The sequence below is a fragment of the Pseudomonas veronii genome (genome assembly GCF_001439695.1).
GTDB lineage: Bacteria > Pseudomonadota > Gammaproteobacteria > Pseudomonadales > Pseudomonadaceae > Aquipseudomonas > Aquipseudomonas veronii.
The window spans coordinates 344832-390063 of the sequence record NZ_JYLL01000005.1; the positions used below are offsets into that span (position 1 = coordinate 344832).

36 protein-coding genes (1 of these 36 running past the window's edge) are annotated in these 45232 nt (G+C 61.8%); 18 read left to right on the top strand and 18 right to left on the bottom strand.

What is annotated here, in order from left to right; translation table 11 throughout:
* On the top strand, positions 1-194 hold the 3' end of the coding sequence (gene nosR / locus TU80_RS09430) for a response regulator c-di-GMP phosphodiesterase, NosR family (protein ID WP_057004334.1). 1153 nt of this gene lie to the left of the window's left edge; only the last 194 of its 1347 coding nucleotides appear in the window; the start codon falls outside the window, past its left edge; its stop codon occupies positions 192-194.
* Between the two features lie 48 nt (positions 195-242).
* Positions 243-656 (top strand): NUDIX hydrolase, encoded by a 414-nt coding sequence (locus TU80_RS09435; protein WP_057004335.1) that lies wholly within the window; start codon positions 243-245, stop codon positions 654-656.
* Between the two features lie 31 nt (positions 657-687).
* Here TU80_RS09435 and metR read toward each other — a convergent pair whose 3' ends face one another.
* Complete coding sequence (gene metR / locus TU80_RS09440; RefSeq protein WP_017844590.1) at positions 688-1605, bottom strand: transcriptional regulator MetR; 918 nt, start codon at positions 1603-1605, stop codon at positions 688-690.
* Between the two features lie 289 nt (positions 1606-1894).
* On the opposite strand from metR, the gene TU80_RS09445 reads away from it, so the two are divergent.
* Positions 1895-6829, top strand: coding sequence for a dermonecrotic toxin domain-containing protein (locus TU80_RS09445; protein WP_234427153.1), 4935 nt, complete (start codon positions 1895-1897; stop codon positions 6827-6829).
* 36 nt (positions 6830-6865) lie between these two features.
* Here TU80_RS09445 and TU80_RS09450 read toward each other — a convergent pair whose 3' ends face one another.
* Positions 6866-12517, bottom strand: a complete 5652-nt coding sequence (locus TU80_RS09450) for a dermonecrotic toxin domain-containing protein (protein ID WP_057004337.1) — start codon at positions 12515-12517, stop codon at positions 6866-6868.
* 207 nt (positions 12518-12724) lie between these two features.
* Here TU80_RS09450 and TU80_RS09455 point away from each other — a divergent pair, with 207 nt between their 5' ends.
* The 5 genes from TU80_RS09455 to TU80_RS09475 all read left to right on the top strand — a co-directional run bounded on the left by TU80_RS09455 (position 12725) and on the right by TU80_RS09475 (position 16275).
* Entirely contained in the window at positions 12725-13744 is a 1020-nt protein-coding gene (locus TU80_RS09455) for an alpha/beta fold hydrolase (RefSeq protein WP_057004338.1), read from the top strand.
* 55 nt (positions 13745-13799) lie between these two features.
* Entirely contained in the window at positions 13800-14453 is a 654-nt protein-coding gene (locus tag TU80_RS09460) for a DsbA family oxidoreductase (protein ID WP_057004339.1), read from the top strand.
* 123 nt (positions 14454-14576) lie between these two features.
* Positions 14577-15497: an arginase family protein gene (locus tag TU80_RS09465; protein ID WP_017844595.1), complete on the top strand. Its 921-nt coding sequence runs from the start codon at positions 14577-14579 to the stop codon at positions 15495-15497.
* Positions 15494-15874, top strand: coding sequence for a DMT family transporter (locus tag TU80_RS09470; protein WP_017844596.1), 381 nt, complete (start codon positions 15494-15496; stop codon positions 15872-15874). The genes TU80_RS09465 and TU80_RS09470 overlap by 4 nt, the downstream gene beginning before the upstream one ends.
* Complete coding sequence (locus tag TU80_RS09475) at positions 15871-16275, top strand: EamA family transporter (protein WP_017844597.1); 405 nt, start codon at positions 15871-15873, stop codon at positions 16273-16275. The genes TU80_RS09470 and TU80_RS09475 overlap by 4 nt, the downstream gene beginning before the upstream one ends.
* Positions 16276-16407: 132 nt before the next feature.
* Here TU80_RS09475 and TU80_RS09480 read toward each other — a convergent pair whose 3' ends face one another.
* Positions 16408-17178 carry a MipA/OmpV family protein gene (locus TU80_RS09480; RefSeq protein ID WP_046384552.1) on the bottom strand — a complete coding sequence of 257 codons (771 nt, stop codon included), beginning with the start codon at positions 17176-17178 and terminating at the stop codon, positions 16408-16410.
* A gap of 229 nt (positions 17179-17407) precedes the next feature.
* Between TU80_RS09480 and TU80_RS09485 the strand changes: the two genes are divergently transcribed.
* The 6 genes from TU80_RS09485 to TU80_RS09510 all read left to right on the top strand — a co-directional run bounded on the left by TU80_RS09485 (position 17408) and on the right by TU80_RS09510 (position 24775).
* Positions 17408-18121, top strand: a complete 714-nt coding sequence (locus tag TU80_RS09485; protein ID WP_057004340.1) for an MtnX-like HAD-IB family phosphatase — start codon at positions 17408-17410, stop codon at positions 18119-18121.
* The gene (locus TU80_RS09490; protein WP_017844600.1) at positions 18114-19508 is read left to right on the top strand and encodes an aspartate aminotransferase family protein; all 1395 of its coding nucleotides are present in this window, start codon (positions 18114-18116) and stop codon (positions 19506-19508) included. Before TU80_RS09485 ends, TU80_RS09490 begins: the two co-directional genes overlap by 8 nt.
* Entirely contained in the window at positions 19505-20416 is a 912-nt protein-coding gene (locus TU80_RS09495; RefSeq protein WP_057004341.1) for an alpha/beta hydrolase, read from the top strand. The genes TU80_RS09490 and TU80_RS09495 overlap by 4 nt, the downstream gene beginning before the upstream one ends.
* Before the next feature lie 78 nt (positions 20417-20494).
* A complete protein-coding gene (locus TU80_RS09500; RefSeq protein WP_057004342.1) occupies positions 20495-21619 on the top strand; it encodes a GNAT family N-acetyltransferase in 1125 nt (374 codons plus the stop codon).
* Entirely contained in the window at positions 21619-23388 is a 1770-nt protein-coding gene (locus TU80_RS09505; protein WP_057004343.1) for a HAMP domain-containing sensor histidine kinase, read from the top strand. Before TU80_RS09500 ends, TU80_RS09505 begins: the two co-directional genes overlap by 1 nt.
* A complete protein-coding gene (locus TU80_RS09510) occupies positions 23378-24775 on the top strand; it encodes a sigma-54-dependent transcriptional regulator (RefSeq protein WP_057004344.1) in 1398 nt (465 codons plus the stop codon). Before TU80_RS09505 ends, TU80_RS09510 begins: the two co-directional genes overlap by 11 nt.
* Before the next feature lie 131 nt (positions 24776-24906).
* Here the strand turns inward: TU80_RS09510 and TU80_RS09515 are convergent, their stop codons facing one another.
* From TU80_RS09515 to TU80_RS09565, 11 genes are all read right to left on the bottom strand, one after another.
* Entirely contained in the window at positions 24907-25236 is a 330-nt protein-coding gene (locus TU80_RS09515) for a GlpM family protein (protein WP_162231505.1), read from the bottom strand.
* Between the two features lie 19 nt (positions 25237-25255).
* Positions 25256-26596 (bottom strand): two-component response regulator AauR, encoded by a 1341-nt coding sequence (gene aauR, locus TU80_RS09520; protein ID WP_017844606.1) that lies wholly within the window; start codon positions 26594-26596, stop codon positions 25256-25258.
* Entirely contained in the window at positions 26593-28494 is a 1902-nt protein-coding gene (gene aauS, locus TU80_RS09525; RefSeq protein WP_057004345.1) for a two-component sensor histidine kinase AauS, read from the bottom strand. Before aauS ends, aauR begins: the two co-directional genes overlap by 4 nt.
* 159 nt (positions 28495-28653) lie before the next feature.
* On the bottom strand, positions 28654-29388 hold the full coding sequence (locus tag TU80_RS09530; protein WP_017844608.1) for an amino acid ABC transporter ATP-binding protein: 735 nt from the start codon (positions 29386-29388) through the stop codon (positions 28654-28656).
* Complete coding sequence (locus TU80_RS09535; protein WP_046384547.1) at positions 29385-30056, bottom strand: amino acid ABC transporter permease; 672 nt, start codon at positions 30054-30056, stop codon at positions 29385-29387. Before TU80_RS09535 ends, TU80_RS09530 begins: the two co-directional genes overlap by 4 nt.
* Positions 30056-30802 carry an amino acid ABC transporter permease gene (locus tag TU80_RS09540; protein WP_017844610.1) on the bottom strand — a complete coding sequence of 249 codons (747 nt, stop codon included), beginning with the start codon at positions 30800-30802 and terminating at the stop codon, positions 30056-30058. Before TU80_RS09540 ends, TU80_RS09535 begins: the two co-directional genes overlap by 1 nt.
* Positions 30803-30996: 194 nt before the next feature.
* Positions 30997-31923 (bottom strand): glutamate/aspartate ABC transporter substrate-binding protein, encoded by a 927-nt coding sequence (locus TU80_RS09545; protein ID WP_017844611.1) that lies wholly within the window; start codon positions 31921-31923, stop codon positions 30997-30999.
* Between the two features lie 315 nt (positions 31924-32238).
* A complete protein-coding gene (gene glpD / locus TU80_RS09550; RefSeq protein WP_057004346.1) occupies positions 32239-33777 on the bottom strand; it encodes a glycerol-3-phosphate dehydrogenase in 1539 nt (512 codons plus the stop codon).
* Between the two features lie 275 nt (positions 33778-34052).
* Positions 34053-34808 carry a DeoR/GlpR family transcriptional regulator gene (locus TU80_RS09555; protein ID WP_017844613.1) on the bottom strand — a complete coding sequence of 252 codons (756 nt, stop codon included), beginning with the start codon at positions 34806-34808 and terminating at the stop codon, positions 34053-34055.
* A gap of 95 nt (positions 34809-34903) precedes the next feature.
* Positions 34904-36409 (bottom strand): glycerol kinase GlpK, encoded by a 1506-nt coding sequence (gene glpK / locus TU80_RS09560; protein ID WP_017844614.1) that lies wholly within the window; start codon positions 36407-36409, stop codon positions 34904-34906.
* A 79-nt stretch (positions 36410-36488) separates the two neighbouring features.
* Positions 36489-37343, bottom strand: coding sequence for an MIP/aquaporin family protein (locus tag TU80_RS09565; protein ID WP_026139753.1), 855 nt, complete (start codon positions 37341-37343; stop codon positions 36489-36491).
* 327 nt (positions 37344-37670) lie between these two features.
* Between TU80_RS09565 and ybaK the strand changes: the two genes are divergently transcribed.
* Positions 37671-38141 carry a Cys-tRNA(Pro) deacylase gene (gene ybaK / locus TU80_RS09570; protein ID WP_017844616.1) on the top strand — a complete coding sequence of 157 codons (471 nt, stop codon included), beginning with the start codon at positions 37671-37673 and terminating at the stop codon, positions 38139-38141.
* 24 nt (positions 38142-38165) lie between these two features.
* Here ybaK and TU80_RS09575 read toward each other — a convergent pair whose 3' ends face one another.
* Both TU80_RS09575 and argF read right to left on the bottom strand, forming a co-directional pair.
* Complete coding sequence (locus tag TU80_RS09575; RefSeq protein WP_046384545.1) at positions 38166-39275, bottom strand: ABC transporter ATP-binding protein; 1110 nt, start codon at positions 39273-39275, stop codon at positions 38166-38168.
* Positions 39272-40192 (bottom strand): ornithine carbamoyltransferase, encoded by a 921-nt coding sequence (gene argF, locus TU80_RS09580; RefSeq protein ID WP_026139754.1) that lies wholly within the window; start codon positions 40190-40192, stop codon positions 39272-39274. Before argF ends, TU80_RS09575 begins: the two co-directional genes overlap by 4 nt.
* Positions 40193-40625: 433 nt before the next feature.
* Here argF and TU80_RS09585 point away from each other — a divergent pair, with 433 nt between their 5' ends.
* Positions 40626-42734 carry a molybdopterin oxidoreductase family protein gene (locus tag TU80_RS09585; RefSeq protein ID WP_057004347.1) on the top strand — a complete coding sequence of 703 codons (2109 nt, stop codon included), beginning with the start codon at positions 40626-40628 and terminating at the stop codon, positions 42732-42734.
* A gap of 86 nt (positions 42735-42820) precedes the next feature.
* Positions 42821-43159 (top strand): Grx4 family monothiol glutaredoxin, encoded by a 339-nt coding sequence (gene grxD, locus TU80_RS09590; protein WP_046384543.1) that lies wholly within the window; start codon positions 42821-42823, stop codon positions 43157-43159.
* Between the two features lie 171 nt (positions 43160-43330).
* Here the strand turns inward: grxD and bfr are convergent, their stop codons facing one another.
* Entirely contained in the window at positions 43331-43801 is a 471-nt protein-coding gene (bfr, locus tag TU80_RS09595; RefSeq protein ID WP_017844621.1) for a bacterioferritin, read from the bottom strand.
* A 201-nt stretch (positions 43802-44002) separates the two neighbouring features.
* A complete protein-coding gene (locus TU80_RS09600) occupies positions 44003-44221 on the bottom strand; it encodes a bacterioferritin-associated ferredoxin (RefSeq protein ID WP_026139755.1) in 219 nt (72 codons plus the stop codon).
* Positions 44222-44466: 245 nt separating this feature from the next.
* On the opposite strand from TU80_RS09600, the gene TU80_RS09605 reads away from it, so the two are divergent.
* The gene (locus TU80_RS09605; protein ID WP_017844622.1) at positions 44467-45069 is read left to right on the top strand and encodes a peroxiredoxin; all 603 of its coding nucleotides are present in this window, start codon (positions 44467-44469) and stop codon (positions 45067-45069) included.
* The last annotated feature ends 163 nt before the right edge of the window (positions 45070-45232 follow it).

Consider the following 45232-nt stretch of genomic DNA (forward strand, 5'->3'; position numbering starts at 1 on the left):
TGAGCACCCGCGAACTGGCCGACGGCATGATCCTGGCGCGCAACCTCAACGCCGATAACGGCATGTTGCTGCTCAATGCCGGCAAAGTGCTCAACTTGCCGCTGGTGGACAAGCTGATCGCGTTTGAAGCCATGGAGGGCGCCAAGTACAGCGTGTTTATCCGCGAACCGGAAGAGCCGCATCTTTTGAGCTGAGGCGCTTCATGGGATCATTGTGTCTTTGCATTCAAGGTGATTTTGTCCATGCCAACCACTATCCGTATCGCCGCCGCGCTCCTGATCGGCGGCGACGGCCAGACGTTGCTGGTGCGCAAGCGCGGCACCCAGGCATTCATGCAACCGGGCGGCAAGATCGATGCCGGCGAACAACCGGTCGAAGCGCTGGCCCGTGAGCTGCACGAAGAGCTGAACTTGCACATCGAGCCGAGCCAGGCGGTCTACCTCGGCCGTTTCTCGGCCCCGGCCGCCAACGAGCCAGGTTTTACGGTGCAAGCCGAACTGTTCCAGGTACGGATCGACGTGCCGGTGACCCCGGCCGCCGAGATTGAAGAAGTGCGCTGGATCGACCCGGCCGGAGACGGCGGCCTGCACCTGGCGCCCTTGACGCGTGAGCTGATCCTGCCGTTTTATCGCAAATCGCTGACCACCACCGCCTGATTGGCGGGTTCCAAGGACTGAGCCGTGCCCCTCAACGCACGGCGCTGACCCCATCCAGTGTGGAAAACGACGTGTCCTTGGCCGTCAGCAGGAAGTCGCGCATGTACGGCGCGTCCAGCATGTCTGCACGAATCCCCGCATACAGCGTTGCAAACAGGCCTTTCTCACCCAGGCGCTTGGCCTTGACGTAACCGCGCGAGCTGTATTCATGCAGCGCCCAATGCGGCATGCCGCAAACACCACGACCGCTGGCGACCAGTTGCATCATCATCACCGTCAGCTCCGAGGTGCGTACCTGGGCCGGTTCGACATCGGCGGGTTCGAGGAAGCGGGTGAAAATATCCAGGCGGTCGCGTTCCACCGGGTAGGTGATCAGGGTTTCGCTGAGCAGGTCTTGCGGCACGATGTACGACTTGTTCGCCAGGGGGTGCTGGTTGGCCACGGCCAGCATGGCTTCGTAGGTGAACAGCGGCACATACGTGATGCCCGGCAGCTCCAGCGGGTCGGAAGTGACCACCAGATCCAGGTCGCCACGGGCCAGTGCCGGCAGCGGGGCGAAGGCGAAACCGGACGCCAGGTCCAGCTCGACCTCGGGCCAGGCATCGCGGAACTGGTCGATGGTCGGCATCAGCCACTGGAAGCAGCTGTGGCATTCGATAGCCATGTGCAGGCGCCCGGCGGTGCCACCGGCCAGGCGCGCGATGTCACGCTCGGCGCCGCGCAGCAGGGGCAGGGTGGCGTCTGCCAGTTGCAGCAGGCGCAGGCCGGCGCTGGTGAAACGCACCGGTTTAGTCTTGCGCACGAACAACGGCATGCCCAACCGCTCCTCCAGTTCTTTGAACTGGTGGGACAGGGCGGATTGGGTCAAGTGCAGGCGTTCGGCGGCTTCGACCAGGCTGTCGGCCTCGCGCAAGGCGTGCAGGGTTTTCAGGTGGCGGATTTCCAGCACCGTGGTCTCCATGAGCAATATTGATGAGCAATTCGAATAGGGTGAGTTTGTCTCATGTTGCGCGGGCTGTCGACCTGCCGGCCGGCGCATGAGGTTCATATCCCGCCATACATTGCGAAACGGCGCTGGCCCGGAGCCCCGGCGGGCCCCGCGTGTGTGGACATAGTCAATTACGCATTTCTTGTTTCACCGTAGGGATGAGTGGGTATTTTTGCCGCGACATTCGTCCCGAAGAGCGCTCCATGCGTCGTTGGGACGACACCGTATTGCCCCGCCAAGGATGTGCCCCATGACCGCTAGCGCCGCTGCAATGCCCTTCATCCCTCGTCTGTACCCCGCTGTACCACCGGCCAATCCAACCCCTTCGCCCCCTGCACCCGCGTCCACCTCCCTGAGCCGTGCCGGCGCCATCGCCGAGGTGCAACCCCGGCCCCGCGCCAGCCACCTCGCCGCCCACGCCGTCAGCAGCCAGTTCGCGACGCGGCCCGACGTGCGCTCGGTTGTCAGGGACATGCTCGGCGAGGCGATCAACAGCCTGTATCCCACGCTGGAATTCGACGTGGCGCGGACCTCGGTGGCAGAACCGATCGCGGAAAACCCGGTTCAATACCGCTTGACCCCGCTGCTGGATGTCGCGCTCAACCACCTGGCCAGCGGGGCCGATATCGATTTCACCGACAAGTATTCATGGCCGCAGAAACTGGTCAAACAGGGAACCGGCACCACCCTCAGAGTCCCCGGCGCTTCAGGCAACCGGCGCGAAGACATCGACATGTCGGCCATCGAACTGGCGATCCGCAGCCTTCGGCCCAGCCTCAAAGACGCGTTTGCGCGAGCCTTGACCCGTTACTGGGGACAAAATGCTGTCGGGGCGGACAACCGCTGGTTGTGGCTCAGCGGCATGCTCAGCGACAACCTGCGCAGTGCGGCGCTGAAACAGCCCGGCCTTACCGATGCGCAACGCGCCACCCTTGACCAGGTGGTCACCTGGCCCGAGCGTGCGCAACGCGTGAGTGCCAACGGCGACGACGCCGCCCGGGTCTTCGTGCTCGACACCAGCGTCCGCTACGGTGGCGCTGCCTCCACCCAGCTCAGCCCGGATCTTTTGATCACCCGCCAGATCGGCGCCAGCACCCAGGTTCTGCATGCCGCGGCCAACGGCCAGATCACCCCTTACGACTCGCTGGAAGCCTTCGGCAAGGCCTGGGGCGAGACGCTGGAAAACGACTTCGTCTTCGACCACTTGACCTGGAAACGCCAGGAGCCGGACGCGAATATCTTCGATGCGCAAGCGGGCATCATTCTGAACAACCAGTTGCAGGCGATAGACAGCATCGAACTCCCGCCAGCCGGCAGCCTCCAGGTTCTGGAGCAGCGCTTCAGCGTGCTCAGTGATCCGAGCCCGTGGTTTGTCGGCGCCTATGCCGCAGATTCTGCGGAACTGGCACGGCTGCAGGAAAAACTGCCGCAGTGGATGCGCAACGCCGACCCGGCCGACCGCCTTGCCTACCATCGCCACGCCCTCGAACTGGCCAGCGATGTCCAACGCAACCAGGGGCGTAACTTTTTTTCGGACATCCCCGATATTCGCACCTATACCCAGCAACAGCTGCAAGCGCAGTTGCAGAACACCGGGCTGCTCGCGGACCACCTCGACGTCACCTTCAAGGTACCGGTCGGCACGTTGGGCAGCGGCTACATCGAGCGCGTCACGATGAGCCTGACCGACATGGCCTTGCGCAATCTGGCCGGGCTGCCCAAGGGCGAAATCGAAGTGCGCCACTTCGGTCAACCGATCAGCGACCCGGCAATGCCGCAGCGCTTGAAAGACATCGTCAGCCAGGTGGACATCGGCAAACACTATCCTGCGTTGCTGCAAACCCACCTGCTGGGTGACAGCGATGAGTCACGTCGGCGCAGCGCCTTGTTCGCCCAACAAGTCCCGCGCCAACTGGCGATGCAGGCGCTGGAGCTCAAGCTCAAGGGCGAAGCGGGCATCACTGCGCACGGTTACCGGTATGTGGAGGCGCTGCTGACGCCCGGCGCTGGAGCGAAACAGGTCGACGGGCAAGACATCGTCATGCGGCCCCTGGCGTTTATCCGCAAGCCCGGCGCGACACCCGATGTGGTCCAGAACATGTTCGTCATCGAGCCAGCGAATGCGGCTGTCGGCCCGCACCTTCTCTACCGGCCGATGTTGTCCCCGGTATTGCAGGAATTTGCCACGCGCCAAGCGCTGCTGGAGGCGGTGCAACAGCCCGGCCCCTTGCAGCAAAGCGTGCTGGCCTGGTTGCCCGACGACAGGACGCGCGCGGTGTACGGCAACGGCGGCTTCAAGATTCCCAACATTGCCCGCTACAGCGTCTTCAACGAGTTCGACGCGCCCGCCCAACCGGCACCGACGACACTCGCCGTGGACGGCTATGACGCCGCCAGCACATTACGCCAGGACCTGGAGCAAGGGCGCCTGATGCAGCACCTGTACCAGAGCAATACTCACAGCCTGGTGAACCTGGCCCAGGGGCAATCGGTATCGGACGCGCAGAGCCGCTGGGCTTCCTTCAAGGAACTGGGCGGGTTGTTGTTCAACACCCTGTTACCCGTGTTGCGTGGGCCTGGGGCGATGGCGGGGTGGTTGTTGCAGTTGGCCGGTAGCGAGGACGATATCCGCAGACTGTCCAACCCCGCCGCCCAGGGCGACAGCACGGCCAGCGTGGTGGACCTGTTGCTCAATATGGGCATGGTCTTGACCCATTCCGCGCCCGCCGACGCCGCGCAGCCGCCGCTGACGCTCGACGCTCTCAAAGCCATCGCGCCAAACTATGGCCCGCTGCGCCGCGCCCCGGGCCAGACGCCGGGCGTCCATCGCGCGAGCATCCGCCAAGGCAGTGTGGAGCCTTCTGCCAGCGTCGTCGGCGGTCATGCGAGCATGCTGGATTTTGCGTTCTCCAGCCCGCGCCGCCTGAGCCCCGGCCAGCTCGCGCAGATCGAGTCATTCCGGGTAGCCGCGCCGGCCGATGTCGGTGCGGCGATTGCCGAGGGGCCAAAACAGGGCCTGTACCTGAGCCAGGGCGGGCTGTACGCCAACATCGACAAGCAGTGGTTCCGGGTGGCCAACGACCTCGACGGGGTGTTCATCATCGACGCGAACAACCGCGCGCGTACCGGCCCGCCGATCAGGCGTGACGCACAGGGGCGCTGGAGTTTCGACAGTCGCCCCCGGCTGCGCGGTGGCATGCCGCGCAAGAGCGGCGTCGCCGAGCGGGTCAAACAAAACAGGCAGGCACAACAGGCGCGAGGGGAAGCGTTCAGTCAGGCCGTCGAGGCCGCACTTGTATTGGATGGACCGAGGGCAGACTCGCGTAATCAAGTGATTGCGAGCATTACCGACTACTACAACGGCCGTAAAAAACTGCGCACGCTGTGGGGGCTGTCCACCACCGGGGAGCATCAACAGCGCTTTATCGCACCTTACCTGGCGCAGTTGGAACTCACGAAGAACCTCAGGCAGACCATCGACCAGCAACTCGTGCAACTCAAGCAACGCACTGAGGTACACAGTGCGGCGGCTCAGACCGCCATTGACCATCTGGTGCCGAAAAAACTCGGCGCAGTGGATGATCTTTCCGAAGAAAAACAGGCGCGCTCCAATCTCTATGAGACGGTGCTCGACAACTACCGTGAAATCGAACAGTTCTACACCACGCTGGCCGAAGACAGCAATCAACACGTCCCCAGCGGACGCTCGATGGCGGAGGTGGTGAGCGAGGCAAGGACCGGCTCCAAAAGCACGTATATCGAGCTGATGGACAACTTCGCCAGGGTTTACCGCGACTTGGAAAGCGTGCGGGAAGCCGCCCTGGCCTCCGCCGCCGAGCTGGAGAAATGGACGGACGATTCGTCGTTCGGCAAAACCAAGGCCGCGCACTTCCTCAAGCAGCAAGAGCGACAGCCACCTGCGATTACGGCCCTGCGCATGAAGCTGACCAGCCTGACCAACCTCAAAGAACTGAGCCTCGATCGCTATGCGCGAACGAGCGACCCAGTGGAGTCGTTTTACCTGCAGCGCTTGAGTTCAACCAACCTGATCCCCGTCTACAACGCTCACCTGGACCTGCGGCAGTACACCGGTTACAGCTTGAGCGAACGCAAGGCGACGCTGGAAACCGTCATCGGCACCTACCAGCGCGTGCTCAGCGACAGCCTGGCGATACAGGACACGAATCCCGGCCTTCAGCGAGCCGAGTATCAGCAGCTGTTTGCCGAACGCCTGCGCGATGTGATCAACGATGCCCAAACCGACCTGGCTGAAGTGATGCGCGAGGAACAAGCGCTGGTGCCTGCCGCTGTCGTGCGTATCGATCAACGGCAAAAACCGGCGGGCCAGCGCACGTTCAAGACCCGCGACAAGGAAACCCTGATCGGCACCGCGCGCCCCCAGGCGGCAGGCTCCGGCGCGATCATCGATGTGCTGGACCCGCAATCCGGCCGGTCGGTCGCCAGTTACAGCGAACACGCGAGCGAGGGCGAGTGGGTGAAGATCGTTCCCGCGCAACCCGCACGGCCCGCGTCATCGCCAAAGTCGCTGTCAACGCTCAAGTCCGACGCCAGGAAACTGCTCGAAGAAAGCGCCGGCATTGAACGCACGATCGCGTTCCAGAAACGCAAACTCAACGACCCGCAACGCCGGGAGGGCATCAACCCGCTGGACTGGAACGACATGCTGCAAGCCCAGGCCGAGCGGCTTCAGGCGACCGCCTTGCTGGCCGAAACCCGTCACGGCAGCAATCCCGAAACCGAACAATGGGTCAAACAGTGGCGCACGGCGGCGGACGAACTGCTTGCCAAGGCCCGCCAACATTGCGCCGATGGCTACAAGCTCCTACCCCCCAAACCGGAAAACATCGACTACCTGTGGAAGCACGGGTTCGTCGACATCAACCTGGTCCAGCGAGACATCGCGACCAAAAGCGGCGATGTCTTCACCGAGTACGCCGTGCGTGAAAAAGGCAAGGTCGACGTCTTGTGGTATGCCCATTTCCACTACCCGGCCAAAGGTTCGCCGCGCAATCTCTACACGGCGGCGCACCTGAAGATCCCGTCGCAGCGCACCAAGACCCAGAAAGACCTGGTGGCCGAGGCGGGCAATAACCGCGTGGTGGAACAGATCGTCAGGGCGCGGATCGGCCCGCCGCTGGATGAAAAACTGTTTCTGACGCTGTGACCGAAGCGCTCCGCTGACAGCCGCAGGCCGGCGCGGTTATTGGGCAACCCATAGCGGCCGGATATGCGGCAATGCAGCGGACTGCCTGCCGATGTCCGAGAACGGCAGCGACGGGTCGTCGGCATGGGTCAAGTAACGATGCTCCGGCAGTTTCAGGTGGGCCTTTTCGAACTCGTCGAAGATCGCCGTGCGGCGGTTGTAATGAAAGTGCGCGTACCACAACGGGCGCGGCGGGGTGGCGGTCAGGTCCCAGACTTCATATTCCTGCATGAAGTCGCGATGCCCGTTGGCACGCCTCGCCAGTTCGCTCATCGACGCGGTTCGACGCACCTCGACCACGTGATGCCTGACCAGGTCATCGAGCATGCCGTCGGTGGGTTTGCGGCTGGCCAACGATTGTCGGGTGCGCAAGGCGCGGCCGGCGGCGGTCAGTTCGCTGGCGGTCGTGCGCAATGGCTGGAGGCTCGGCTCCTCGGGGTCAAGGCGCGCGATGCGGTTTGCGCGCAAGGTGAGTTCGGCGGCTTCGCTGACCAGCATGTGTTCAAGGTCCACCGGCAACATGCCCTGGCGGGCATAGGCCTCGACTTTGGCCTGGTACGCCGGTACGGCGCGCAGGCGGTTCTGGGCTTCGCTCACCATCACCGACTTCACGTTCGCCTCCGCCGGGAACTCCACGGGCGGCGCCGGTTGGCGCTGGGCCCGACCGTCCGGGCGTTGCTCCCAGGTCTCGGTGTGGCCGCTGAGGTTGTCGATGGTGTAGCGCGTGGTGTTGGTGCGAGGGTCGGTGCTTTTTATGCCGATCAGCAGCCGGTTCTCTTCGCTTTCAAACACCGTCCCTTGGGGTTCATCGAGCTGCGGGCGCCGCAGGCGAGGTGTTGTGCCGATACGGTGGCGGGCCAGTTGAATCATGCGCTCGAGGTTGTTCAGCAAGGCGTCCAGGTTATCCAGGTCAAAATGTTGCGGGTAGCCTGCGCTCAAGGTTTTAACGCTGAGGCTGAACCGCGCGTAGGCATCGATACATTCGTTGAGGATCCGCGTGCGCTGGCTGACGGTGGTGGGCGTCTTGGTCAGTGCGAAATGCGTGTTCAGGGCCAGGTGAGCGTCGAGATAGACGCGATTGACCTCACTTTGCAAATACAACCAGGAAGGATCGCTGACGTGATCGTAGCGGTTGAACGTATCGATGCTGTGGACGGTGCGCAGGTGCGTGCGAAACCCTTCATCGTAGAGCTCGTTCCAGCGCGCCGCGTCATCGCGAGCCTCGCCCACCAGCGTGCGCGTATTTTGCAGGTCCGCGTCGATCTGTTGCGCGGTCCTGCGCGTGCTTCTGCCTTGGAGGCGCAGATCGGCCTCCAGCGCTGCCAGGTTGATCTGGCTGCTCCATTCGTTCATGACCAGGAAGATGCGGTCGATCCGGTCGAGTTCCTGCACGATTTTCTGGCTGAGACCTTTGCGGGTTTGCAGAAACTGCAGAATGGCGGCGGGGCGTGCTGGCGGCACCTGGATATCAGCGAATTGCCCGGTCAATTCCTGCAGCGCGGCCGCGGCGACTTTCAGGCGCTCCACGGCTCTGCTGGTGACAATCAAGGCAGCGCGGCTTTGCAAGCCTTGGAGGGCCAGGTGCTCTCTGTTGGGGGTGAAGGCGATCACGTCCTGAATGGCGTTGGCCTGCTGAATCGCCAGCTCGATGTCCTGGGTGTAGGCCTGATCAAGGGTTGGCTGCAATGTCTTGCGGGTGGCGAAGTCGCTTTGGTTGGACAGGTGTTGCAGGTTGCTGGTCGCGGCCAGTTGAGCGTCGAGCCGACTGCTCAGCGTATTGAGCGCATTGCTGAGCGCCAGTTGGCGGCGCAGGACATGATCGGTCCACCAGATCGGCAGCCGTTGTCGAATCGCCATCGGCCAGAGCGGCTCGAGGGTGTCGGCCAGGTGCCCGAGCACACCGCCGCCGCCCGCCAGGCCCGCCGGTTGCGCGGTGCCGTAGACGCCGAAGTGGGTGTCCCATTGGCCGGCGTCATCCAGGGCAATCGGTTGTTTGTAGGTTTTCAGCGCGTTGCCGCTCAAGCGCCAATGGCCGTTCTGCAGTTCGACCTGATAGACGTTGCCCTGCCGCACGATGAAGTGGCCGTCGGCATGGCGGTAGATGTTGCGATAAATACCGTGGCTCGCCGGGGTCAGATGGGCCAGGGCGATCTCCTTGTCGTACTCATACCCGCTGAAGCGCTCGGCGATGCGGCGCGCCTTGCGGCTCATGGGCGGTTGCAGGTAGCGGCCGCCCTTGAAGGCATTGCGCAACTGGCGCCCAAGCGTGCGCGTGCGCGCTGCATTGGGCGTGATCAGCACCCCGCCGGCCACATCCACGCCGGCGTCGATCATTGATTGCAGGACCTGGGTGATGTCGTGCATGCCTTGGGCATGATCGCCGCGTCGAAATGCATCTACCGCGTCATTGGCGCTGACCCAGCCGTCGTAAAGGCCGATCACCGTACCCACCACGGGGACCACGCCGAGCGCCATCTTGATATAGCTGAAGGCCTGCACGCCTTTGATGGCATAGCGTTCCAGGTACAGGTCGCTGTTGGAACGGGAACTGGCGCGGTGGGCCTCCTTGACGCGGCCCATTTGCGCGTTGAGCAAATGGCCGGCCAGCGACGTGGTGACGGGCCAGGGGCGGCCGACGCCGATCAGCGCGTCGAAATGCCGGAGCACCGCTTGATTGATCCGGCTGACGTGGTTGGCCACGTTGCCCAGCAAGGCGCGGCCGGCCAGGTAATTGACCATTGTGCTGCTCAGGCACAGGCGGTACAGCGCCAGCCGCGCGGCTTCAAGGTTGGCGTAGCTGCGCAGGTAGTGGCCGTCCGGGCTCTCGGGCAGATAGAGCAGGGTGAGCCCGGAGTTTTTCTGACGGATGAAGGTGACGCCGGACAACGTGCTTGAACCGTCCTGGGTGTCTGGCCCGCCGACACTGAGGTGGGCGGGGAGCAACTCAATGTCATTGCCATCGGCGCGCCAGGCTTCGGCTGTGCTGGCATTCACGGCGATGTTGAAGGTGTTCAGTTCGGTGGCCGTGATGTGCTTTTGCAGGAACGCCAGGCGCCCCTGGAGCGTAAGCATCAGGCGCTGAGGTTCGAGCAAGCATTCGAGGCGATAGTCACGGCTGAAGTCCGTTTCGCGATCCGAGCCTTGGTAAGCCTCGACGATCAGGTCTTCATACGCTTGGGCCAGGTCCAGTTCCGGCACCAGCTTGCGCAGGTAGTTGGCGCTGAGCCCGGCGGTGAGTGCCTGGCCTTCCGTGGCGTCCTGGCTGCTGACCTCGACCTTCATGAACGTCAAGCGCTCGGCGATCGGCGTATCGATGTTGCTCAGCGCCAGCTCATCCAGGCTCATTTTGACCCGGGTGGCGCTGGGGACCTGCACCGTCTTGGTCGGAGTGCCCGGCGCGCCAGGGGCTCCGACGAAATGCTGTTGATGCGTGACCGATTCGGGAACGTCGAGCTGAACGCTGAACGGTTGTTTGAGCGAGAAGTCCCGGGACAGCCTTGCGTGCAGGCGTTTTGTGCAAAAACTGCTGATCAGCGGCAGCTTCAGGTTCAATACTTCATCGGCGCGTTGCAACGCCACGATGTAGCGCTCCAGCAGGGCCTTGAGTTCGGCCCTGTCGGCCGCTGAAACCTGGCCGAGCCAGACCGGCAGTTGCGCCGCCAGTGCGCCGCTCTGCTGCTGCTCCAGAAGCTGCGCATAGGCCAGTTCGCGCGCGGTGTTGGTCGATACGCCCAGTTCCTGGATCGCTTGCACGCGCATGGGTTGCAGCTCCCGGGCTTGGCGCTCGGTGTCGTCCGGGGCGCGGCGAAGCATCGCTTCGATCTGGGCGACCCAGTCGTCGAGTTGCACGGTGAGGCTGTACTCGAACGGGGTCTGATTGAGCAGGGCCAGTTCCAGCGACGACGCGTCCGAGGGCGTTACGCCGAGCCACTGTTCAAGCGCCTGGCGCGAAGCGAAGTGCTGCAGCCCGCCCTGGCTGCCCGGCCAGTACAACAACAGGTCCTGAGGCGTTGACGCATCGAGCAGCGCCGCTTCCAGGGTGATCAGCAGCACGCCGTCCAGTTCTTTGCGCTGGGTGTTGATTGCGTCGTTGCTGCGCTCGCTGATCGACAGCGTCAAGGTCGCCACCGACACTTTGAGTTCGGGGTCTGGCGCGTTGAGCGGGTCAAGCGCGGCCAGGAGCATGGCGTACCCGGCCGGGCTGATCTGGTTGAGTTGGCGCTGCAGGCTGGCTTCGGCAAGCAGCCCGTTCAGCCGTGCCTGGAGCAAGCGGTGATAGTCGGGGTTGGCCTGTTGGGACAGCTCCAATAGCTGGTTCTGGGGTTGATTCCACAGCGCGCTGGCCGCTTCGTGGGCTTGCTGTTGCGCCTCGTGCAAGCGGTTGAGTTGGCTGCGCAACGTGGCCTGTTGCTCATCGCTCGGCGGCGGCAATATGGCAGGCGCCTGCACGGTACCGAAGAGCGGCTGTTGTTGCCGCGACAGCGCGTGGCGGCGCTGGGTCAGGGGCAGGTCGGCGGTCAGTCCGGCGAAGACTATGGGCGCGCTGTCGAGGGGCGCGTCGTCCTCAGCGGGAGCGAGCGCGGATGCCGGCGGCAAGGCGAAAACCCCCTGGCTGCGCTGTTGCCGGTCCACCTGATCGGCTGCTTCCAGCGCTCTGTGTCCATGTTCGGCGAGGTCGCGGCCGTGGGGGTATTTCAAGCTGGCCTGCTTTTCTTTGAGGCGATGTTCCAACAGGTGCGTCACGCCGGCTTGCAAGGGCTCGTCGACCTCGCGGTAGTCGATCAGGTTGTCTCGCGTGATGGCCGTCACGCCGGGGAACAGCGTGGGGTGATCGAGCAACCACTGCTCCATGCCGACGCGGCTGTTGAACAGGTTCAGCGCCGGTTCTTCAGAGGGCAGGTACAACAGCTGGAGGACGACCTCGGCATCCAGGGTAATGACCAGCGCACCGGGTATCTCGGCATCGGCCAACCCGGTGCGTTTGAGCAGCAGTTGCTCGGCGTAGATCTTCTGACCGTCGAGCTGCAACGCGCCGCTTGGCGGGTCGAGGACGGTGAGCAACGGTTTCAATTGATCGGCCGTGATCGCCCCCGAGGCGCAGGCCAACTGCGCGGCGGCTTGGAGATGGCTGCTGTACTGCGCAACCGCGTGATCGCGACGCGAGACCGCAGTGCCAGGCGCGCGCGTGAACCACCAGTAGCGGACCCACGCGGTTCGCAGGGCCTGTTCCACGTTGAGCTGGGTAAAGGGTTTAACCAGCTCGAACGGCTGCGCTGCGTACTGGGTTTTGCCTTCCGGCAGGCCGATCACCCGGCAATGTTGGTAAAGCGCGGCGTAGGCGGGAAATTGATGAACGAAGGCACTGGCCTGGGTCAGTGTGATGGAGCGCGCCGGTCTTTCATCGGAGGCGGCAAAGTGCAACTGCACGCTGTCGCCGTCCAGGTCCAGTTGCTCGTTGATGAACGCGTTGAGCGAGGCGTGGACACTGGGCGCATCGGTGCTGAGCCGGAGCATCTGTTCGCGGCTGGCGTGCCAGCGGGCCGTGGCTTCCAGCAGCAGGCTTTCGTTCACGGGGCGAACCTGCGCGTGGGAAAACGGCGGAAAATCGCGCACGGCAAGGGGGGAGAGCGGGTTGGATGTATCGGTCATGTGACGGCACTCGAAAAATAGGGGCAGAACGGTGCTTTACCGGTCGGAGTCCTATTTAAAGGTGGAGAACGAGGCGCGCAGGGATAGATAGTTAGTGAGTCGACCGTTGAGCGACATTCATTAAACTGTCACGCAACTGTGGCAGCGCGCTTGAACAAACTTCATCAGACTCGCGCTCTACTGGGGTTCTGTGTTTCGGTGTTTTTCATGCGCGTGTTGCTGTTACTGGCCGCTCTACTGTTCGGCCTGCCGTCTTTTGCGGCGTCTCGATGTGATGTCAATGTCCCGACCCAAACGGTCGATCTGGCTCAGGTGAGCATCGCCTACCAGAGCATCGGCCGTGCGTCCGATCCGGCCTTGTTGCTGGTGATGGGCCTGGGCGGGCAACTGATCCACTGGCCTGACGAGGTTGTCGTCGCCCTGTGCCAGCAAGGTTTCCGGGTGATCCGCTACGACAATCGCGATGTCGGCCTGTCCACCTGGCGCCAGGCTCCGGCCAGCGCCAACCTGACGTTTGAAGTGTTGCGCTACAAACTCGGCCTGCCCGTGGCGGCGCCATACACGCTGACCGACATGGCCGATGACGCCCTGGGCTTGATGGATGCGTTGCAGGTCCAGCAATTCCATGTCCTCGGGGCGAGCATGGGCGGCATGATTGCCCAGCACCTGGCCGCGATGGCACCGCAGCGGGTGGAAAGCCTGACGCTGATCATGACCAGCTCCGGCGCCGAAGGCCTGCCGGCGCCGAATGCGGCGCTGGTGCAATTGTTGTCGCGGCGCAGCGCACCCAATCGCGCAGTGGCCCTGGAGCAACAGGCCGATTTGCTGGCCGCGCTGGGCAGCCCGTATGTCAAGGATGACCGCCAGGTGTTGCTGCATCAGGCCGCGCTGTCCTACGACCGTGCGTTCAACCCCGAGGGCGTGAAACGCCAGATCATGGCGATCCTCGCCGAACCGAGCCGCGTGCCGTTGCTCAACCAATTGCGCGTGCCGACCCTGGTGGTGCATGGCACCGCCGACCCGTTGTTGCCGGTGATGCACGGCGTACACCTGGCCGCGCATATCCAGGGGAGCCAGTTGAAGCTGATTCCGGGCCTGGCCCATCGTTTCCAGGAAGCGTTCAAGGCGCCGTTGCTGGCGGCGGTGTTGCCGTACCTGCAAGCCCATCGCGAAGACGCCACCCATTGGGCGCAGATCGAGCCGCCGGTCTCGGCGAAGGTGTTGTGACATTGGTGTATCGTGCAGCTTTTGCGGCGCATTAATGCCAGCGAGGTTGCCTACCATGAGTACTGCCCTGAAAATCGATTTCGTCAGCGATGTGTCCTGCCCCTGGTGCGTCATCGGCCTACGCGGCCTGACCGAAGCCCTCGACCAACTCGGCAGCGAGGTGCAGGCCGAGATCCACTTCCAGCCGTTCGAACTGAACCCTGGCATGCCCGCCGAGGGCCAGAACATCGTCGAGCACATCACCGAGAAATACGGCTCCAGCGCCGAAGAGTCCCAGGCCACCCGTGCGCGCATCCGCGACATGGGCGCCGAGTTGGGCTTTGCGTTCCGCACCGACGGCCAGAGCCGCATCTACAACACCTTCGATGCCCATCGCCTGCTGCATTGGGCCGGGTTGGAAGGCTTGCAGTACAACCTCAAGGAAGCGCTGTTCAAAGCCTATTTCAGCGATGGCCAGGACCCGTCCGATCACGCGACGCTGGTGCGTATCGCCGAGAGCGTCGGCCTGGACCCGCAACGCGCCGCGGCGATTCTCGCCAGCGATGAATACGTCGCCGAGGTGCGCGAGCAGGAACAACTGTGGGTGTCCCGTGGCGTGACGTCGGTGCCGACCATCGTGTTCAACGGGCAGTACGCGGTCAGCGGTGGCCAGTCGGTCGAAACGTTTGTCGGGGCGATTCGCCAGATCATCCGCGAATCCCGATCCTGACGCTGGTCCCATGTGGGAGGGGCTCATTGTCCTCAAGAGAGTCCCTGGCCCGTCCCTTGCATTGACCCCCTAAAGCCCATCCGCAATCCGGTTGGGCGCTGCCATTGGGGGTGAAACATTACCTTGAATATTCTTGACCTCGACCACAGCCTTACGGGCCAGGCGCCGATTGCCCGGCGTTTGGCCAGTGGTCATGCCACCCGTCTCGACTTGCTGGACCTGGGCCCGAAACTGCGCCTGTGGTCCACCGAAAAAACCTGGAAGCGCTTCACCGAACGCCTGGCGGCACGGCCCCGGCCCACGGACGCGCGGCCGGAAATCCTGTTTGTCGGCTCCGGTGATTATCACCACCTGACGCCGGCATTTCTGGCCGACCTGAAAGAACCCATCAGCCTGATCCACTTCGACAACCACCCTGACTGGGTCCGCTTTGCGCCCAAGCGCCACTGCGGGTCGTGGGTCAACCGCGCGCTGAAGATGCCGGCGATCAAGCGCATCGTCACCCTCGGCCCGTGCAGCGATGACCTGCATAACCCGCAGCTGCGCGGCGGCAACCTCGGCGCCCTCACGCGCGGGCAATTGCAGCTGTTCCCATGGCAGCACCCGCCGTCGAAAGTCTGGGGGCGGGTCGGCGATGGCGCCGGCCACCAGCAGCAGGAAAACTACCTGTACTGGCGCAACCTGGCGGAGCTGGACTGGGCCGCATTCCTTGAGCAAATGATCAGCAGCCTGCCCACCGAAGCCATCTGGATCACCATCGACAAAGACGTGCTGGCCAGCGAAGACGCGGCCACCAACTGGGACCAGGGCGGCATGCGCCTGAGCCATCTGCTCCAGGCCCTGCGGGCCCTGGCGGCGCGCAAACGGATCATCGGCATCGATGTGTGCGGCGAGTTCGCCAAGCCCGTGTTCAGTAACGCCTTCAAGCGTTGGGAGGCCAAGTCCGACCAGCCGCCGGCCGAGCGCTGGAGCGCCGAGGACCTGCAGCGCAATGCCGCGACCAACGAAGCCCTGATCAACCTGTTTGAGGAGCTGTTCCCGTGACTTTGACCGTGGTGTTGCTGGTGGCCTTTTCCATCGTGCTCGATGTGGTCGGCCAGTTGTTTTTCAAGATGGGCCTGGACCGTTTGCCGGAGTTGGAGGGCGGCTTTCGCCTGAACGCGTTCTGGGGCCAGGTGTTCAATGCGCCGTTGTTGTGGGCGGGGCTCGGGGCCTACGCCATCGAGTTTTTCGTCTGGCTTGAAGCCTTGTCCCGCGCGCCGTTGAGCCTGTTGTTTCCGGCGGCGGCGCTGGCTTATTGCGGGGTGGTGCTGGCGGGCAAGCTGGTGCTGGGGGAAACCGTCAGCCGCCGGCGCTGGATGGGCACGCTGGTGATTACCTTCGGCGTGATGTTAGTCGCGATTGCAGGGGGTCAGGCATGAGTACGCAAAATATCGATCAGGGCTGGTTGCACGAACGCCTTGGCACCGTGGTGCTGTGGGCGTTGCTGATTTGCACCGAGAGCGCCGGGCAGCTGTTTACCAAGGTCGCCGGGGACCAACTGGGGCAGATGGATTTCAACTGGCAGTGGTTGTCCGAAGTGGCGCGCAACCCAGGGATTCTGGCGGCGATCGCCAGTTACATCGGCGCGTTTTTCGTGTGGATGCTGATCCTGCGGCGCAGCAGCCTGTCGCTGGCGTTTCCGCTGAGTTCGCTGGTGTTTGTGGTGGTGTTGCTCGGTTCGTGGCTGGGGCTGGGGGAACATATCAGCCTGCTGCACTGGGTGGGCGTTGGGGTGATTATCGTCGGGATCGGGTTGTTGGCCGAAGGCGAGGAAAACTGAAAGTATCGCGATGAAATACTGGCTCCATGTGGGAGGGGGCTTGCCCCCGATAGCGGTAGATCAGTCCCGTATGTATTGGCTGACCCTGCGCTATCGGGGGCAAGCCCCCTCCCACATTTTTATCGATGTGCATCAGTTGAACTTGTAGCTGATCGCCGTCTGCACCTGGCTCTGGTTCACTTCGCCGGCCTGCTTGACGATGCTGCTGTTCGCCGCCGAACCCACCAGGCGGACCCAGCTGGCACTGGTCAACAGCGACCATTTCGTCGCCAGGGGAAACTCGAAGCTCTGGGTGAACGTCACGTTCTGGAAGCCGCCGCTGGCGTTGTAGGGGCGGAAACCCGAGGCGGCGGCTTCGCTATCGCTCACGCCGAAAAACGTGTTGGTCTGGCGTCGGTCGGCAAAATGCGCCATCAGGTCGCTGCTGCCGATGATCCCACCGGCCAGCGGATAGCCCAGCTCGCCGCCGACCTTGCCGAGCACGCCGCCCTGACCCTGGGCGCCGCCCACGGCGCGACCCAGTTGGGCGTAGACGCGCCAGAAATCGGCCGGCGCGTATTCCACGAACCCACCGACTTCGGCCATGCTCGACACTTCGCGCAACCCCGACAAGGCGCCGTTGGACGTGCGGCGCGACAGGTAGTTGATGTACGGGCCGGCGCTGAAACCGTTGGTTTTCAAGGCGCTCCAGGACAGGCCGTCATCGGTGCTTAGGCTGACGTCGCCCCAGTCCAGGTCGAGGTATGGAACGGCCGCGGTTTCATAGCGGGTGCCGGTAGGTTCCTTGGGCTGGTAGCTGATACCCGCGCCTGCTTCACCGGTGATGCCGTCGGCCTGCGCGGCTTGTGAAACGCTCCACAGCCCCAGTAACCCGGCGAATACAGCGGAGGTGATCCTGAACATGGTCACTGTTCCTTGATTGAATATGCGCGCATGAACGCGCAAAGCGCAGCCTTGGCGCAAGCACTCATCTTGTTTGTAGCAAGCTACAAAAATTGTAGCTCCTTCGACACAAAACCGTCTGACATCCGCGCAAACCCCCAGCGCCATTGGGTGCTGGCCAGTTGGCACAGTCCCTGCTCTACACCTTCTGCAAGCGCACAGAGCGCGCTCCTCCTCAAGGTAAACGCAGATGATCCACTGGCATATCGTGTGTGACTTCGACGGGACCATTACCCCCACCGATGTCATCGACAACGTCCTCCAACGCTTCGCCGGCCCCGAGTGGGAAACCATCGAGCAGGAATGGCTGGATGGGCATATCGGTTCCCGCGAATGCCTGAGCCGCCAACTCGCGCTGATCAAGGCCACCCCAAGTGAGCTGCTGGCGTATTTCGACAGCGTCGAGATCGACCCGGACTTCCCCGATTTCGTCGATCACGTCATCGGCCTGGGGGCCTCCATCGAAGTGGTCAGCGACGGCATCGAGCAAGGCATCGCGCGGATTCTGTCGCGCAACTACGTGAGCTTGCTGCCGATCCTCGCCAACCGCCTGCGCCAGGTCGACCAGAACAGCTGGCGCATCGACTTCCCGTATGCCAGCGATGCCTGCCGCGCCGCTTCCGGCAACTGCAAGTGCAAATCCACCCCGCGCAACAAGCGCGTGCTGGTGATCGGTGACGGCAAGTCCGACATGTGCGTGGCCTCCACTGCCGACTTCGTTTTCGCCAAGGGCAGCCTTGCCCGGTACTGCGAGGCCAACAACATTCCCCATGCGCGCTTCGACACCTTCGCCGAAGTGAGCGCATTGCTGGCCAAGCTGCCACAGGGCATCGCCGCCAACGCCACGACCTTTGCCACTACTGACCTCTCTATTGAAAATCAGGAACTCTTCCACCATGTCTGATATCCGCATCGCGAGCGCCGAAGACCAGATTCTTCTGGATAAAGAAGCCAAATACTGCTCTTACGGCGACACCGTTCACTACATCGAGCCACCGCGCATTTTCAGCCGTTGCGAAGGCTCCTACGTGTGGGACACCGAAGATCAGGCCTACCTCGACCTGCAAATGTGGTACTCGGCGGTCAACTTCGGCTATGCCAACCCGCGCTTGAACAATGCGCTGAAACAGCAGATCGACACCCTGCCGCAAATCGCCAGCCAGTACCTGCACAAAGGCAAGATCGAGCTGTCGGAAATGATCGCGGTCGACGCCAAGAAGAAGTTCGGCCTCGACGGTCGCGTCCACTTCAACGTCGGCGGTTCGCAGTCCATCGAAGACTCCCTGAAAGTGGTGCGTAACGCTACCAACGGCAAGAGCCTGATGTTCGCCTTCGAAGGCGGCTACCACGGCCGCACCCTCGGCGCGTCGTCGATCACCTCCAGCTACCGCTACCGTCGTCGCTACGGCCACTTCGGCGAGCGTGCGCAGTTCATCCCGTTCCCGTACCACTTCCGCGGCCCTAAAGGCATGACCAAGGAAGAATACGGCAGCCACTGCGTGCAGCAATTCGCCCGCCTGTTCGAGACCGAATACAACGGCGTGTGGGACCCGAAAGTCGGCCAGAGTGAATACGCCGCGTTCTACGTCGAGCCGATCCAGGGCACCGGCGGCTACGTGATCCCGCCGATGAACTTCTACCGCGAGCTCAAGCAGGTGCTGGACCAGCACGGCATCCTGATGGTGTCCGACGAAATCCAGATGGGCTTCTACCGCACCGGCAAGCTGTGGTCGATCGAACACTTCGACGTACAACCGGACGTGATCGTGTTCGGCAAGGCGCTGACCAACGGCCTCAACCCGCTGGGCGGCATCTGGGCCCGTGAAGAGCTGATCAACCCGAAGATCTTCCCGCCAGGTTCGACCCACTCCACCTTCGCCTCCAACCCGTTGGGCACGGCGGTAGGCCTGGAAATGTTCAAGATGACCAACGAAGTCGACTACGGCGCGATGGTCATGGCCAAGGGCAAGTTCTTCCTGGAAGGCTTGCAGGACTTGCAGAAACGCTTCCCGATCATCGGCGACGTCGACGGCCTGGGCCTGGCCCTGCGCTGCGAAATCTGCGGCCCGGATGGTTTCACGCCGGACAAGGCGACCCTGGACTACATGGTCGAAGAAGGCATGAAAGGCGACATGGTGGTGGACGGACGCAAACTCGGCCTGATCCTCGACGTGGGCGGCTACTACAAGAACGTGATCACCCTGGCACCGTCCCTGGAAATCAGCTACCCGGAAATCGAACTGGGCCTGAAGCTGCTCGAGCAACTGCTGGTGCGAGCGACTAAACGGTGAGCAACGTCGGGATCGACCTCGGTGAGGGTGATGCCGGCTTCGTTCTCGGTGAAGGGCCGGTCGGCATCCTGTTGATCCACGGCCTGACAGGCACGCCGACGGAACTGCGCCAGGTCGCCAAGGGCCTGGCCAAGGTGGGTAATTGCACGGTGTACGTGCCCACCCTGGCCGGGCACTGCGGCGACAACAGCGACCTGCAGGCCACCGGCTGGCTGGACTGGTACGAAGGGGTGCGCCGAACCTTCGCCCAGGTCCGTCAGCGCCATGAACAGGTGTTTGTCGGCGGTCTGTCGATGGGTGCAGTAATGTCGATGTACCTGGCCTCGGAGCATCCGGGCCAGGTCGCCGGGCTGCTGATGTATTCGACCACCTTGAAGTACGACGGCTGGAGCATCAACAAGCTGGCGTTCCTTACGCCGTTGCTGATGAAAATTCCGTTCGGCGTGCATATCTGTCGCTTCGAAGAGAAGCCGCCCTACGGCATCAAGAACGAACGCCTGCGGGCGATCGTCGAGCGGCAGATGAAGGAAGGGGAGAGCAGCGAGGCTGGCCTGCTGACCATGGAAGGCATCACGGTGCGCGAGTTGCACCGGATGAACGCCGTGGTCAAGAAGCGCATGCCTCAGGTCAAGGTGCCGGCCCTGGTGCTGCATTCGATCGAGGATGACATCACCAGCCGCTGGAACGCCGATTACGTGGAACGTCACCTCGGCGGGCCGGTGACCAAGATCCTGCTGGACAACTGCTACCACATGATCACCGTCGACCTGCAATACCGCCGGGTGATCGAGTTGAGTGCGGAGTTTGTCGAGCTGCACACCGCTTCCGTGGACGCCGGTGCGTTGTGGCGAGGGCGCTTGCCCACGTCAGGCAGCGAAGCGAGCCTGGAACCTGCCACCTCGTTCTAGTTGTAAGGAGCGCGTGTCATTGAGGGGGCTGCTGCGCAGTCCAGCGGGAGTACGCTCCCTCGCTACAAAGGATTCGATGTGATAACCACCCAAGCCTTCCCGACCATCCGGGCCATCCGGCGCAGTGCCTGGAACGACTGTTTTCCCGGTGCGCTGGAGGACTGGGACTACTACGTTGCCGTGGAAAACGCCGCGATCAACGATTTTCAATGGCGCTACCTGGCGGTATTTGAAGACGGCGCGCTGGTGGCCGTGGCGGCCGCGTTCATCACCCATTACCGCCTCGATACCACGGTGTCGGGCGTCGGTAAGCGCTTGACCTCGCGGCTGGAGCGGCTGTGGCCGGGTGTTTTGCAAGTGGGGTTGTACGCCATCGGTTCGCCGGTGGCCGAGCGTTGCGACGCCGGGTTTGCCAGTGGCGTGCCTGAGGTTCGGCGCGCGCTGTTACTCAAGCACCTGCTGCTGGCGGCGCGCCAGGACGCCGATGAGTTCGGCATCGGCCTGGTGGCGGTCAAGGATGCCCCGACGCAGGACCCGCACTGGGCCGACAGTTGCCGCGCGGCTGGCTTTCAAAGCATGCCGAGCTTGCCCACGGGCTTATTGCCGCTGCCTTACGGCTCGGTGGACGCTTACCTGGGCTCGCTGGGCAAATCCACGCGCAAGGACTTGCGGCGCAAACTGCGCGCGCCAGGCCCAAGGGTGGAGTGGCGGCGCAACATCGACGATGTGCTGCCCGAGGTCATGCGCCTGTACGAAGCCACGCTGACCCGTGCCGAGCTGCAGTTCGAACGCTTGCCCGCGAGTTATTTCACCGGCGTGCTCGAACGCCTTGAACAACGCGCGGTCTGTGTTCTTTACTGGGTCGACGAGCACTTGGTGGCGTTCAACCTGATGCTGGTGGACGAGCATCGGCTGGTCGACAAGTTCTTCGGGCACGACGTGGAGTTTACCCGTGACTACAACCTCTACTTCCGTAGTTGGTTGACCAATGTCGACTACTGTATCCAACACAATATTGCGTTGTATGAGTGTGGCCAGGCCGGATATGCCAGTAAGCTGCGGCTGGGGTGCGAGTTCCAGGGCAACAGCCTGTTCTTCCGCCACCGTAACCGGCTGGTCAACGGCCTGCTCAGACTCGTGAAAATGTTTCTTCGACCGGATCGTTCCGACCCTGCCATGGCTGCTGCGATAAGCGAAACCTGATGATCACCAAGACCCGCCAGAAAGCCCGCCCCTTTGCCATTTCGCGCTGGAGCGTCCAGCGCAAGTTGGTGCTGGCGTTCTGGCTGGTCAGTGTGATTCCGACCATGATCGCGGCCGAGTTGGCCGCCACCACGCTGTCGCAGATTTTCGACAGCAACGTGCGGATCTGGCTGCAGGAATCGACCAAGATCGTCAAGGACGAGATCGGCGACATCCTGCATGACAACGCGCGCATGGCGAAATTGTTCCTGCGCTACGCCAGCCCGCCCTCCAACCGGCAGGCGGCCAAGCACGACAGGCTCGCCGCCGATATCGCCGAAGCCACGGACATCGACGTGGTGGCCCTGATTCGCAGCAGTGACCACCGGGTGGTGTTCAGCACCGCGCCCGATGACATCGTCAAGCAGATCAACCTGACCAGCAACGCCGCATTGCAGACCGTGCAAGTGGCGGGGGTGAATACCGGCATCGTGGTCTCGACTTTCGAGACCAGCCAGGACGGCGTTGACTACGTGCTGCTGGTGGCCACCTACCTGGACAGCAGTTTCCTCACCAGCGTAGCCGACGTGCATTCCCTCGACCTGCGCCTGTACCTGGCCAACCCCGGCGGTTTCTCGGAAATTTTCTCGACCCAGCGCTTCATGGATCACCCCTCGCACATCCCGAAAGGCGTCGAAGCCGAGATGCGCAGCAGCAAGCAACCCAGCGAACAGTTCACCAACAAATACAGCGGTTTGTACTGGCCGATCTTCAACGATGCCGGCGAGCTGCAAGGCGTGATCTTCAGCGGCCTGCTGCGCCATACCAGCCTGGTCGGGCTGGTGAACCAGAGCAACCTGTTCGTGCTGATTTTCCTGCTCAGCTCGGCACTGTCCCTGGCGGCGGGGCTGCTGGTGTCGCGGCGCTTGACCCAACCGTTGCGCGATCTGTCCCAGGGCGTGAGCGCCGTGATCTCGGGCAATTATGCCCACCGTGTGGTGGTCAGCGGCGGCGATGAGCTGGCGCAATTGAGCAGCACCTTCAACCATATGACCGAACGGCTGGGGGAGTTGCATCACCTCGAAGCCCAACTGCGCCGGCGCGACCGCCTGCATGCCCTGGGTGAAGTCGCCATGGGCCTGGCCCACGAAATCCGTAACCCGCTGGGGATCATCAAGACTGCCACCCAACTGCTGCACCGTCGCGCCGACTTGCCGGAAGCCGACAAGCGCCACCTGGAATATGTGATCAGCGAAGTCAGCCGGATCAACGACCTGATCACCGAGTTTCTCGATTTCGCCAAACCCAACGCGCCGCTGCGCGTATTGCAACCGGCGCGCGCGCTGGTGGAGGAGATCCTCGGCTTCTGCAGCCCGGAACTGGCCAGCCACAAAATCGACGCCCACATCGACGACCAGGCGCCTGGCGCGACCATCTATGCCGACGCCAAGCAGCTCAAACAGGCCTGCCTCAACCTGATTCTCAACGCTATCGATGCAATGCCCGAAGGTGGCCGCCTGACCCTGGGCATTCGTTCGATGGGCGACAACACAGTCATCAGCGTCGCCGACACCGGCCAGGGTATCCCGGCGGATATGATCGAGCGCATCTTCACCCCGTTCGTCACCACCAAGGCCTCCGGCACCGGCCTGGGCCTGGCCAAAGTCTATTCGATCATGGAAAGTCACGACGGCAGCATCGAATGCATCAGCGAGAATGATGCCGGCGCTACGTTCAGCCTGTACATTCCGGCAATCGGCGAAGACGACGAGGACACTCATGACGCATAACATATTGGTGGTCGACGACGAGCCCAAGCTCTGTGACCTGTTGTCGTCGGCCCTCAGCCAGAATGGCGTCCAGGTGTTCACGGCGGGTAACGGCCTGCACGCGCTCAAAGTGCTGGAGCAGGAAGACATCGACCTGGTGATCAGCGACTGGCGCATGCCGGGCATGGACGGTCCGGCGCTGCTGGCCGAGATCAAGGCGCGCTATTCCCAGGTGCCGGTGATCGTGATGACCGCCTACAGCACGGTGAAAAACGCCGTACAGTCGATGCGCAACGGTGCGTATGACTACATTGCCAAGCCGTTCGATATCGACGAGCTGGACATCACCGTGGCCAAGGCCCTGCAGTTTCGCGACATCATGCGCGACAACGCCCGCATGCGCGCCGAGCTGGACGAGCAGGCGCAGTTCGACAGCCTGGTGGGCGACAGCCCGGCGTTTCGCAAGGTGTTGCAGGCAGTGGATTCGGTGCGCGACAGCAGCGCAACGATCCTGCTGACCGGCGAAAGCGGCACCGGCAAGGAAATGGTCGCCCGCGCCATCCACAAGCACGGCAGCCGGGCCGACAAGCCGTTCGTCGCGGTCAATTGCGCGGCGATTCCCGAAGGGCTGCTGGAAAGCGAAATGTTCGGCCATCGCAAGGGCGCCTTCACCGGTGCCGTGGCCGACCGGGTCGGGCGTTTTATGCAGGCCGACAAGGGCACGCTGTTTCTCGACGAAGTGGGCGACATGCCGCTGGCGCTGCAGGCCAAGATTCTGCGCGCCTTGCAGGAGCGGGTGATCGAGCCGGTGGGCGACCCCCGCGAGCGCAAGGTGGACGTGCGCGTGATCGCCGCCACCAACAAGAACCTGTTGGAGGCGGTGGCCAATAAGGAGTTTCGCGAGGACTTGTATTACCGCCTCAACGTGTTCCCGATCCCGCTGCCGCCCTTGCGCGAGCGCGTGGAAGACATCGCGCCCCTGGCTCGGCACTTCGCCCAGACCTTGAGCGTCACCGCGGGTAAACGCATCACCGGTTTCAGCCCCGAGGCCTTGCAGGCCATGACGGCGTATCACTGGCCGGGCAATATCCGCGAGCTGCAGAACTGCGTGGAACGCGCGACGATCGTGGCGTCATCGCCGGTGATTGAAGATATCGACTTGCCGGGTTATCTGTTCGCATCCAAGCCCAGCGAGGGCGGCGTGACGGCGATTCTCAGCGACGGACCGGGCATTCCCCAGGACCTGGATGCGGCGCTGGCGGAGGTGGAGAAAGCCTACATCCAGGCGGCATTGCACGAGAGCAATGGCGTACAGGCGGCCGCAGCGGCGAAGATCGGGATTTCCGAGCGCAGCTTCTGGTATCGCCTGAAGAAGCTGGGGATTCAGATCGACAAAATAGTCCGCTGAGTTGCCTGGCACAGCACTGTTCTAAATGTGGGAGGGGGCTTGCCCCCGATAGCAGTGGGTCAGACAGCCTATGTGTATCTGATCCACCGCCATCGGGGGCAAGCCCCCTCCCACATTTGGATTGTGGTGTGTCAGGTCTGCAGGCGTACCCAGACGCTGACCAGAACAGTCGCTGCCATCAACCACGCTAGCGCTGCTACGGCTAAAGAGGCTTCCAGGCGCAGGCGATCGACCAGCACGTAGAGCGTCGCCAGGTACACAAAGTACGGAATGATCGACCACATCCCGAACAGGATGGTGGTCTTCAAATCGTCCACCGAACGGCCTTTGCCGACGATGTAATGGGCGATCAGCGCAAAGGTCGGGAACAGCGGCACCAACCCGGCGATGTAGTAATTCCGGGTCTTGGCCAACGCGGCCAGTATCAGCACCACCGCCGCGCCCAGGGCGGCCTTCAATATCAGATCCACGCGCGGTTCCTCAGTGGCTCAAACCGTATTTCTTGACCTTGTCGAACAGGGTGGTCTTGGCCATTCCCAGTTCCTGGCTGGCCTGGGTCAGGTTGCCGCCGCTGCGTTGCAGCGCGTCGTTGAGCAGGTTGCGTTCGAAGGCTTCCACCGCTTCGGTGAAGGCCAGGCCCTGGCTGCCGCTGCTGGCGCCGCTTTTCTTGAAGGCGGGCAGGCCCAGGGCGAAGCGCTCGGCGACGTTGCGCAGCTCACGCACGTTGCCTGGCCAGTCGTGGCTCATCAGGTTGGACAGGGTCTGGTTGTCGAGGTCCGGCACGCTGCGGTCGAAGCGCAGGGATGATTGCTGCAGGAAGTGTTCGAACAGTTGCAGGATGTCTTCGCGGCGTTCGCGCAAAGGCGGCAGTTCCAGGGTCACGACGTTGAGGCGGTAGTACAGGTCGCTACGGAACTGGCTGGCGCGGCTCAATTCGTCGAGGTCGGATTTGGTGGCGGCGATCACCCGGCAATCCACCGCCACGCTCTGGTTCGAACCCAGGCGTTCGAGGGTGCGTTCCTGCAACACGCGCAGCAGCTTGATCTGCAGGTTGATCGGCATGCTTTCCACTTCATCGAGAAACAGCGTGCCTTCGTGGGCGTGCTCGATCTTGCCGATCCGACGTTTGCCGGCGCCGGTAAAGGCGTTGGCTTCGTGGCCGAAAATCTCGCTTTCGAACAGGTTCTCCGGCAGGCCGCCGCAGTTCAGCGCGACGAATGGGTGGGCGTGGCGTCGGCTGAAATCATGCAGGCACCGCGCGACCAGTTCCTTGCCGGTGCCGGTCTCGCCTTCGATCAGCACGTTGGCCGAGGTATCCGCGACGTTGGCGATCAATTCGCGCAGGTTCTGCATTGCCGGCGAGCGGCCGATGATGCGTCCTTCCAGGGAGTCGCGCTCGGCCAACTGGCGGCGCAGGGCCCAGACTTCCCGCGCCAGCCCGCGCTGTTCCAGGGCGCGGCGCGCGACGTCGACCAGGCGTTCGGGAGAGAAGGGTTTTTCCATGAAGTCATAGGCGCCGTTGCGCATGGCGCCGACCGCCATGGAAATATCGCCGTGCCCGGTAATCAATACCACCGGCAGGCTTTTATCCAGGGCCTTGAGGCGGGTGAGCAGTTCCAGGCCGTCGATACCCGGCAGGCGGATATCGCTGATGACGATGCCAGCAAAGTTCTCGCCGATGCGCTTGAGCGCCTCTTCGGCACTGCCCACGCCGACGCTGGGGATGTCTTCCAGTGCCAGGGCTTGCTGGCAGCCGAGCAGCACGTGGGGGTCGTCTTCGACGATCAGGACGGTGAGGTCAGGGTTTTTTTCTACGTTCATGACGACTCGGCTGTTTGAGCGCCCACCAGCGGCAGGCTCAGGACAAAGGCAGTACCACCACCGACGGGATGCTCCACGGCGAGGTTGCCGCCGGTGGCCGCGGCCAGGCTGGCGGACAACGTAAGGCCAAGGCCCAGGCCTTGCTCGCCGGGTTTGGTGGTGAAGAACGGTTCGAACAGATGCTTGCGCGCCTCGGGGTCGATGCCATGGCCGTTATCGCGCACCTGCAGGCGGTATTTGCCGTCGGCTTCGTGGCCTTCCAGCCACAGTTCCGGCGCCGGTTGTGCTTGCATGGCATCGAGGGCGTTGCCGATCAGATTGACCAGGATCTGCTCCAGGCGCGTCTGGTCGATCTGCAATTGGGCCGGGGCAAAGTCGCGGTGCAGCGTCAGAGGCAGGCTGTCGAGGCGTGCGCCGAGCACCTGGAACGCGGCATCCACGGCCTTGCCCAGGCTGGCTTCGCCCTGGTCGTCGCCGCGCCGCGCGAAGGAGCGCAGGCTGGCGGTGATGCGGCCCATGCGGTCGATCAATTCGTTGATGGTCTTGAGGTTGGCGCTGGCGGTATCCAGCGCTCCGCGTTCGAGGAAGCGCACGGTATTGCCGGACAACGTGCGCAACGCGGCGAGGGGCTGGTTCAATTCGTGGGCGATGCTGGTGGACATCTGGCCGATGGCCGCCAGTTTGCCCGCCTGCACCAGCTCATCCTGGGCGCGGCGCAGGGTTTCCTCGGCCTGGCGGCGCTCGCGAATCTGCCCCTTGAGGCGCTCGTTGCTCGCGCGCAGGTCGGCGGTGCGTTCGGCAATCCGGCGTTCCAGCTGGCTGTTGGCTTCCTGCAAGGCTTCCCGGGCGGCGAGGCGGGTGGCGATGACTTTGCGTCGTTCGTTCCAGGCAATCAGCAGGAGCGCCACCAGGCCAAAGGCGACGGCCACCAGGATGCCCTGGTTGATCGCCGCACGGCGCAGGTCGTTGAGCGGGGTGAGCAGGGTGAAATTCCACGGCGTGTCGCTCAGCGGCCGGGTCTGGGCCAGGTAGCTGACTTCGTGTTCGTCGGCCACCACTTCACTGTTGGCCGGAAAGGTCAGTTTTTCTGTGCCTTCGTTGAGGCGCTCGCGGGCCAGGGGCTCCAGCTCGTTCAGCGTCGCCCAGTAATATTGCAGGCTGTGCGCCAGGCGGTCCTTGGTCTCATCGCTCAGGGGGCGCACGGCCTTGAGGCGGCGGGCCGGGTCGCTGGAAAGGATGATGATGCCGTTCTCGTCGCTGACAAACGCTTCGAGACGCGCGCGTTTCCAGCGTTCCTCCAGGGCTTCGAGGCGGACCTTGACCACAGCGACGCCGATGATCTTGCCGTGCTCTTCCAGGCCGTGTGCCAGGTAGTAGCCGGGTTCGCCATTGGTGCTGCCGATGCCATAGAAACGCCCGGGCTGGCCGCGCACGGCGTTCTGGAAATAGGCGCGGAAGGACAGGTCTTCACCCTGGTAGCTGTCGGCATCGCGCCAGTTGCTGGTGGCCAGTACGCGGCCGGTGGTGTCCATCACATAGATGGCCCGACTGCGGCTGCGCCGGTTCAGGCCTTCGAGGTAGTCGTTGACGGTCTTGCGGGTGTCCTGGTTCGGCTCGGCCAGCAGCGTGGACACGCTGGATTCCAGTTCCAGGAGGCTGGGCAGGTACGTGTATTTGCTCAGTTCGCTTTCGACGGTGCGGGCATGCAGCTCCAACTGGCGTTCGCCGGTATCGCTGAGGGTGCGGATGCCATAGTACTCGCTGATCCAGAAGCCGATATAACCCAGGCCGATCATCAGGGCGATGATCAACGGCGGCAGGAACAGTTGGCGGATCAGACGAGGCTTCACGGCAAGTGATGGCGGCGCGGCGCGATAGAGGTTGGGGTCGCATTTCATCACAGATGCCTTGGGTCAGCTACCGCTCACCCCTTCCTGTAGGAGCGAGCTTGCTCGCGAAAAAACCAAGGGCACCGCGTTCATCCAGGATGTGCGCTTCATCGTTGCCGTTTTTCGCGAGCAAGCTCGCTCCTACAGGAGGAGCAAGCTGTGGCTTTTTTAGTGCTGCAGGATTTTCTCGAGGAAGTGCTGCGCGCGTTCGGAGCGGGCGCTGATGTCGCCGAAGAACTCTTCTTTCGGGCAGTCTTCGATGATCTTGCCGGCGTCCATGAAGATCACGCGGTCGGCCACTTTGCGGGCGAAGCCCATTTCGTGGGTCACGCACATCATGGTCATGCCTTCCTGGGCCAGTTGCACCATCACGTCCAGCACTTCGTTGACCATTTCCGGGTCGAGGGCCGAGGTCGGTTCGTCGAACAGCATGACGATCGGGTCCATGGCGAGGGCGCGGGCAATCGCCACACGTTGCTGCTGGCCACCGGAAAGCTGGCCAGGGTGCTTGTGGGCGTGCGCCGACAGGCCGACGCGATCAAGCAGTTGCAGGCCCTTCTTGGTGGCTTCTTCCTTGCTGCGGCCGAGCACCTTGATCTGCGCGATGGTCAGGTTTTCGGTGATGGTCAGGTGCGGGAACAGCTCGAAGTGCTGGAACACCATGCCGACGCGCGAGCGCAGTTTCGGCAGGTTGGTCTTCGGGTCGGCGATGGACGTGCCGTCGACGATCACGTCGCCTTTCTGGAACGGTTCCAGCGCGTTGACGCACTTGATCAGGGTGGATTTACCCGAGCCGGACGGCCCGCACACCACGATCACTTCGCCTTTTTTAACCTCGGTGCTGCAATCGGTCAGCACCTGGAAGTCGCCATACCACTTGTTGACGTTTTTGATAGAGATCATACGGCAAACCTTTTTTGCAGACGCTTGACCAGCAGCGAGGCGGAAAAGCTGATGATGAAGTAGACGACACCGGCGAAGATCAGGAACTCATTGGAGCGGCCGATGATGTCGCCGTTGGAACGGGCGGAGTTGAGGAAATCCACCAGGCCCACGGTGTAGACCAGCGAGGTGTCCTGGAACAGGATGATGCTCTGTTGCAGCAGCAACGGGGTCATCTTGCGGAACGCCTGGGGCAGGATGATCAGGCGCATGGTCTGACCGTAAGTCATGCCCATGGCCTGCGCGGCCGCCATCTGGCCCTTGGGGATCGACTGCACGCCGGCCCGCACGATTTCACAGAAGTACGCGGCCTCGAACATCATGAAGGCCACGACGCAGGAGGTGAACGCACCGATCGGCGTGTCTTCGCCGGTGATCCAGCGCAGCACGAAGGGCACCGCCAGGTAGAACCAGGTGATGACCAGCAGCAACGGGATCGAGCGGAAATAGTTCACGTAGGCGCCGGCCAGGCGTGACAGCAACTTGCTGGACGACAGGCGCATCAACGCCAGGATCGTGCCGAGGACAATACCGCCGACCACGCCCATGACCATCAACTGCAAGGTCATGACCATGCCGTTCCACAGGCCGGGGATCGCGGGGATGATGCCGCTGAAATCGAATTCCATTATTTACCCCCCACGGAGATCAGGCCGGGCACGGCGACTTTCTTCTCGACCAGGCGCATCAGCAACATCAGGCTCATGTTCAGGGTGAAGTAGATCAGCGTGGCCAGGGTGAAGGCTTCAAACAGGTTGGCCGAGAATTCGGCGGTCTGCTTGGTTTGCGCCAGCAATTCCATCAGGCCGATCAAGGACGCCACGGAGGAGTTCTTGAACACGTTGAGGAATTCCGAGGTGAGCGGCGGAATGATGATCCGGTAAGCCTGCGGCAGCAGCACGTTCCAGTAGATCTGCGGCAGCTTGAAACCCATGGCGCGGGCGGCGGCTTCCTGGCCACGCGGCAGCGCCTGGATGCCGGTGCGTACCTGCTCGCAGACACGGGCGGCGGTGAACAGGCCCAGGCACACCACAACGCTCAGGTAGGCCGAGGTGGTCGGGTTCAGGTCTTGCTTGTACCAGTCCTGCAGGTTTTGCGGCAGCAGGTCGGGTATCAGGAAGTACCAGATGAACAGCTGCACCAGCAGCGGCACGTTGCGGAACAGTTCCACGTAGCAGGTGGCGATGCCCGATACGATACGGTTTGGCACGGTACGCATGACCCCCAGCATGGAGCCCAGCAGCAAGGCGATGATCCATGCCACGACGGCGATGGCAATGGTCCAGCCCAGGCCGGCGATGTACCAGTCGAGATAAGTCTCGCTGCCAACGCCAGTGGACTTGAAGAACACGCCCCAGTCCCAGTTGTAATTCATTAGGGTCTCCCCTCGAGATCGATCGATGTACAAGCACCCGCTTGGGGAAAATCCGTTCCCGCCTGACGGTGAACGCCAGGCACACACGATCGGCTCGAAAACCGCCCGGTCGAGTGTTCCAAAATATAGCCAGCAGGTAGTAACAGACGCCTGAGGGAGGAGTGGCTCCCTCAGGAGATAAGGTTAGCCAGAAATCAGATTTTTACGTCAGGCGCAGGCTTATCGCTCGGATTGGCGATCAGTTCCTTGACCTTGTCGCTCATCGGGAAGTTCAGGTTCAGGCCTTTTGGTGGGATCGGGCTTTCGAACCACTTGCTATAAATCTTGTTGATTTCACCGGATTTGTAGAGCGCGACGATGGCGTCATCCACGGCTTTCTTGAACGCAGGATCTTCTTTGCGAACCATGCAGGCATAGGCTTCGAAGGACTGCGGAGTACCAGTGATAACCCAGTCATTCGGCTTCTTGGCCTTGGCTTCTTCACCGGCCAGCAGGGCGTCGTCCATCATGAAGGCAACGGCCCGGCCGCTTTCCAGCATCTGGAAGGACTCGCCGTGGTCTTTGGCGGAGATGACGTTCATGCCCATCTGCTTGTCGGCGTTCATCGCCTTGATGATGCGCTCGGACGTGGTGCCGGCGGTGGTCACGACGTTTTTGCCTTTGAGGTCGGCGAAGTCGCTATAGGACGGCTTGCCATCCTTGTCTTTCTTGACCAGCAGGCGGGTGCCGATTTCGAAGATGTTGGTGGTGAACGCGACTTGCTGGGCGCGTTCGGCGTTGTTGGTGGTGGAACCGCACTCGATGTCCACGGTGCCGTTCTGCACCAGCGGGATACGGGTCTGGGACGTGACCAGGTTGTACTTGGCCTGCAGCTGGGGCTTGTTCAGGTCTTTTTTCAGGGCTTCGACGATCGCCAGCTGAATGTCGTGGGAGTAGCCGACCGGTTTACCCGAACCATCCGCGATGTAGGAAAACGGAATGGAGCTGTCGCGGTGCCCGAGGGTGATGGTGCCCGAGTCGTTGATTTTTTTCAGCGTGCCGGTGAGTTCGGCGGCGAAAACTGGAGTGCTGATCAGAGCGGCAGCGATAGCTGCGCCCAAAATATGGGGAACGATGCGCATCAATACTTCCTCGACATTTGTTTTTTTTATGAAGCCGGTTAAGCGGCTCTCTTATACAGCGAATGCCCGTGACGGCTCCTGAGGCATCTCAGGCAATCGTCCTGAAGTGTAGAGCATGAGTCGTGCCAGTCCACGAGTAAAAGGTTAACTGTATGATTTATATAGCAATTAAGTTTTTATGAGCGAGAATTTATAACGGCCAGGTCCGGCAAACCGAATCGCGCAGGGGAATGCTGTTCGGAAAACCGAATGGCTGAACCGATATGAAAAAGCCCCTGGGCCTTACGGCGCAGGGGCTTTTGTACGAGCAGTCTGTCAGGCCGCCTGGATCTTGCTGCGGTTATGCTCAACCTTGGACAGATAACGCCGCACATTGGCCTGTTCTTCCGGGGTGGTGAACAGGCCAAGCTTGGTGCGGCGCCACAGCACGTCCTCGGGTTGGGTCGCCCATTCTTCGGCGCACAGGTAGTCGACTTCGCGGGTGTACAGGCCGCCACCGAGGTGGTCGCCGAGGTCGGCCAGCGATTGCACGCCTTCGAGCAGGCGCCAGGTGCGGCTGCCGTAGGTGGTGGACCAGCGCCGCGCGATTTCGCTTGGCACCCAGTCGAACTGGGTACGGATGGCCGCAGCGAGGGCTTGCGGCGTGCTCATGTCTTCGCCGCCCGGCAGGCTGGCGGTGGCGGTCCAGCTTGGGCGCATCTGTGTGAAATAGGGCGCCAGGTGGGCCATCGCCGACTCGGCGAGCTTGCGGTAGGTGGTCAGTTTGCCGCCGAACACCGACAGGATCGGCGCCTCGCCAGCACCGCCGGAGAGCGACAGGGTGTAGTCGCGGGTGATGGCCGACGGGTTGTCCGACTCGTCGTTGCACAGCGGGCGCACGCCGGAGTAGGTGTGGACGATGTCGTCGCGGCTCAGTTGTTTCTTGAAGTGAGCGTTGACCACCTTGAGCAAGTAGTCGGTTTCACCTTCGGTAATCGCCACTTTCGCCGGATCGCCGGTGTATTCGCGGTCGGTGGTGCCGATGATGGTCAGGTGGTCCAGGTATGGAATCGTGAACACGATGCGCTGGTCTTCGTTCTGCAGGATGTGCGCGTGGGCGCCTTCGTACAGTTTCGGCACGATCAGGTGGCTGCCCTGGATCAGACGGATGCCGTAGGGCGAATCCAGCTTCAAGTCTTCCTTGATGAATTTGGCGACCCACGGCCCGGCGGCGTTCACCAGCGCCTTGGCGCGGATCGAGAACAGGCTGCCGTCGGTGCGTTCCATGTTCATTTCCCACAGGCCCTTGCTGCGGTACGCGCTGACGCAACGGGTTTGGGTGTGGATGTGTGCGCCTTTTTCACGCGCGGCCATGGCGTTGAGCACCACCAGGCGGGCGTCATCGACCCAGCAGTCGGAATATTCGAAGCCTTTGGTGATTTCGCTTTTCAGCGGGCTGTCGGGGCCGAACTTGAGGCTTTTCGAACCGGCGAGCTTTTCGCGCTTGCCCAGATGGTCATACAGGAACAGGCCGGCGCGGATCATCCACGCCGGACGCAGGTGCGGGCGGTGCGGCAACACAAAGCGCATCTGCTTGACGATGTGCGGGGCCTTGGCCAGCAGGACTTCGCGTTCGGCCAGGGCTTCGCGCACCAGGCGGAATTCGTAATGTTCGAGGTAACGCAGGCCACCGTGGATCAGCTTGCTGCTGGCGGAAGACGTGTGGCTGGCCAGGTCGTCCTTTTCGCAAAGGAATACCGACAACCCGCGCCCGGCTGCGTCTGCTGCAATGCCGACGCCATTGATCCCGCCACCGATTACGGCAACGTCATAGACTTCGGCAAGCGGTGGAGCAGGCAAGGTGGAAGGGTTCATCGGCTGGCCTCGCGATCTTTTCGTATTGGAAATCGAACATTAATGTTCATTTCCGAAAATGGTAGCTGATAAACGCGCCCACAGCCACCCGACTTCGATTGAAAAAACTCATCGAAGGGCGAGAAAAGGAAAATTTGTGAACATGTGCCTGGGGAAGGCTCAAGGAAATGGGGGCTGGATCAATCGCTATCGGGGGCAAGCCCCTCCCACATTTGAATGGGTTCACACATCAAAGTGTGGGAGGGGGCTTGCCTCCGATAGCATCAGTGCAGGCGCTAGACGACTTCCAGCCGAACCTTATGCTGGTTCAACAACTGCACCAGCGCCGGCACCGGCTGCTGGTCAGTCACCAGGCAGTCCACCAGGCTGATCGGGCCCAGGCGAATCATGGCATTGCGCCCGAATTTGCTCGAGTCAGCCGCCAGGATCACCTTGCGCGCATTGGCGATGATCGCCTGGGAAACCCGCACTTCCTGGTAGTCGAAGTCGAGCAGGCTACCGTCTTCATCGATACCGCTGATGCCGACCAGGGCGAAATCGACCTTGAACTGGTTGATAAAGTCGACGCTGGCCTGGCCCACCACGCCGCCGTCACGTCGCACACTCCCGCCAGTCAGCAGCACGTCGAAGTCGTCCTTGGCGCTGAGCATGGTGGCGACGTTGAGGTTGTTGGTGATGATTTTCAGGTGATTGTGGTTGAGCAACGCACGGGCGATGGATTCGGTGGTGGTGCCGATGTTGATGAACAGCGAGGCATGGTCGGGGATTTGTGCGGCGATCGCTTCGCCGATGCGCTGTTTCTCGTCGCGCATCTGGTCGGCCCGCATGGCGTATGCGGTGTTTTCGACGCTGGAATCATAGGCTGCGCCGCCGTGGTAGCGGCGCAACAGGTTGGCGTCCGCCAGCTGGTTGATATCGCGGCGGATGGTTTGCGGGGTGACAACGAACAACTGCGCCATTTCCTCGATACTGACGTAGCCGCGTTCGCGGACCAGTTCGAGGATTTGTTGCTGGCGGGGAGGCAGATTCATTGGGCGTCCTTTGGGCTGCCATACAAAAGTGGCCCATGATGACGCAGGAATCTGCTCCCTGCCAGTTACAACCCTAAGTGGTTCCGGCGAAGGGCTTATTCAGCGCCTTCGTGCGGTTCCCAATCACGGGTGCGGCTCACCGCTTTTTGCCAGCCGGCGTAGAGTTTCTCCTTGGCCGCTTCTTCGAGCTGGGGTTCGAATTCGCGCTCGATCACCGCTTTGCCGCGCAATTCCTCCAGGCTGCCCCAGAAGCCGCAGGCCAGGCCCGCCAGGTAGGCGGCGCCGAGTGCTGTGGTTTCGCGCATTTGCGGGCGTTCGACCTGGGTGCCGAGGATATCGGCCTGGAACTGCATCAGGAAGTTGTTGGCCACCGCGCCGCCGTCCACGCGCAGGGATTTAAGGCGTTCGCCGGAGTCCTGCTGCATCGCGTCCAATACGTCGCGGGTCTGGTAGGCAATCGACTCCAGAGCTGCGCGAATAATGTGATCCACGCGCACGCCACGGGTCAGGCCGAACAACGCGCCACGGGCATACGGGTCCCAATACGGCGCGCCCAGGCCGGTGAACGCGGGCACCAGGTACACGCCGTTGCTGTCCTTGACCTTGCCGGCGAAGTATTCGGTGTCGTGGGCGTCGTTGATGATTTTCAGCTCGTCGCGCAGCCACTGTACGGTGGAACCACCGTTGAACACGGCGCCTTCCAGGGCGTAGGCCACTTCGCCACGCGGGCCGCAGGCGATGGTGGTGAGCATGCCGTGCTTGGATTTCACCGCTTTGTCGCCGGTGTTCATCAGCAGGAAGCAACCGGTGCCATAGGTGTTCTTGGCTTGGCCCGGTTCCACGCACATCTGGCCGAACAGCGCGGCCTGCTGGTCACCGGCGATGCCGCCGATGGCAATGCCACTCTTGGTGCGGCCGTAGATTTCCGACGACGATTTCACTTCCGGCAGCATTTCCCGCGGCACATCGAGGATGTCCAGCATCTTCGCGTCCCACTCCAGGGTGTGGATGTTGAAGAGCATGGTGCGCGAGGCGTTGGTGTAGTCGGTGACGTGGGTCTTGCCGCCGGTGAATTTCCAGATCAGCCAGCTGTCGATGGTGCCGAACAGCAGCTCGCCGTTGCGCGCACGTTCGCGGCTGCCTTCGACGTTATCGAGAATCCACTTGAGCTTGGTGCCGGAGAAGTACGGGTCGGTGACCAGGCCGGTGGTATCGCTGATGTATTGCTCGTGGCCATCACGCTTGAGCTGCTGGCAGATCTCGGTGCTGCGGCGGCACTGCCAAACGATGGCGTTGTAGATCGGGCGGCCGGTGACTTTGTCCCAGACCACGGTGGTTTCGCGCTGGTTGGTGATACCGATGGCGGCGACCTGGTCATGGTGCAGGCCGGCCTGGGCCAGGGCTTCGACCATCACCGCGCTCTGGGTCGCGAAGATTTCCATCGGGTCATGTTCGACCCAGCCCGCTTGCGGGTAATGCTGGGCGAACTCACGTTGGGCGGTGCAGACCACGTTGGCGTCACGATCGAAGATGATCGCCCGGGAACTGGTGGTGCCCTGATCGAGGGCAATGATGTAGTTCTTATTCTGAATGTCGGTCATGTCGATTGCCTTGGACGAGAAATAAGGAAGTGGGTAAACCGCCTGGGCCACGAAGGGGCAGGGTGGACCAGGCTGGCTATCAGGAAATGCGGGTGTTGCCGTTGACGGCGCTGTCTTCGGTTTCGGCGACAGCGGGTGCGGCGCTTGGCAGGTGACGGGCAATCAGCCCGCGATACGCTGCAGCCCCCAGGCATGCACCGACAATCGGTGCGAAAATCGGCACCAGGAAGTAGGGAATATCACGCCCGCCAGTAAAGGCCATTTCACCCCAACCGGCGAAAAAGGTCATCAGCTTGGGCCCGAAATCCCGTGCCGGGTTCATCGCAAAGCCGGTCAGCGGGCCCATCGCGCTGCCAATCACCGCGATCAGCAAGCCGATCAGCAGCGGTGCCAACGGGCCGCGTGGCAGGCCGTTGTTATCGTCGGTCAGGGCCATGATCACGCCCATCAGGATCGCGGTGATGACCATTTCCACCAGGAAGGCCTGGGCCGTGCTCAGCAGTGCATGGGGATAAGTCGAGAATACCGAGGCCAATTCCAGGCTGGCCTGGGTGCCGCGCACCAGATGGTGGGTTTGTTCGTAATCGAAAAACAGGTTGCTGTAGAGCGTGTACACCAGGGCCGCGGAGCAGAAGGCGCCGGCGACTTGGGCGAGGATATAGAAGGGCAGTTTGCGCTTGTCGAAATCGGCAAAGAGACACAGGGCGATGCTGACCGCCGGGTTCAGATGTGCCCCGGAGATGCCCGCGCTCAGGTAGATCGCCATGCTCACGCCGATCCCCCAGATGATACTGATTTCCCATAAGCCAAAGCTGGCACCCGCGACCTTGAGCGCAGCGACACAACCGGTACCGAAGAAGATCAGAAGCGCAGTCCCCAGGAATTCGGCCATGCATTGGCTCGAAAGTGAAGGCTGTTGAAGTGCAGTTGTCATGGAAAACCTCAATTTGTTGTTCTTGTCTGGCGTCTGGCCTCAACGGGCCTTGCGCGATTTTCACCGTGTCGAGGATCCCCATCCCGGGCACGGCTTACTGCTGGAATGCTGCGGATGTATTCCTACAGTATTCGGAAACGAAAAAATATAGACAAGAATGACTGCTGTCAAAGGTCGAAAGTGAACTATCAGTCATTTTCGAACTATAGGTTTGATGAATGATCACGCTCGCCACAGTAAGTATTGCCATGAGTGAGGGGCGTACTAGAGCGTTTTGTGTGGGCTTGGCCTAGAATTGGCCATCCGTTTGCCACGCCTGGAGCGTCCATGACCCCCGCATTGGATTTGTTGAAAAAAGTTCGCGCCGAACATCGCATTCACAGTTATGAACACGATCCCAAAGCTGCCTCGTATGGCCTGGAGGCCGCGGAAAAGTTGGGTCTGGACCCGGCGCAGGTGTTCAAGACCTTGCTGGCGAGCAGCGAGAAGGGCGAATTATTGGTGGCGGTGGTGCCGGTCGTCGGAAGTCTGGACTTGAAAGCCCTGGCGCACGCCGCCGGGGTGAAAAAAGTCGAGATGGCCGACCCGGCGGCGGCGCAGCGTTCCACTGGCTATCTGCTGGGTGGGATCAGCCCGTTGGGACAGAAAAAGCGTTTGCGCACCTTTATTGATATTACTGCGCAGCCGTTCCCGACGATTTTTGTCAGCGCCGGGAGACGGGGGTTGGAAGTAGAGCTGTCCGCAGCGGTTCTGGCCGAGCATACCCAGGCCACGTTCGCGCCGATCGGCCGGGCCTGAGTTCGAAGGCTGGAGCGGGGTTCTTCAGTTGGCCGGGCTGTAGCGCCGCACACCCGAATCGGTGTGCGGAATCTGCGCCGCCGTGCTGCCGGAAGCCCGGAACAGCACCAGGTGTTCGACGGCGACGCGGATCCCCACGTCTGCACCGACCTGATGGTCGGCGTGGCTGGGGAAGATCGACTCCAACTGGGCGCCCGTCGGCAGTTGCAGGCGGTACAAGGTCGAGGCGCCGAGGAACGTCTTGCCGACGATCCGCGCTTTCAATGCGCTGTCCGGTGCGTAGACGATGTCGTCCGGGCGCAGCAATACATCCACGGCGCCACCTGCCGGCCAGCTATACGCGCGGTTGCCGCGCAGGTCGCCGAGCTCGGTGCTGACCGATTCCGGCGTACACAATTGGCCACGGATGAAATAGCCCTGGCCGACAAAGCTTGCGACGTAGGGTGTGAGCGGTTCGTGATAGAGGTTGTAGGGCGTATCCCACTGCTCCAGGCGACCTTCCTTGAACACGCCGACGTGGTCACTCACGGCAAATGCTTCTTCCTGGTCATGGGTCACCAGGATCGCACTGGTGCCACGTGCCTTGAGAATGTCGCGCACCTCATGGCTGAGCTTGCGTCGCAGCTCGCCATCGAGGTTGGAGAAGGGTTCGTCGAGCAGCAACAATTGCGGCTCCGGCGCCAAGGCGCGGGCGAGGGCCACGCGTTGTTGCTGACCACCGGACAGCTCGTGAGGAAAACGCTTGCCCAGGTTCTTCAGGTTGACCAGCTCCAGCAATTCGGCGACCACGCGGTCTTTCTGCGGGTGCTTGCGAATGCCAAAGGCGATGTTGTCGGCCACGCTCAGGTGGGGAAACAGCGCGTAGTCCTGGAACACCATGCCGATGCGACGTTTCTCCGGCGCCAGGGTGAACCCAGCACTGGAGATGACTTCGCCGGCCAGGCTGATTTCGCCTTCGTGTACCGGTTCGAACCCTGCGATCGCACGCAGGGTGGTGGTCTTGCCGCACCCCGAGGAGCCGAGCAGGCAACCGATGTCGCCGGCGTTGAGGTGCAGGTTGAGGTTCTGTACCACCCGCTGATCTTGATAGCCGCATGCCAGATTGCGCAGGTTCAGCAGTAATGGCTTGCTCATGCGTGGTGGTACGCCGGTTCGACCAGAAATTCGAGCAGGGCCTTTTGTGCATGCAGACGGTTTTCTGCCTGGTCCCAGGCGACCGAACGCGGGTCGTCGAGCAGATCGAGGCTGATTTCTTCGCCACGGTGGGCAGGCAGGCAGTGCATGAACAGCACGTCCGGCGCGGCCAGGTCGAGCAGGGCGCGGGTGACCTGGAACGGTGCAAACAGCTTCAGGCGCTTGGCGGTTTCGTCTTCCTGGCCCATGGAGGTCCAGACATCGGTGCTTACCAGGTGCGCGCCGACCACCGCGTCTTTTGGATCACGCAGGATCTGCACGCGACCATCGGCTTTGGCCAGGAATTCGGCGGACGGTTCGAAGCCTTCCGGGCAGGCGATGCGCAGGTGGAAGTCGAACTGGATCGCCGCTTCTATATAACTGTTGCACATGTTGTTGCCGTCGCCGATCCAGGCCACGGTCTTGCCCTGGATCGAGCCACGGTGCTCGAGGAAGGTTTGCATGTCGGCCAGCAACTGGCACGGGTGCAGGTCATCGGACAGGCCGTTGATCACCGGTACCCGGGAGTTCGCGGAAAATTCGGTCAGGGTGCTGTGGGCAAAGGTCCGGATCATCACCGCATCGAGCATGCGCGACATGACAATCGCGCAATCGCTGATTGGCTCGCCACGGCCCAGCTGGGTGTCACGCGGCGACAGGAAGATGGCCTGGCCACCCAACTGGATCATGCCGGCCTCGAAGGACAAGCGGGTGCGGGTCGACGACTTCTCGAAAATCATCCCGAGCACGCGGTTTTTCAAAGGCTCGAACAGTACGCCGCGGTTACGCAGGTCTTTAAGCTCAATGCCTCGACGGATCACGCTGACCAGCTCTTCGGGCGTGCAATCCATCAGGGAGAGAAAGTGCCTTGCGCTCATCATTAACTACCTTTTTGCAACAGACCGCAGATACTCAAAGCCTTGTTTATTGTGAAAACGGGCGAGACCTGCGGCGAAAGCCGCACGGGGCGACGAAATAGGGGAAGGCGCGATCTTATAATTAAATGTCGCGTCTTACCAATAGGGCTACGGTGTTTAGGGGTGTTCAGACAGGCGCGAGAGCGCTTTTGAAGACGATTTCCTGACAGCAGCGGGTCATTTGTACACTGGCCCTGCGACCTTTTGCAATCCGCGAGGGCGGGGCCAGGCCAGGCTGCGTCGGTTTCAGGGGCACTTCCGCAGGTTTTGAAACATTTTCTCACGCTTGCCCATGGCCTGGCCTGATGCCCTTCGATTCACGCGACGAACGTTGCTGGTGCCCGCCGCAGTCGCGGCCCATAGTCAGACCAAAGCCCTAATAAAGAGACTGGCCATGACCAAGACTCTCCACCACCGTGCCTGCCATCTGTGCGAAGCCATCTGTGGCCTGACCCTGGAAACCACCCAAGCCGAAGACGGCAGCCTGGCGATCACGTCGATCAAGGGCGACCCACTGGACACCTTCAGTCGCGGGCATATCTGCCCCAAGGCAGTGGCGTTGCAGGATATCCAGAATGACCCGGACCGCCTGCACCAACCCATGTTGCGGGTGGGTAGCGAATGGCAACCGATTGCGTGGGAAGACGCCTTCGCGCTGGTGGCCGAAAAACTGGCGGGCATCCAGGCTCGCTACGGACAGAATTCAGTGGCGGTGTACCAGGGCAATCCCAGCGTGCATAACTACGGGCTGATGACCCACAGTAATTACTTCCTTGGCCTGCTCAAGACACGCAACCGGTTTTCCGCGACGTCGGTCGACCAGTTGCCTCATCACCTCAGCAGCCACCTGATGTACGGCCATGGCCTGTTGTTGCCGATTCCGGATATTGACCACACCGACTTCATGCTGATCCTCGGCGGCAACCCGCTGGCGTCCAACGGCAGCATCATGACCGTGCCCGACGTGGAGAAGCGCCTCAAGGCCATCCAGGCCCGGGGCGGCAAAGTGGTGGTGGTCGACCCGCGGCGCAGCGAGACGGCGGCGATTGCCGATCAGCACCTGTTTGTACGGCCCGGTGGCGACGCCGCGTTGCTGTTCGGACTGCTCAACACGTTGTTTGCCGAAAACCTGACCCGTGCCAGTCACTTGCCAGTCGACGGCCTGGACGACGTGCGCCGCGCAATCGCCGGGTTTACCGCTGAGGCCATGAGCCGCCAGTGCGCGCTGCCTGCCGAGCAGATCCGCCAGCTGGCGCGGGATTTTGCCGCGGCGGACAGGGCCGTGTGTTACGGGCGCATGGGCGTTTCGACCCAGGCATTCGGCACGCTGTGCCATTGGCTGGTGCAATTGATCAATCTGGTCACCGGTAACCTGGATCGTCCAGGCGGCGCCTTGTGTACCACGCCAGCGGTGGACCTGGTGGCCTCCACCTCCGGCGGGCATTTCAATCGTTGGCAGAGCCGTGTGTCGGGGCGTCCGGAGTACGGTGGCGAGTTGCCGGTGTCGGCGTTGGCGGAAGAAATGCTCACCGAAGGTGAAGGACAGATCCGCGCCCTGGTCACCGTGGCCGGCAATCCGGTGCTATCGACGCCGAATGGTCGCCAGTTGGAGCAGGCCCTGGATGAGCTGGAATTCATGGTCAGCGTCGATCTCTACATCAACGAGACGACGCGTTATGCCGACCTGATCCTGCCGTCCACCTCGGCGCTGGAAAACGATCACTACGACACCACCTTCAATATGTTCGCGGTGCGCAATGTCAGCCGTTTCAATCGTGCGATCCTGCCCAAGCCTGACGGCGCGCTGCACGACTGGGAGATCTTCGTCGGCCTGGCCAAGGCGTTTGCCGCGCACACCGGGGTTGCGCTCAAGCCGACCCTGCCACCGGCGCAGATGATTGATTTCGGCCTGCGCGCCGGCGTGTATGGCGATGCTTCCAGCCACCAATTGTCGGTGGCAATGCTCGCCGAACACCCCCACGGCGTGGACCTGGGGCCCCTGACGCCCAATCTCGCCGCGCGCCTGAAAACCGCGAATGGCCGGGTACAGGCCGCGCCGGCCGTGATTCTGGCGGACCTCGCGCGCTTCGCGGCGCAACCGCTGCCACCGGCCGACGAATTGCTGTTGATCGGCCGCCGCCATGTGCGCAGCAACAATTCCTGGATGCATAACTATCACCGCCTGGTGAAGGGCAAGCCCCGGCACCAACTGCTCATGCATCCGGAGGATCTGGCCCGCCGCCAATTGAGCGACGGGCAGCGGGTGAAGGTCAGTTCGCGCATCGGCATGATCGAGGTCGAGGTCGCGGCCAGCCTGGACATGATGCCTGGCGTGGTCAGCCTGCCGCATGGTTGGGGCCACGGGCGTCCGGGCGTGCAGATGACGATCGCCAGCCGTCAACCGGGTGCCAGCGCGAACGACCTGACCGACGAGCGGCAGTTGGATGAGTTGTCGGGCAATGCCGCGCTGAACGGCGTGCCGGTCCACGTAGCTGCGGCATAAGGTCTCCGAGCACCACGCTGGGATTTTGCGTTACAATGCGCCACCGTGCCGACCTGTGAGTCGCAAAGTTCCAGCCGAGGTGTTCCATGGATATCATCGAAACGATCAAAGAGCAGATTGCCAACAACACCATTCTGCTTTACATGAAGGGCTCTCCCAATGCCCCGCAGTGCGGCTTCTCCGCGAAAGCGTCCCAAGCCATCATGAAATGTGGCGAGAAATTCGCTTATGTGGATATCCTTCAAAACCCGGAAATTCGCGCGAACCTGCCCAAGTACGCTAACTGGCCGACTTTCCCGCAACTGTGGGTAGCCGGTGAGCTGGTCGGCGGCAGCGACATCATCAGTGAAATGTTCGAGAACGGTGAGTTGCAGACGTTGGTCAAAGACGCAGCGGCAAAAGCGGCAGCCCAGACTGAAGCTTGATTGGCCTGCAACAAAAAGCCCCGCTTCTCATACGAGAGCGGGGCTTTTTTGTGCTTCATCTGTAGGAGCGAGCTTGCTCGCGAAGAACGTCAACGATAACGCGGGCCTCCTGATGGAATGCGGGGCCCTTGAGTTTTTCGCGAGCAAACTCGCGCCTACCGTGAATAAGGGTTATTCACCCATCTGCGATTGCAGGTAGTTCTCCAGGCTGACCTTGTCGATCAGGCCCAGTTGGGTTTCCAGCCAGTCGATATGTTCTTCCTGGTCTTCCAGGATATCTTCCAGCAGTTCGCGGCTGCCGAAGTCCTTGGTCACTTCGCAGTGAGCGATGGCGGCCTTGAGCTCGCTGTGGCTCTTGCGTTCGAAGCCCAGGTCGCTGCTGATCATTTCGTGGGTGTGCTCGCCGATGTTCAGCTTGCCCAGGTCCTGTACGTTCGGCAGGCCTTCCAGGAACAGGATGCGCTTGATCAGGGCATCGGCGTCCTTCATGGCTTTGATCGATTCCTTGTACTCACGCTTGCCCAGCTTTTCCAGGCCCCAATCGTCATACATGCGTGCATGCAGAAAGTACTGATTGATCGCGACCAGTTCATTGCCAAGGATTTTGTTGAGTTGCTGGATGACTGAGATGTCGCCTTTCATGATTGGGGTCCTGCCCTTTATTCGCGGTATATAAGCAGGAGTCTGCGTGGCGAGCCCCTGAGTGTCAAACCTAAGTTATTGAATAATAAATGAAAATTAATCTGAATAAGAATGTTTATGTTCCGCGTCTTGGCCCTAACTAATTGAATTGCGGGCATAAAAAAGCCGGACACTAAGTCCGGCTCTTTAAAATACGTTGATTCAGGCGTGTGTAAATTCTGCTGAATAGGGCAGCGCGACCTGAGCTGTTTGCAGCTGCGTCAGGGTTTCCCGTACCACTTGCTTGGCGAGGCAAGCACATTTGCCGCATTGGCTGGCAACGCCGGTCGTTTCACGCACTTCCTTGTAGCTGCAGCAACCTTCGTAGATTGCTTCGCGGATTTGTCCGTCGGTGACGCCAGTGCAGAGGCAGACATACATAAGGGAGAACCATCGCGGGTTTAAGGCTTAAGTGCGATGGATCTTAATGTTAACGAGAATGATTGTCAAAGTAGTTTTGCCGTGCTGGGCCGCGACTTTGCCTGTGCGCTGACGAACGGTTTTTTCAGTGTATGATGGTCGGTCTTCACGAAGCGTGACTGCGTCACAGGCTTGTCGCTTATGCGCGGCAGACTCGAGGCCGGTCCTTTTACTTCAATCGTCACCCCTGCATCAGGAGATATCCAATGAGCGTACTCGTCGGCAAACAAGCCCCGGATTTCGACGTACCTGCCGTTCTCGGCACTGGCGAAATCGTTGACAGCTTCAAGCTGTCTGAAGCCATCAAAGGCAAATACGGCCTGGTGTTCTTCTACCCGCTGGACTTCACTTTCGTCTGCCCTTCGGAGCTGATCGCTCTGGACCACCGCATGGACGATTTCAAGGCGCGTAACGTTGAAGTGGTCGCGGTTTCCATCGACTCCCATTTCACCCACAACGCCTGGCGCAACACTGCCATCAACGATGGCGGCATCGGCAAAGTCAAATACACCATGGCTGCCGACATGAAGCACGACATCGCCAAGGCCTACGACGTTGAGTCCGAAGGCGGCGTGGCGTTCCGTGGCGCTTTCCTGATCGATGACAAGGGCGTTGTGCGCTCGCAGATCATCAACGACCTGCCGCTGGGCCGTAACATGGAAGAGCTGATCCGTCTGGTCGACGCGCTGCAATTCCACGAAGAGCACGGCGAAGTCTGCCCTGCCAACTGGAAAAAAGGCGACAAAGGCATGAACGCTTCGCCAGAAGGCGTTGCAGCCTACCTGACCGAGAACGCCGGCAAGCTGTAAGCCTCGTTTGCGGTAAAAAAAACCGGCCTGAGAAGGCCGGTTAATGAGATGGTCACCCCCAACACCCTGTGAGGGCTACGCTTTCACGGGGTGTTTTGTTTTCGGAGGCCATCATCATGAGCGAGTCAGCACTGATCGGTATCGATCTCGGCAAACATACTTT

Coding starts and splice junctions, on each gene's coding strand:
- TU80_RS09435 (WP_057004335.1), top strand. CDS start 243: ATGCCAACCACTATCCGTATCGCCGCCGCGCTCCTGATCGGCGGCGAC.
- TU80_RS09445 (WP_234427153.1), top strand. CDS start 1,895: ATGACCGCTAGCGCCGCTGCAATGCCCTTCATCCCTCGTCTGTACCCC.
- TU80_RS09450 (WP_057004337.1), bottom strand. CDS start 12,517: ATGACCGATACATCCAACCCGCTCTCCCCCCTTGCCGTGCGCGATTTT.
- TU80_RS09455 (WP_057004338.1), top strand. CDS start 12,725: ATGCGCGTGTTGCTGTTACTGGCCGCTCTACTGTTCGGCCTGCCGTCT.
- TU80_RS09460 (WP_057004339.1), top strand. CDS start 13,800: ATGAGTACTGCCCTGAAAATCGATTTCGTCAGCGATGTGTCCTGCCCC.
- TU80_RS09475 (WP_017844597.1), top strand. CDS start 15,871: ATGAGTACGCAAAATATCGATCAGGGCTGGTTGCACGAACGCCTTGGC.
- TU80_RS09480 (WP_046384552.1), bottom strand. CDS start 17,178: ATGTTCAGGATCACCTCCGCTGTATTCGCCGGGTTACTGGGGCTGTGG.
- TU80_RS09485 (WP_057004340.1), top strand. CDS start 17,408: ATGATCCACTGGCATATCGTGTGTGACTTCGACGGGACCATTACCCCC.
- TU80_RS09490 (WP_017844600.1), top strand. CDS start 18,114: ATGTCTGATATCCGCATCGCGAGCGCCGAAGACCAGATTCTTCTGGAT.
- TU80_RS09505 (WP_057004343.1), top strand. CDS start 21,619: ATGATCACCAAGACCCGCCAGAAAGCCCGCCCCTTTGCCATTTCGCGC.
- TU80_RS09510 (WP_057004344.1), top strand. CDS start 23,378: ATGACGCATAACATATTGGTGGTCGACGACGAGCCCAAGCTCTGTGAC.
- aauR (WP_017844606.1), bottom strand. CDS start 26,596: ATGAACGTAGAAAAAAACCCTGACCTCACCGTCCTGATCGTCGAAGAC.
- aauS (WP_057004345.1), bottom strand. CDS start 28,494: ATGAAATGCGACCCCAACCTCTATCGCGCCGCGCCGCCATCACTTGCC.
- TU80_RS09530 (WP_017844608.1), bottom strand. CDS start 29,388: ATGATCTCTATCAAAAACGTCAACAAGTGGTATGGCGACTTCCAGGTG.
- TU80_RS09535 (WP_046384547.1), bottom strand. CDS start 30,056: ATGGAATTCGATTTCAGCGGCATCATCCCCGCGATCCCCGGCCTGTGG.
- TU80_RS09540 (WP_017844610.1), bottom strand. CDS start 30,802: ATGAATTACAACTGGGACTGGGGCGTGTTCTTCAAGTCCACTGGCGTT.
- TU80_RS09545 (WP_017844611.1), bottom strand. CDS start 31,923: ATGCGCATCGTTCCCCATATTTTGGGCGCAGCTATCGCTGCCGCTCTG.
- glpD (WP_057004346.1), bottom strand. CDS start 33,777: ATGAACCCTTCCACCTTGCCTGCTCCACCGCTTGCCGAAGTCTATGAC.
- TU80_RS09555 (WP_017844613.1), bottom strand. CDS start 34,808: ATGAATCTGCCTCCCCGCCAGCAACAAATCCTCGAACTGGTCCGCGAA.
- glpK (WP_017844614.1), bottom strand. CDS start 36,409: ATGACCGACATTCAGAATAAGAACTACATCATTGCCCTCGATCAGGGC.
- TU80_RS09565 (WP_026139753.1), bottom strand. CDS start 37,343: ATGACAACTGCACTTCAACAGCCTTCACTTTCGAGCCAATGCATGGCC.
- ybaK (WP_017844616.1), top strand. CDS start 37,671: ATGACCCCCGCATTGGATTTGTTGAAAAAAGTTCGCGCCGAACATCGC.
- TU80_RS09575 (WP_046384545.1), bottom strand. CDS start 39,275: ATGAGCAAGCCATTACTGCTGAACCTGCGCAATCTGGCATGCGGCTAT.
- argF (WP_026139754.1), bottom strand. CDS start 40,192: ATGAGCGCAAGGCACTTTCTCTCCCTGATGGATTGCACGCCCGAAGAG.
- TU80_RS09585 (WP_057004347.1), top strand. CDS start 40,626: ATGACCAAGACTCTCCACCACCGTGCCTGCCATCTGTGCGAAGCCATC.
- grxD (WP_046384543.1), top strand. CDS start 42,821: ATGGATATCATCGAAACGATCAAAGAGCAGATTGCCAACAACACCATT.
- bfr (WP_017844621.1), bottom strand. CDS start 43,801: ATGAAAGGCGACATCTCAGTCATCCAGCAACTCAACAAAATCCTTGGC.
- TU80_RS09600 (WP_026139755.1), bottom strand. CDS start 44,221: ATGTATGTCTGCCTCTGCACTGGCGTCACCGACGGACAAATCCGCGAA.
- TU80_RS09605 (WP_017844622.1), top strand. CDS start 44,467: ATGAGCGTACTCGTCGGCAAACAAGCCCCGGATTTCGACGTACCTGCC.